Source organism: Caldimonas manganoxidans ATCC BAA-369, assembly GCF_000381125.1.
Taxonomy (GTDB): domain Bacteria; phylum Pseudomonadota; class Gammaproteobacteria; order Burkholderiales; family Burkholderiaceae_C; genus Caldimonas; species Caldimonas manganoxidans.
In genome coordinates this window covers 1-57,088 of the sequence record NZ_KB905932.1, presented here as the reverse complement: position 1 = coordinate 57,088, position 57,088 = coordinate 1, and the positions used below count along the sequence as shown (strand labels likewise).

Here is a 57,088-nt window from a genome sequence, read left to right as displayed (position 1 = left end):
GCCTGATCGAACAGGTGCGCCCGCAGCATGTCTGCCTGGTGCCCGAGCGCCGTCAAGAACTGACCACCGAAGGGGGGTTGGACGTGCTGGGGCAGTTCGGCCGCGTGCAAGAGGCCTGCGCGCGTCTGGCGGCCGCGGGTTGCCGCGTCTCGCTGTTCATCGGACCGGATCCGGCGCAGATCGAGGCCAGTGCCCGCGCCGGTGCGCCTTGCATCGAGATCCATACCGGTACCTATGCCGAGGCCTGGTGGGCCCAGGACCGGCCGGCCATGCAGGCGGAATTGGAGCGCATCCGGCAGGCCCTGCGGCTGGGCCGCTCGTTGGGCCTGCGGACCCACGCCGGCCATGGTCTGGCCGTGTGGGATCGCCCGCCGCCGCATCCGGGGCCCAGCAGCACCGCGGCGATCGCGGCCCTGCCCGAAGTGGCCGAGCTGCACATCGGCCATGCGCTGATTGGCCATGCGGTGTTCGTGGGCCTGCGTCAAGCGATCGCGGACTTCAAGGCCGAAGCGGTGCGGGCGAGGCAAGGCGCGTGATCTACGGCATCGGCACCGACATCTGCGACATCCGCCGCATCGAGGCGGCCTGGCAGCGCCATGGTGAGCGCTTTGCGCTCAGGGTGCTGGGCCCGCATGAGATCGAGGTGTTTCGCCGGCGCCGTGCCAAGCTGTCGGCGCGCGGCCTGCGCTATTTGGCCACGCGGTTTTCGGCCAAGGAAGCCTTCTCCAAAGCCGTCGGCCTGGGGCTGCGCTGGCCAATGACCTGGCGGGCGTGCGAAATCGTCAACGCATCGAGCGGCAAGCCCGAGATTCGCTTGCATGGGGAGCTGGCGGCCTGGTTCGAGGCCCGTCATTTGCGCGCCCATGTGAGCCTGAGCGATGAAACCGACTATGCCGCCAGCTTCGTGGTGGTGGAAACGAAGGAGTGACATGAGCCTGCTGCCCGAGCATGCCCCGGTGGTTCTCGACATCGCCGGCACCACGCTGGATGCGGACGACCGCCGCCGCCTGCAGCACCCGTTGACGGGCGGCCTGATTTTGTTTGCGCGCAACTGGGCCGACCGCCGCCAGCTCGTCGAGCTGACGGTGGAAGTGAAATCGCTGCGCCCGGACGTGTTGATCTGCGTGGACCATGAAGGCGGGCGTGTGCAGCGCTTCCGCACCGATGGCTTCACCCACCTGCCGCCGATGCGCCGCCTGGGCGAGCTGTGGATGGAGGATGCCCTGCGCGCCACCGAGGCGGCCACGGCCTGCGGCTATGTGCTGGCCTCGGAGCTGCGCGCCTGTGGGGTGGACTTCAGCTTCACGCCGGTGCTCGATCTCGACCATGGTCCCAGCGGCGTGATCGGCGACCGCTCGTTCCACCGCGATGCCCGCGTGGTGACGCTGTTGGCCAAGAGCTTGATGCATGGCCTGTTGCTGGCAGGAATGCAGTCGTGCGGCAAGCACTTCCCCGGCCATGGCTATGTGGCGGCCGATTCGCATGTGGACATTCCCGTGGATCGCCGCTCGCTCAAAGCCATCTTGGCCGAGGATGCGAAGCCTTATGAATGGCTGAGCACGGCGCTGACTGCGGTGATGCCAGCCCATGTGATCTATCCCAAGGTCGATGCCTTGCCGGCGGGTTTCTCGCGCCGTTGGCTGCAAGACATCCTGCGCGGTCGACTGGGCTTTACCGGAGCGATTTTCAGCGATGACCTGAGCATGCGTGGGGCCAGCGTGATGGGAGATGCCGTGCAGGGGGCCGTGGCCGCTTTGCAGGCCGGCTGCGACTTGGTGTTGTTGTGCAACCAGTCGGTGGTGGACGGTGGGGCGGCGCTGGACGCCCTGCTGGACGGCCTGTGGGAGGCCCGTGAGCACGGCCGCTGGCTGCCCAGCGCCGACAGCGAGGCGCGACGCTTGGATCTGCTGCCCCAGGACGCGCCGCGCGCCTGGGACGAGCTGATGCATCATGCCCCTTATCAGCAGGCGCTGGCGCGCCTGCCCTGAGCGCCTCACTGCTGCTGTTGCTGCTGCTGGGCCTGGACGGCCTCGAAGGGCAGGGTGAACTGGGCGAGGTCTTTGCGCGTCTCGACCAGCACCAGCGGGCCGTCGTCCAGCATCACGACGGGCTTGCGTTGGCGCGGCACGTGGATGGGCGAAGGCGTGTTGGCGATCAACTCCTGGGCGGCACGCACTTTGTCCGCATCGGAATGCACCCACTCCAGACCCGCGGAGGCGGCCAGCTGCTGGAGGCTGGAGACGGGCAGCTCGTAAGGCGGCACCACGGGCGAGGGACGCGGGCCGCTGGGCGTCTGCGCGGCGGGGGCGATCACGTCCTCAGCAGGTGCGGCTTCGGTCACCTCGGACGCCGAGCCTTCGGCGGCCGACGCGTCGGCGGACGACGGCTCACCGCCGTCTTGCGGACGGCGCTCGCGGCGGAAGCGGTCACGCCCGCGGCCTCGGCGGCTCTCGCCTTCAGGCGCCTGGGCGTGGTGGGCCTGCTCGGATGATGCGCCCGATCGCGTCGGCTCGGGGGCAGCCTCAGGCTCGATCTCGGCTTCGGCGCTCAAGCCATCGGGGGCGGCGGCCAGCGTGTCGCTGGCGGCCTCGCGCTCACCCCGGCGGCCCCGGCCGTTGCGGCGGCGGCGACGGCCGGGTTCGCGGCTGCCTTCGGCCGGGGTGTCGCCCGGGAGCTGAGGCACGGTGTCGACGAAGGCCGTGTCCGCGACCGCGTCTGCCGTGGCGGCGGCTTCACGTTCCGGAGGGGCGGACGCCGGGCGACGCGACTCCTGCGGCCGTGCGTCGCTGCGCGGCTCACCCCGGGGGTCGCTGCCACGCGCCCCGCGCGCCGCGGTGCTGTCGGTCGCGTCGCTGCGCGCTTCGCCAGGGCGTCCGCCGCGCCCCTCGCCGCGGTTCGCACGCCCTTCGCGGCGGTTGTCGGCACGTGCTTCGGCACGCTCGCTGCGGTCGCCTCCACGGGCTGCGCGGCGGCCTTCACCACGGCGTGGCTCCTGTCGATCGGATTGGGGGCCCTTGGCCGCTGGCTGCGCCGGGGCAGGGGCGGCCGCAGGGGCTGCGGCCGGCTCGGAGCGGCCGGCAAACAGCTTTTTCAGCCAGCCGAAGAATCCGCCGCTGGCGGGCTGCGGCGAGGCCACGGGCGGGGGGGCCGCTGGGGCAGGCGCCGCGGCCGCCGGTGCCGGCTTGGGCGCGGCCACCGGGGCCGGGGTTTCGGGCAGGATGCCTTTGATCACCGGTTCCTGCTTGGATCGCCCTTTCTCGTTGGCGTCGCGACGACGGGTGATGCCCACCTCGTCGTCGGGTTCCTCGATCATGGTGTAGCTGGCCTGCAGGTTCTCCAGCCGGGGGTCGTCGTGGCGCAGGCGCTCGAGCTTGTAGTTGGGGGTCTCGAGGTGCTTGTTGGGCACCAGGATGACGGTGACGCGTTGCTTGAGTTCGATCTTGGTGATCTCGGTGCGCTTTTCGTTGAGCAAGAAGCTGGTGACTTCCACCGGCACTTGCACGTGCACCGCCGCGGTGTTTTCCTTCATCGCCTCTTCCTGCACCATGCGCAGGATTTGCAAGGCGGAGGATTCGGTATCGCGGATATGGCCCGTTCCGTTGCAACGCGGGCAGGTGATGTGGCTGCCTTCGCTCAAGGCCGGGCGCAGGCGCTGGCGCGACAGTTCGAGCAGGCCGAACTTGCTGATCGTGCCCAGCTGCACGCGCGCGCGGTCAGGACGCACGGCATCGCGCAGGCGCTGTTCGACCTCGCGGCGGTTCTTGGACTCCTCCATGTCGATGAAGTCCACGACGATCAATCCGCCCAGGTCGCGCAAGCGCATCTGGCGGGCGATTTCATCGGCCGCTTCGAGGTTGGTGCGGGTGGCGGTTTCTTCGATGTCGCTGCCACGGGTGGCGCGGGCCGAGTTGACGTCGATGGACACCAGGGCCTCGGTGTGATCGATCACGATGGCCCCGCCCGAGGGCAGCGTCACGGTGCGTGAGAAGGCCGTTTCGATTTGGTGCTCGATCTGGAAGCGGCTGAACAGCGGGGCGTCGTCACGGTAGCGTTTCACGCGGTGCGCCATCTCGGGCATCACGTGATTCATGAACTGGTGAGCCTGCTCGTAGATGTCATCGGTGTCGATCAGGATCTCGCCGATGTCCGGGGTGAAGTAGTCGCGGATGGCCCGGATGACGAGCGAGGATTCCTGATAGATCAGGAAGGCACCCTTGCCGGCTTTGGCCGCCTCGTCGATGGCGGACCACAGCTTGAGCATGTAGTTGAGGTCCCACTGCAGCTCGGCCACGCTGCGGCCGATGCCGGCGGTGCGGGCGATCAGGCTCATGCCTTTGGGGTATTCGAGCTGGTCCAGCGCCTCTTTGAGTTCTTCGCGGTCTTCGCCCTCGATGCGGCGCGAGACGCCACCTCCGCGCGGATTGTTGGGCATGAGCACCAGGTAGCGCCCGGCCAGCGAGATGAAGGTGGTCAGTGCCGCTCCTTTGTTGCCGCGCTCTTCCTTCTCCACCTGGACCAGCAGTTCCTGGCCTTCTTTGATGACGTCGGCGATCTTGGCGTTGCGCACGTCGACGCCTTCTTTGAAGTACTGGCGCGAGATTTCCTTGAAGGGCAGGAAGCCGTGACGGTCTTCGCCGTAATCGACGAAGCAGGCCTCCAGCGAGGGCTCCACGCGGGTGACGACGGCCTTGTAGATGTTGCCTTTGCGTTGTTCGCGACCTTCGATCTCGGTCTCGAAATCGAGCAGCTTCTGGCCATCGACGATGGCCAAGCGACGCTCTTCCTGCTGCGTCGCGTTGATCAGCATGCGCTTCATGTGCACTCCTTCGCCTGAGCGGGCCCCTCAGGGGGCCGGCGCAAGCACTACCACATACCGCCGTCGGCTCGACGACCGGGGCGGCTCAACGATGCACGAGGAACGCAATCAGGAACCGGAAGGAATCGCCCTGGACGGCCGGCACGACGGAGCTTCCGTCGGTCAGCCGCGTTGGCGCGTGCGAGGAGTGAACGGAATTGCGGACCGCGGGCGCCGCAGCGCCCTTGCGCTGGCTGGGCCGGATGCCTTCTCGCCGCCAAGCCGCCGAGCCCGCCGGCCCAAGCACAGGGCCGCCGAATGGCCGCAGCGCTGCGGCGGCGGGGGAAGGAGGTCGGAAGGCAGGGTCCGCATGGGATCACTGAACGCAAGGCTGCAGGCGGATGCTTCCGAGACCGGGGCGCCTCGGGAGGGCGCGGACGGTTTCGCCAGCAATGCCGGCCTGCGGCCGGAAAACCTTGTTGTTGGGTTCTTGTGTGCGTTGGCTCTGACGCAGGCCGTGGATTCTGCCGTCGGCTCACCTTGGGAGACGACCCGCAGCCACGCGCCTGCGCTGCATCAACTCTTGTGGCCGCCCCCCACTCCCCCACGGACTCAGGCACGGTGAGCGTGGGCAGCCGACCCGTTGGCGCTGGGTGTTCGAGAGCCCTCAGACCACCCCCGCCGGGGCGGGAAGGGTAAACTCTTGCAAATCAAACACTTACAACGCAAACGTGGTGCAACAGATTATAGGGGCGAAACCGCCGGCTGCGCGCAGCGGTGTGGAGCCACAGCCCGCGGTGCGCCATGTCGTGATCGATGAAGCCTCGGCCGGCCAGCGTCTGGACAATTTTCTGGCCAAAACGCTCAAAGGGGTACCCAAGTCGCTCATCTATCGCATCGTGCGCAGCGGCGAGGTGCGCGTGAACAAGGCCCGGGCGGCAGCCGACACTCGCCTGGCCTTGGGCGACGAGGTGCGTGTGCCGCCGGTGCGTCTGGCGGCAAGAAGTGAGTCCGTGCTTACGCCGGCGCGTGAGTTTCCGGTCGTGTACGAAGACGAACATCTCCTCGTCGTGGACAAGCCCGCTGGGGTGGCCGTGCATGGTGGCAGTGGGGTGAGCTTTGGCGTGATCGAGCAGCTGCGCCGTGCGCGGCCGCAGGCGCGGATGTTGGAGTTGGTGCATCGCCTGGACAAAGAGACCTCCGGCCTGCTGCTCATCGCCAAGAAACGCAGCGCACTGACGGCCTTGCAGGACCAGTTTCGCAGCCGGGAGACCGGCAAGACCTATGCCGCCTTGGTCGTCGGGGCTTGGCCAGCGCACAAAAAGCGGATCGACGTTGCGCTGCACAAATATCTCACGCCCGAGGGCGAACGGCGGGTGCGCGCGGTGGCCCCCGGCGCAGAGGAGGGGCGGCGCTCGATCAGTCTGGTCAAAGTGGTGCAGGCCTTTGCTGGCTACACCTTGCTCGATGTGAGCATCAAGACCGGTCGGACTCACCAGATCCGTGTGCATCTGGCCCATGAGGGGCATCCCATTCTGGGTGACGACAAGTACGGCGACTTTGCCTTGAATCGCGCCTGGGCGCGGGGCCAGATCGTGGCGGGCCACCGGTTCGATCGCATGTTCCTGCACGCGCGGCGCTTGCGTTTCGAGCATCCGGCCAGTGGCCAGACCCTGGACCTGGAGTCGCCCCTGCCGCCTGCGTGCGCCCAATTGCTCCACCACTTATGAGCCTGCGACCCCGCCAGTTCGACCTGATCGTCTTCGATTGGGACGGCACCTTGTTCGATTCCACCGCGCTGATCGTGCGCTGCATCCAGGCGGCATGCGCCGACCTGGGGCTGCCCGTCCCTGGGGAGCGGGAGGCCGCTTATGTGATCGGCCTGGGATTGCATGATGCGTTGCAGCGGGTCGCACCGGGCTTGCCGGTGCAGCGCTATGCCGAGCTGGGGCAGCGCTATCGACACCACTATTTCGCGCAGCAGCACGAACTGGTGCTGTTCGAGGGCAGCTTGGCGATGTTGCACGCGCTCAAGCGTCGTCACCACTGGCTGGCCGTGGCCACGGGCAAGTCGCGTCGCGGGCTGGACGAGGCGCTGCGCCATGCGCAGCTCCAAGGCGTTTTCGACGGCACGCGCACGGCCGATGAAACCGCCTCCAAGCCCCACCCGCGCATGCTGCTGGAACTGATGCGTGAGTTCGGCGTGGAGCCCGAGCGCACGTTGATGATCGGCGACACGGTGCACGACATGCAGCTGGCGGCCAATGCGGGTGCGGTGGGCGTGGCGGTGACGTACGGGGCTCATGATGCGGCGGCCTTGCGCGAGTGGTCCCCGCGCTTCGTGGCCGACTCGGTGGGTGAGCTGCACCATTGGCTGGAGGCTCATGCATGAACCCGGGGATCGAACTGTGCGATTCACAAACGCTGACCGAGCGCGGCAAGGCGGTGCTGTTCGAGGTGCGCCTGTGGAACGAGCCGGTGCGGGCTTTTGCGCTACGCTTCGAGGGTCGTGCGGTTGCCTATGTGAACCGTTGCGCCCATGTGCCGGCCGAGATGGATTGGCAGCCTGGGGAATTTCTCGACGACAGCCGCGAATGGATCATTTGTTCCATCCACGGTGCCGTCTATGACCCGCGCACCGGGGAATGCGTTGCTGGACCTTGCGCCCGCGCGCGCCTGATCGAGGTGCCGGTGGGCGAACACGAGGGCAAGGTCTATTGGTATCCCAGTGACGACGTGCAACCGGTGTCGGACGGTTGATGCACTTTGCGCCCCTCTGAACGACGACGAATCTTCTTTTCGACAGGATGTCATGGAACCCGAGACCTCCCTTTCCACCCCCACCGCGTCCCGCGGGGATGATGCGATTGCCCGGCTGGCCCAAGCCTATCTCCAGGATCGGCGGCGCGAGCGGCGTTGGCGTCTCTTTTTCCGCCTGGCCTGGCTGTTGCTCGCCGTCTCGGCGCTGGTGCTGGTGTATCGGCAAGGCGTGCAAGCCACGGCCCCCAGTGCGCCGCATACCGCGCTGATCGATGTGCGCGGGGAAATTGCCGCCGATGCGCCGGCCAGCGCAGAGAACCTGATCGGCGCCCTGCGCAATGCTTTCGAAGACAGCGGCGCGCAGGCGGTGGTGTTGCGCATCAACTCGCCTGGGGGCAGTCCGGTGCAGGCCGGCTTGATCAATGACGAGATCGAACGGCTGCGGCAGTTGCATGGCAAGCCGGTCTATGCGGTGTGCGAGGAAATGTGTGCGTCGGCGGCCTTCTACATCGCCGTGGCTGCCGATGAGGTGTTCGTGGACAAGGCCTCGCTGGTCGGTTCCATCGGGGTGCTGATGGATGGTTTCGGCTTCACTGGCTTGATGGACAAGCTGGGCGTCGAGCGCCGGCTGCTGACGGCCGGTGAGCACAAGGGCTTCCTGGACCCATTCTCGCCACAAACCGACAAGCACCGGGCCTATGCCCAGGCTTTGCTCGATCAGATCCACCAACAGTTCATCGCCGAGGTGCGTGAAGGCCGGGGGGAGCGTTTGCGCGACCAGGCCGAGGTGTTCTCGGGACTGGTGTGGAGCGGCCAGCAGGCCATCGACCTGGGCCTGGCCGACCACTTGGGCAGCCTGGACTATGTGGCTCGCGAGGTGGTCAAGGCCGAAGAGATCATCGACTACACGCCGCGCGAAAACGTGGCCGAACGCCTGGCCAAGCGTTTCGGTGCGGCCGTGGGCGAGGGTATGGTGGCGGCTCTACGCGGCCTTGGCGGCTTGCGCTGATCCCCCCGGCTTCAGGCCTGGAGCAAGCCTTTGCGTTCGATGAAATCGATGACGCGGTCCAGACCTTCATGGGTCTTGAGATTGGTCATCACCCAGGGGCGGTGGGGTCGCATGCGGGCGGTGTCGGCGGCCATCACCTCCAGGCTGGCGCCTACGTGAGGCGCCAAGTCGATCTTGTTGATGACGAACAGATCGCTCTTGGTGATGCCGGGGCCGCCCTTGCGCGGGATCTTCTCGCCGGCGGCCACGTCGATCACGTAGATCGTCAGATCCGACAGCTCCGGGCTGAAGGTGGCGGCCAGGTTGTCGCCGCCAGACTCGATGAAGACGATGTCCGCATTGGGGAACTTCGCCAGCATGCGGTCCACGGCTTCGAGATTGATGGAGGCGTCTTCCCGGATCGCCGTGTGCGGGCAGCCGCCCGTCTCCACGCCCATGATGCGCTCGGGCTCCAGGGCGCCGGCCACGGTGAGCAGGCGCTGGTCTTCCTTCGTGTAGATGTCGTTGGTGACCACCACCAGGTCGTAGCGGTGGCGCATGGCTTTGCACAACATCTCGACCAAGGTGGTCTTGCCCGAGCCCACGGGGCCGCCGACGCCCACGCGCAAGGGGGGAAGTTTCTTGGTGCGGCCGGGGATGGTGTGCAAGGGGGCGCTCATGATCGAAACAGGCGTGAGTATTGGGTTTCGTGCCGCGCCGACAGAATGGCCAGCCGCGGGGTGAAGGCCTGGCGGCTGGCATCGTCCAAGGACAATGCGGCAGCCACCATGGCGGGAATGTCGTGCGTCAGGCGCTCGAGGATGCGCTGGCCGGCGCTTTGACCCAGCGGTACGGCCTTGATGGCGGCTTGCACCATGTTTTCGGCCCAGCCGAATGCAAATGACAGCAGGGCCTGTTCGGCCGAGGCGCCCACTTGGGCCGCCGCCAGGGCAAATGCCACGGGATAGGTGGGCGCCGGTGACAGGGCGGCCAGCGCAGCCAGGCGCTCATCGCTGGATCGGTTTTTCAGCCATTCCAGCAGCGAGCGTCCCATTTGTTCGGTCTGCAGGCGCAATTCGGCCGACTCGCGGGTGTGGCGCACCCAGTCGTTCAGAGCCGTGATCCGCCGCAGGTCGCCGGCCTGCCAGGCCGGCACGGCCTGGGCCAGCACGGCCGCATCGGCGCGGCCCAGCGCAAGATGCAGGTGGTCGCTCAGCCAGGCGCTGGCCTGGGCTTCGTTCGTGACGAGGCCGGCCTCCACGGCCGCTTCCAGCCCTTCGGAATAGCTGAATCCGCCCACCGGCAACGCTGGCGAGGCCAGCCACATCAGTTGCAACCAGGGGGTCGATGCCGACATCTCGGTGAGCGTGGCGCGGATGCTCAGCGGGCGTGGGGGCCACCACCGCAGCCGTGCGCATGGCCATGGGTGTGGGGCGCGTGGCCGTGACCGTGGGCAGCGTGTCCATGGCCGCCGGCCGCATAGGCGCCGCCTTCCGGTTCGAAAGGCGCCTGCACCTCGGTGACGACGAGGTGCATCTGCCGCAGCATCTCGGCCAGCACGTGGTCGGGCTCGAGTTGCAGGTGGTCGGGCCGCACTTCCAGTGGCACATGGCGGTTGCCCAAGTGATAGGCGGCGCGCAGCAGGTCCAGGGGCGAGCCGTCGTCGGGGCAGATGCTCACGCGCAGCACGGGTTGTGGTGCGGCCTGCACGCGGATGAGCGAGCCGTCTTCGGCCACGAGCACGTCGCCGCCGCGCACGACGGTGCCGCGCGGCAGGAACACGCCCAGCGGGCGGCCTAGGCTGTCGGTGGCGTCGAAGCGGCTTTTTTGTCGCACGTCCCAGTCGAGGGCCACGGTGGCCGCTCGCTGCACCAGCACGGCGGCCAGGCCCTGGCCTTGGGGAAGGAGTTTGTGGACGGGCAGCATGTCGGTGAAGGTCCGTCGGCGAGGGGTCAAAACAGGAAGTAGCGCTGCGCCATGGGCAGCACGGTGGCTGGCTCGCAGGTGAGCCACTGGCCGTCGGCATGGACCTGGTAGGTCTGCGGGTCGATGTGCATGCGTGGGGTGTAGGCGTTGAGCACCATGTCGGCCTTCTTCACGCGGCGGCAGCCCTTCACGGCGGCCACGGTTTTGCGCAGTCCGTAACGCTCGGCCGCGCCTGCGGCCAGCGCCGATGGGCTCAGAAAGGTGATCGAGGTGGCGCACAGCGCCCCACCGAAGCTGGCGAACATCGGCCGGTAGTGCACCGGCTGCGGCGTGGGAATGGAGCCGTTGGGGTCGCCCATGGCCGCGGCGGCGATGAAGCCACCCTTGAGAACGAGCGAGGGTTTGACGCCGAAGAAGGCGGGCTTCCACAACACGAGATCGGCCCATTTGCCCACTTCGATGCTGCCGACTTCATGCGCGATGCCGTGGGCCAGCGCGGGATTGATGGTGAGCTTGGCCAGATATCGCTTGACGCGGGCATTGTCATGGCGCTCGGTGTCCCCAGGCAGCGGGCCGCGCTGCTGCTTCATTTTGTGCGCGGTCTGCCAGCAGCGCAGGATGACTTCGCCCACCCGACCCATGGCCTGGCTGTCAGAGGAGAACATGCTGATCGCCCCCAGGTCGTGCAGGATGTCTTCGGCGGCGATGGTTTCGCGGCGGATGCGGCTTTCGGCGAAGGCCAGGTCCTCGGCGATGGAGGCGTCCAGATGGTGGCACACCATCAGCATGTCCAGATGTTCGTCGAGGGTATTGACGGTGAAGGGCCGCGTGGGGTTGGTGGACGAGGGCAGCACGTTGGGCTCGCCGACGACTTTCAGAATGTCGGGGGCGTGGCCGCCGCCGGCGCCTTCGGTGTGGAAGGTGTGGATGGTGCGCCCCTTGAAGGCGGCGATGGTGTCCTCCACGAAACCGCTTTCGTTGAGGGTGTCGGTGTGGATGGCCACCTGGATGTCGTAGCGCTCGGCCACCTCCAGGCAGTTGTCGATGGCCGAGGGGGTGGTGCCCCAGTCCTCGTGCAGCTTCAGACCGATGGCGCCGGCTTCCACTTGTTGCTGCAGGGCCTCGGGCCGACTGGCATTGCCTTTGCCGAAAAAGCCCAAGTTCATCGGAAATGCTTCGGCGGCCTGCAGCATGCGCCGGATGTTCTCGGGGCCAGGGGTGCAGGTGGTGGCGAAGGTGCCGGTGGCCGGGCCGGTGCCGCCACCGATCATGGTGGTGATGCCCGAGGTCAGGGCTTCTTCGATTTGTTGCGGACAGATCCAGTGGATGTGGGTGTCGATGCCGCCGGGCGTGACGATCATGCCTTCGGCGGCGATGATCTCGGTGCCCGGGCCGATGACGATGTTGACGCCGGGCTGCACGTCGGGGTTGCCGGCTTTGCCGATGGCGGCGATGCGTGAGCCTTTGATGCCGATGTCGGCTTTGACGATGCCCCAGTGGTCCAGGATCAGCGCATTGGTGATCACGCAGTCCATCGCCTCCATGGCCGCTGGACCATTGATGCGTTGGCTCTGGCCCATGCCGTCGCGGATGGTCTTGCCGCCGCCGAACTTGACTTCTTCACCGTAGCCGCCGGCCGCCAGGGTGTAATCCTGCTCCACTTCGATGAGGAGGTCCGTGTCGGCCAGGCGCACGCGGTCGCCCACGGTGGGGCCGAACATTTCGGCATAGGCGCGTCTGGAGAGTGTGGCCATCACAGCTTTCCTTGAACCTGACCCCGAAAGCCATACACGACACGATCGCCTGCGTAGTCGACCAGCTCGACCGTGCGCTGTTGGCCGGGCTCGAAGCGCACCGCGGTGCCCGAGGCGATGTTCAGGCGCATGCCGCGCGCGGCGCGGCGATCGAACTGCAGGGCCTCGTTGGTTTCTGCGAAGTGGTAGTGCGAGCCGACCTGGATCGGGCGGTCGGCGGTGTTCTGCACCACCAGGGTGATCGTGCGTCGGCCCGGATTCAGGTGGAGGTCGGGGCCGTCGGTGAAGAGTTCGCCGGGGATCATGGAGCCTCCGTGGGTCATCCCGCCACCATGGGCAGCAACAGCACGGCGCCGAAGGCGGCCACGGCACCGCCGGTCAGGCGCGGCCACCAGGGGTTGCGCTCGCGGCTGAGGCGGCCGACCAGCAGGCCGACCGTATGCAGCACCAGGGTGCCCAGCAGCATGCCCAGCAGCGGGGCGACGGTGCCGCTGCCGGCCAGTTCCAGTCCGTGGGCCAGGCCGTGGAAGAGGGCGAAGGCGCCCACCAGCGCACCGCCGGCCCACGCGGGCAGGCTGGCGCGGGTGGCCGCCAACAGGCCCAGCACCAGCAGTGACGCCGCAATCATCGGTTCGATGGCCGGCAGCTCGATGCCACCGAGGCCCAGGCCGGCGCCCACGGCCAGACACAGGGCAAAGGCCAGTGGGGCCACCCAGATGCGGCGTGCGGTCAGGGCGCTCCAATAGCCCACGGCCAGCATGGCGGCCAGGTGGTCCAGGCCGGTGAAGGGATGGCTCAGGCCGTCCACGAAGCCGTGATGGCTGCCGCCATCGCCCCCGGTATGGGCCAGGGTCACCAGGGGCAGGCTGGCCAGCGCCAGGGCGGCCAGCCGGGGGGCAATTCGGGTCATGGCGTCCTCCACAAGTCGTGGGCGCACCAAAAACAGGCGCGCCCAGGGTTCATGCAATGGGTTGGTGCACGGTCACCAATTTGGTGCCGTCGGGGAAGGTGGCCTCGACCTGGATGTCCGGGATCATTTCCGGCACACCTTCCATCACGTCGGCGCGTGTGAGTACGGTCTTGCCCTCGCTCATCAACTGCGCCACGGATTTGCCTTCTCGGGCGCCTTCCAGGATGGCGGCCGTGATCAAGGCCACCGCTTCCGGATAGTTGAGTTTGAGGCCACGGGCCTTGCGCCGCTCGGCCAACAGGGCCGCGGTGAAGATCAACAACTTGTCTTTTTCGCGCGGGGTCAGTTCCATGCCGTCTTCCTTGCAGGATGGATGCCAGCCCCGAGGGCGGGCTGGTGCGATTCTTGTGTGTGCCTGGCATGGCCATGGATCTTCGCGCTCTGCCGTCCGACCGCCAGCCGCCCGCTGCAGGGGCGGTGCAGCGCGTCATCAAGATCCGACGCGACTACAACGGATGGGTCGCGCGCGAGACGCTGGAGGACTACGCGCTGCGCTTCACGCCGCGCTCGTTTCGCAAGTGGTCGCAGTGGCGGGTCGCCAACACGGCCTTTGGGGCGGCATCTTTCCTGATCCTGGAAGCGGTGGGGGCCACGCTGCTGGTGCAGCATGGCTTCATCAACGCGGCGGTGGCCATCGCGGTCACCGGCCTCATCATCTTCCTGGCCGGTGTGCCCATCAGTATCTATGCGGCACGTCACGGCGTGGACATGGATTTGCTCACGCGGGGGGCGGGCTTCGGCTACATCGGCTCGACACTGACCTCGCTGATCTACGCGAGCTTCACCTTCATCTTCTTCGCGCTGGAGGCGGCCGTGATGGCCTACGCGCTGGAGCTGGCCTTTGGTCTGCCGCCCAGTTGGGGCTATCTGGTGTGTGCGCTGGTGGTGATTCCGCTGGTGACCCATGGTGTGACCATGATCAGCCGCTTGCAGGTCTGGACGCAGCCGCTGTGGCTGGTGATGCTGGTGCTGCCCTACGTCTATGTGTTCCACCACAACCCCGGGGTGCTGTCGGGGCTGGTGTCCTATGCCGGGGTGGATGGCGGTGGCGGATCCTTCCAATGGCTGGCGTTTGGGTCGGCCACCACGGTGGGCATCGCGCTGGTCACACAGATGGGCGAGCAGGTGGACTACCTGCGCTTCATGCCGGAGAAGACGCCCGCCAACCGCTGGCGCTGGTGGGCTGCCCTGCTGATGGGCGGGCCGGGCTGGGTGGTGCTGGGGGTGGTGAAGATGCTGGGGGGCGCTTTGCTGGCGTACCTGGCGCTGTCTCACATGGTGCCGGCCGAGCGGGCGGTGGATCCCAACCAGATGTATTTGGCGGCCTATGAGTATGTGTTCGCCGACTACGGATGGGCCGTGGCGGCCACGGCGCTTTTCGTGGTGGTCTCGCAGCTCAAGATCAACGTGACGAACGCCTATGCGGGCTCGCTGGCGTGGTCGAACTTCTTCTCGCGGCTGACGCACAGCCATCCCGGTCGGGTGGTGTGGGTGGTCTTCAACACCTTGATCGCCTTGATGTTGATGGAGCTCAATGTCTTCCAAGCCCTGGGGGGGGTGTTGGGCTTGTATTCCAACATCGCGATCTCTTGGATGATGGCCGTGGTGGCCGACTTGGTGATCAACAAGCCCTTGGGCTTGTCGCCCCAGGGCATCGAGTTCAAGCGGGCCCATCTGTACGACATCAACCCGGTGGGCGTGGGGGCGATGTTCGCCGCCTCGGCGTTGTCCATGACCGCTCATGTGGGGTTCTTTGGCGAAGTGGCGCAGGCGTTTTCGGCCTTGATTGCGTTGATGACGGCCGTGATCGTTTCACCGTTGATCGCCTGGGTCACGAAGGGACGCTACTACATCGCCCGGCGCGATGCGCCGCTTGCGCCTGGGGCGGGCGCTCGAGACGGGGATGGGGGCTTGCGCGCGGTTCATCGATGCGCGATCTGCGAGCGGGAATACGAGCGCGAGGACATGGCCTGGTGCCCGGCCTATCAGGACGCCATCTGCTCCTTGTGCTGCACGCTGGATGCTCGTTGCAACGATCTGTGCAAGCCGCATGCGCGATGGTCCGCACAGTGGTCGGCCGCGCTGCGCCGCCTGTTGCCGCGCCGCGCAGCCCCGTATGTCCAGACCGGCTTGGCGCAATACCTGTTGTTGATGAGCCTGATCACGCCGGCGCTGGCTTGCCTGTTTGGCTTGCTCTATCACCACGAGATGCGAGCGCTGGGTGAGCAGGCGGCCGCCTTGGCGCCCGCGCTGAAGCTCAGTTTTTTGAAGGTCTATGCGGTATTGCTGCTGGTCTTGGGCATCGTGGCGTGGTGGCTGGTGCTGACGCATCGCAGTCGCTTGGTGGCGCAGGAGGAGTCGAACCGTCAAACCGAGGCGCTCATGCGTGAGATCGAATCGCACCGCCGCACCGACGAAGCGCTGCAACAGGCCAAGCGTCAGGCCGAACTGGCCAATCAGGCCAAGACCCGCTACATCACGACCATCAGCCACGAGCTGCGCACGCCCCTGAACAGCATCTTGGGCTATGCGCAATTGCTCGAGGAAGACGACACCATGCCGCCTCACCGCAAGCAGGCCGTGCGCGTGATCCGCCGTGGAGGGGATCACTTGCTGTCGTTGATCGAGGGGACCTTGGATTTGGCGCGCATCGAAAGCGGCAAGCTGACCCTGGAGCCCAAGCCCATGCGCTTTCGGCAGGACATGCTCGAGATGGCGCGCCTGTTCGAACTGCAGGCTGCCGGCAAGGGCATCGCCTTCGAGCAGCAGTTCGAGGACGGTTTGCCCGAGGTCGTGCGCGCGGATGAAAAGCGCGTGCGGCAAATCCTGATCAATGTCTTGGGCAATGCCGTGAAATTCACGGCCCAAGGCAAGGTGGCGTTTCGCCTGCAGTACGCTCGTGAGATGGCGCGCTTCGAGATCGAGGACACGGGGCCGGGCATGAGCGCCGAGGAACTGTCGCGCATCTTCGAACCCTTCGAGCGCGGCTCGGCTGCAGGAGGCGCTTCGGTGGGAGGCACGGGCTTGGGGCTGACGATCGCCAAGATGTTGACCGACTTGATGGGCGGCGAGATGACGGTGCGCAGCACCCCAGGCGTGGGCACCTGTTTTGCGATCCGCCTGTTCTTGCCCGAGTTGCGCGCCACGGCGATCGAGAGCGAAACGCCTCGTTCGGCACGCATCGGCTATTTGGGGCCGCGTCGGCGCATTCTGGTGGTGGACAACGAGGAGGTCGATCGCGGGCTGCTGGTGAACCTGTTGCAGCCCTTGGGCTTCGACATCCATCAGGCCGCATCAGGCTCGGAATGCCTGGCCATGCTGCATCACCTCCAGCCCGACGCCATCTTCCTCGACTTGGCCATGCCGGGCATCGATGGCTGGGAGACGTTGAGGCGCATTCGCCGCGACCGACTCAGCGCGGCGCCTGCGGCCATCGTGTCGGCCAATGCCTTCGACAAGGGGTTGGACAACGACGTGGGCATCACGCCGCAGGATTTCCTGCTCAAGCCCGTGCGGGTGGGCGAACTGCTGGACTGGCTGGGCACGCGCTTGTCCTTGCAGTGGGTGCGAGCGACGCAGACGACGCCCCAGATGCCGCCAGCGGATTCAGAGGTTTTGCCCGCCCCTCATCTTCTGCGTGGCCTGGCCGAACAAGTGGCCTTGGGCTATTACCGTGGCATCGTTCGCGTCCTCGACCAGATCGAGTCCGAGCAGCCCCAGTGTGCGGGCTTCGTGGCCCGTTTGCGAGGACTGGCGCGCGAGTTCCAGTTCGACACGATCAGCCGACTGTTGCACAACGCCGTCCATGAACCCCGTCTTTCCCGACCTTGACCCAACCAGCGCCGTGGTGCTGGTGGTCGATGACGTGCCTGACAACGTGGCCATGCTGCACGATGCGCTGGACGAGTCGGGCTACACCGTGTTGGTGGCCACCCATGGCGAAGGCGCGTTGCGCAGCGCGGCCCAGGCGCAGCCCGACATCGTGTTGCTTGACGCGGTGATGCCGGGCATGGATGGCTTCGAGGTGGCTCGACGACTCAAATCTCAGGCGGCCACGGCCAGCATTCCCATCATCTTCATGACGGGCCTCAGCGACACCGAACATGTGGTGGCGGCTTTTCAGGCCGGTGGGGTCGACTATGTGACCAAACCGGTGCGCACGCGCGAGGTCATCGCCCGCATCGCCACCCATGTGCAGGGGGCCCGCCAGGTGCGCCAGGCCAAGCAGGCGCTCGACGTCTTTGGCAATGCCACCTTGGCGGTGCGGCTGGCCGACGGACGCATCACTTGGCAAACCCCGCTGGCCCGGCAGTATCTGGAAACCTATGGCGGCAGCGAGGATGGCCACCTGGAGCCGGGGTTGACCGAGTGGCTGCGCCAGCAGGCCGAGCAAGTGCTCGTCACGCACGAGCCCGCAAGCCGCACGCTGGTGCGGGGCGCCGGCCGCCTGACGCTGGTGCTGCATCACCCCAGTGGCGATGGGGAGTGGTTTTTGGTGCTGCGCGAAGCCAACGATGCGGCATTGCTGGAAGCGTTGTCGGCCACTTTTCGGCTCACGGCCCGCGAAGCCGAGGTGCTGTATTGGGTGGTACAGGGCAAGACGAACCGGGACATCGGCGACATCCTGGGCGCCAGCCCCGCCACGGTGAAGAAGCATTTGGAGCATGTCTTCGAGAAGCTGGGCGTGGAGACCCGCACCGCGGCGGCGGCCGTGGCGATCGGTCGAGTCCCTCTGCTGGGGCGCCGCTGAGGCGCACCGCGCCGCGTGCGGTGCCGTGTGATGCGGCGGCCCGTGCGTTCAGCGACGCGGTGGCACGCGGGCTTCCAACGGGGCGGGTTGGTAGTCGGGCCGCAGGCGACAGCCCGGGCCGAAGCGAGCTTCATAGGCTTGGCACTGCTGCGCCAGTCCCGCCGCAGTGGGTTTGTCGCCTTGCCGTGCCCAGCGCACCAGCGCATCGAAAAGCGTGGCGTAGATCGGGTCGCTCAGATAGCTGTGATCGTGGTGATCGCTGAACACCTGGACCAAGTGTGAGGCCGTGCCGGCGCGTTCCATGGTGCGGGCAAAGGCGGTCTCCAGTTCGACGAACGCCGTGGGGTCGCCAATGCCGTGCACCGTCAGCACCGGGATCCCGATGCGGCCCGTCAAGTCGGCGTCGGCACCGAAGCGGGCCACGGCTCGGGGGTCGGCACGGTAGCGCAGCACGCCGGCGTTGAGTGCGGCATCGTCCTGCGAGCCGCTGTAGCGGACCTCAGCGTTGTCGAAGGGATTCAAGCCGCCGGTGCGGTGTTGCACGATGTCCTGGAAGTGCCAGGTGGCCCAGTTCAGGTGAGCGATCACCGAGCTCTCCGGGATGCGGATCACGTCGACGAGGGTCTTGAGCTTGCGCGCCTGCTCGGGCGTGCGTTGAGCCGCCGGTTTGCGCACGCCCAGGCACTCGTCCACGCGCGCGGCCAGTTCCGAGCGCGTCAGCGTGCTGTCGGGCGGCAAACCCATCCATAGCGGGTATTGGGGCTCATCGGGCCGCGGATGGTTGTGGCACAGGGACTGATACACCACCCGCAAATCGAGGCGGAAATCGTAGGAGCGGGTCCTCCCGGCCAGCACCCCGCTGGTCAGCAGCACGCCGGCATAGGGGGAGCGTTGGCCTGGTGCGGCATACATTTCGGCGGCTTTGGCCGCCACACTGGCCCCCCAGGACTGGCCATGCAGCAGGGTCAGGGTCGGCTGCGCCACATGCTCGACGAAGATGCGGCGCACCCGCTCGGTGTCTTCGGCGGCCGAGCGCACGGCCACGCCACCTTGGCGAAACACGGAGCCTGCCCAGGCATAGCCGGCCCGCAGCGTGATGGCCCAGCGTGTGAGATCTTCATCGGCGCGGCGGGCCTGAGGCTCGCCCAAGGTCGGGCCACCGTGGGCATGCACGACCAGCATGCGGTTCCAGTCCTTCGGTACGGCGATCAGGTAGTGCGCACCTGCGGAATCCCGCCCCCGCAGGCAGCGGGTCTCGGCCGGAACGCCTTCTGGACAGGATGCGGCCACAGGCGGGGCTTCTTGGCTGGGGGTGTGGGCGCATCCGCCCACCAGGGTGGCGCACAGGGCCGAGGTGAGGACCAGGGGCGCGCGAAAGCGTGCAGCCATCGTCATGACGTTTGTCTCCGAATGAAATGGTGTCGGTCACCTTCGCCGAGGTGTGCGTCGGCACTATAGCGTGCATGGGGGATGGGCGCGCGTCGGTGCAGCCGGCGCATGTGCCTACGCCAGATGGCGTATTTCCCAGTTCTTGGGGGCTCCTTAACCTGCAGTGGTCCTCACCCTCGCCGTTGTGTCGATCAAGGAGCGCCAACCCATGAACACCTCTCGCCGTCATTTCAACCAGACCCTGGGCGCCATCGCCCTGGGGGCTGCGACCATCGGTCTGCCCGTACAGGCCCAGTCCGACACCATCAAGGTCGGCATCTTGCACTCGCTGTCAGGCACCATGGCCATCTCGGAAACCGTCCTCAAGGACGTGGCCCTGATGACCATCGAACAGATCAACGCCAGCGGCGGGGTGCTGGGCAAGAAGCTCGAACCCGTGGTGGTCGATCCGGCGTCGAACTGGCCTCTGTTCGCCGAAAAAGCGCGCCAGCTGATCACGCAGGACAAGGTGGCCGTGGTCTTTGGCTGCTGGACCAGCGTGTCGCGCAAGTCCGTGCTGCCGGTGTTCGAGGAGCTCAACAGCCTGCTGTTCTACCCGGTGCAGTACGAAGGCGAAGAGCTCAGCAAGAACGTGTTCTACACCGGTGCTGCGCCCAACCAGCAAGCCATCCCTGCGGTGGAATACCTGATGAGCAAGGAGGGCGGCTCGGCCAAGCGTTTCGTGCTGCTGGGCACCGACTATGTCTATCCGCGCACCACCAACAAGATCCTGCGCGCATTCCTGAAGTCCAAAGGCATCCCTGAGAGCGACATCATGGAAGCCTACACGCCGTTTGGGCACAGCGACTATCAGACCATCATCGCCAACATCAAGAAGTTCGCCAGCGCCGGCAAGAAGACGGCGGTCATCTCCACGATCAACGGCGATTCCAACGTGCCGTTCTACCGTGAACTGGGCAACCAGGGGCTGAAAGCGACCGATGTGCCGGTGGTCGCTTTCTCCGTGGGCGAAGAGGAGCTGCGCGGCGTGGACACCAAGCCCTTGGTCGGCCATCTGGCGGCCTGGAACTATTTCATGTCCATCAAGAACCCGACCAATGAGGCGTTCATCAAGGCCTGGTCGGCCTACGCCAAGGCCAAGAACATCCCTGGCCACAAGGATCGCCCGTTGACCAACGATCCGATGGAAGCCACCTACATCGGCATCCACATGTGGAAGCAGGCGGTGGAGAAGGCCAAGAGCACCGACACCGACAAAGTCATCGCGGCGATGGCCGGCCAGACCTTCCAGGCCCCCAGCGGCTTCGTCGCCAAGATGGACGAGAAGAACCACCACCTCCACAAGCCGGTGTTCATCGGCGAAGTCAAGGCCGATGGTCAGTTCAACATCGTGTGGAAGACCAAAGGCCCGATCAAGGCCCAACCATGGAGCCCTTACATCCCCGAGAACAAGGGCAAGAAAGACGAGCCCGAGAAGAAGTGAGCCTGGGTCTGTGAGGACGCACGAGTGAGCACCACGACACGATGGATGATGCGCCTGGCCTGGGTCGTCCTGAGCTGGGCGCTGGCTGGCCCGGCGGCGGCTTTGAGCCCCGAGCACATCCGGATCCTGGCGCTGGGCGACAACGACGAGCGCATCGCGGTGCTCAACGAGGTGGCCGCCACCGGGGACCCGGCGCTGCGCGCCTATCTGCAAGCCTTGCTGGACGATGAGGTGCGCACCGTTGGCGACGAGCGGGTCTACATCGTGCGTGGCAACGAGGTGCGTGATGCGATCACCGGTCAGCCCGCTTCGCTGCCAGAGGATGCGCAGGAAGTGGTTTCCAGCAACCGCGTGCGCCGGGCTTTGCAGGCCGCCTTGGCTGCGCTCGAGCTGTTTTCGAGCGATGCGGCCGTGCGGGCCGGCGCCGTGGCGCAGATGCTGCGCGAACCGCTGGCGGCCGAGCAGCTCCCGGTGATCGACAAGGTGCTCGAACGGGAAACCGATGACCAGCTGCGCGAGCAGTTGCAGGTCTTGCGGGCGACCGCCCTGGTCGTTGCCGAGGATCCCGCTTTGCGCTTGGAGGCAGCGCGTTGGTTGGGGCGCAGCAACCAGCCCACGGTGCTGGCCTTGTTGCGCGAACGGCTCGCCCAGGACGGTGACGGCTTCGTCGAAACCGATGCTCGCGTGCGCGAGGTGCTGAAGTCATCGCTGCGTGAGGTGGAAAGCCGCCTGGCCTGGGGCGAACGTGCGGGCGTACTGTTCAGCGGCCTCAGTTTGGGCAGCATCTTGTTGTTGGTGGCTTTGGGGCTGGCCATCACGTATGGCTTGATGGGCGTGATCAACATGGCCCATGGCGAGATGATGATGATCGGCGCCTACGCCACCTATGTGGTGCAAAACCTCTTTCGGACCTATCTGCCGGATTGGTTCGATGGATACGTGCTGGCAGCCGTGCCCACGGCGTTTTTCGCCGCGGCGGTGGTCGGTGCGGTGCTCGAGCGCAGCGTGATCCGCTGGCTGTATGGCAGACCTCTGGAGACCTTGCTGGCCACCTGGGGCATCAGTCTCATCCTGATGCAAGCCGTGCGTTCGGTGTTTGGCGCACAAAACGTTCAAGTGGACAACCCCAGCTGGCTCAGCGGTGGTGTGGCGCTCATGCCCAATCTGACCTTGCCATACAACCGCCTGGCCATCATCGTGTTCGCGGCGCTGGTGGTCGCCGGCGTGGCCTTGCTGATCGCGCGCACCCGTTTGGGCTTGTTCGTGCGGGGCGTCACTCAGAACCGGCCCATGGCCGCCTGCATGGGCGTCAACACCGCTCGCGTCGACACTTATGCCTTCGCCTTGGGCGCCGGCCTGGCCGGGCTGGCCGGCTGCGCGCTGTCGCAGGTGGGGAATGTGGGTCCCGACCTGGGACAGAGTTATATCGTCGATTCCTTTCTGGTGGTGGTCACTGGCGGGGTGGGGCAACTGGCCGGCACGGTGTATGCGGCCTTGGGCTTGGGGGTCGTCAGCAAGCTGCTCGAAGGCTGGCAGGGGGCGGTGTTGGCCAAGATCACCGTGTTGTTGCTCATCGTGGCTTTCATCCAGAAGCGTCCACAAGGGCTGTTTGCGATGAAGGGAAGGAGTGCCGAAGCATGAGCGCGGTTGTGCATGCCGATGCCGCAAGCGCTGCCGAGCTGGTGCCGCGTCGCGGCTTGCTGCTGGGGCCCAAAGGCTGGGCCGCGGTCTTGTCCGCCGTCCTGACCGTGGTCTTGGTGGTGCCGGTGCTCAATCTGGTGGTGCCAGCCCACAGCGTTTGGCACCTCAGCGACTATCACGTGAGCCTGTTCGGCAAGATCATGTGCTATGCCATCTGCGCGCTGGCCATGGACTTGATCTGGGGCTACACAGGCATTTTGTCGCTGGGGCATGGCTTGTTCTTCGCGCTGGGCGGCTATGTGATGGGCATGTATCTCATGCGCCAAATCGGTACCGAGGGCCACTACAAGTCGGAGTTGCCGGACTTCATGGTCTTCCTGGACTGGAAGGAGCTGCCCTGGCACTGGGGCTTGAGCGATTCTTTCCTGGCCACCGTCGTGCTGGTCGTGGCCGTGCCGGGCTTGTTGGCGTTCGTGTTCGGCTACTTTGCTTTCCGCTCTCGCATCAAGGGGGTGTACTTTTCCATCATCACGCAGGCAATGACCTTTGCGGCCATGCTGCTGTTCTTTCGCAATGAGACCGGCTTTGGCGGCAACAACGGTTTCACCGACTTCAAGCGCATCCTCGGCATGCCGATTGCCACCTCGGGCATGCGGGTCACGTTGTTCATGCTGACGGGCTTGACGTTGATCGGCTTCTATCTGCTGGGCCGCTGGATCGTCAACAGCAAGTACGGCCGGGTGCTGCAAGCCGTGCGCGATGCCGAGTCCCGCCTGATGTTCACCGGCTACGACCCGCTGGGCTACAAGCTGTCGATCTGGACGCTGTCGGCCATGATGTGCGGCGTGGCCGGCGCCCTGTACGTGCCCCAGGTGGGCATCATCAACCCCAGCGAGATGTCGCCCGCGGCCAGCATCGAGATGGCCATCTGGACGGCCGTGGGCGGCCGCGCTTCCTTGATTGGCCCGATTCTCGGCGCGTTTTTCGTCAACGGGGCCAAGAGTTGGTTCACGGTGGTCGTGCCGGAGTTCTGGCTGTACTTCCTTGGCGCTTTGTTCATCGGGGTGACCTTGTTCTTGCCCCAAGGCATCGTGGGCCTGCTGCGCCGGCGCGGCCGTCACTCGGAGGCGCGAGCATGACCCCCGATCTGATGGAAGCGGGGGCGCGTGCCCTGGAGCAACACCGGCAGCGCTTGCGTGACCGCATCGACGGTTCGGGCGGTCGCGCTGCCAGCTACGGCCGCGTCGTGCGCGCCGGCGAGGTGGATCTGGCGCATGGCGTCATTCTGTACCTGGAGGACATCACCGTCAGCTTCGATGGCTTCCGTGCGCTCGATGCACTGTCGCTGAGCATCGCTGCCGGCGAGTTGCGCTGCATCATCGGCCCCAATGGGGCCGGCAAGACCACGATGATGGACGTCATCACCGGCAAGACCCGTCCGCAGGCCGGTCGTGCGTTCTTTGGATCGACCATCGACCTGTTGCGCTTGCGTGAAAGCGAGATTGCCACCATGGGCATCGGACGCAAGTTCCAAAAGCCCACGGTGTATGAACGGCTGAGCGTGTTCGAAAACCTGGAGCTCTCCCTGCGCGCCGACCGCAGCGTGCGAGCGTCGATGTTCTCTCGTCTGTCTGGGGAGCAGCTCGATCGCATCGGCGAGGTCTTGTCACTCATTCACTTGCGCGAAGTGGCCCAGCGAGCAGCGGGTCTGCTCTCGCATGGGCAAAAGCAATGGTTGGAGATCGGCATGCTGTTGATGCAAGACCCCAAGCTGCTGCTGCTGGACGAACCCGTGGCCGGCATGACCGATGAGGAAACCGAGCGCACCGCCGAGCTGTTTCTATCGCTCCAAGGCAGCCACTCGCTGGTGGTGGTCGAACACGACATGAAGTTCATCCACGATCTCACGCGTGACGATCCGTCCAAGAAGGTGACCGTGTTGCATGAAGGTCGCGTGCTGGCCGAAGGTTCGTTGGCTCAGGTACAGGCCAACGAGAAGGTCATCGAGGTCTATCTAGGTCGCTGAGCATGCTCAAGGTCGAAGGCATCCATCAGTACTACGGCGGCTCGCACATTCTGCGCAACGTCAGCTTCGAGGCCAAGGCGGGCGAAGTCACGGTGATCTTGGGTCGCAACGGGGTGGGCAAGACCACGTTGCTCAAAAGCTTGATGGGTGTGGTGCCTATCAAGACCGGTTCGATCACGCTGGATGGGCAGCCCATCGTGCGCGATGCGCCCTATGAACGGGTGCGCAAGGGCATGGGGTACGTCCCACAGGGCCGGGAGATCTTCGCTCGCCTCACGGTCGAAGAGAACCTGCGCATGGGGCTGGCGTACAAGAGCGCGCGCACGCCCATCCCGCCTCAGCTCTTCGAGCTGTTTCCCGTGCTTGGGCAGATGCTGCATCGACGCGGAGGCGACCTCTCGGGCGGACAACAGCAACAACTGGCCATTGCGCGGGCCTTGGCGGCTGGGCCCAAGGTGCTGCTCCTGGATGAACCGACCGAAGGCATCCAGCCGTCCATCATCAAGGACATTGGCCGGGTGATCCGCCGGTTGGCCGACCTCGGCATGGACGGCCACCCGCCCATGGCCATCGTCTTGGTCGAGCAGTATTACGACTTTGCCGCCGAATTGGCCGATCAGTACCTCGTGATGGAACGCGGCGAGGTGGTGATGCAAGGCCGCGGCGCCCACATGGAGGCCGACGGCGTGCGGCGGCGTTTGTCCATCTAGAGCGGCGCAATCGTTCTAGCCCCTCGGGGGTGAAGGGGGGCGTCGAAAGACATCACGAGCGCGGTCATGGGCAGCGTGAGTCGGGCCCCGGGAGGACCCTCTTCGGTGTCAGCGTCCGACGCGATGCGGGCGCATCGTTTGAAACAAATGAACCATGTGTCATACTATGAAACAAGTGTGACGTCGCCAGGCTGTGGCGGCGGTGTGGTAGCGGCAGGGCATGCGTCCCATGGAGCCCCAAGACGTCCAGTCCTTGGTCGAGCAGCATTTCGACCGCCTCAGCCCTGAGCTGCAGCGCGCGGCGCGCTGGGTCGTGCGACATGGCGCGGCTTTGGGGCTGCAGTCGATGCGTGCCAGTGCACGGCAAGCCGGCGTCTCGCCGGCCACCATGACCCGGCTGGCCCGTCAGTTGGGGTTGCCGAGCTTCGAGGCGTTGCGCGAGCCTTTTCGACGCGCCTTGGCGCGGCAGGCCGAGGATCCTGCCGGCTACCTGGACCGTGCTCGGCGCGCCGCAGCAGCTCGAGCCTCGCTGGTGAGCGACTTGAACGAGGCCCAGGCCGCCGATGTGCGATCGTGCACCGGGCTCAATGCCGCCGGTCGGATCGAGGCCGCTGCCCGCTTGATGCTGCGAAGCCGACAGGTGGCCTTTTTGGGTCTGCGAGCCAGCTTCGGGATTGCCTACCACTTGCACTACACCTTCGCCCTGGTGCGCGGTACGGGGCGGCTGCTGCCCGATCCATCGGGCAGTGTGGTCGAGCAGCTCGATCTGCTGGGCCCGCGAGACCTGCTCGTGGCCGTGAGCCAGGCCCCTTACACCCGCGAGACGGTGGAAGCCGTGCAGCAGGCCGTACACACTGGCGTGCCGGTGCTGGCGCTTACCGACAGCGCGTTGTCGCCGATTGCACGTGGCGCGCGGCAGGTCTTGTTGTTTTCGGCGACTTCCCCGTCGTTTTTTCCGTCGATGACCGGGGCCCAGGCGCTGGCCGAAGCCCTTGTGGCGGCGGTGGCGGCGCAAGGAGGGGCTGCGGTGGTCCAGCATCTGGGCCGACGCCAAGCCTTGTTGCGGGCCCGCAAAGCCTATTGGGAGCGGCCGCTGCGCCCAGCCGTCCGTTCGGAGCATGCTTGAATGAACCCGCAAACCACCCATGTCTTCCACCGTCATTTGCATGCCGAGCTGCCTGTGGCCGTGGCGGCCCACGGGGTGTACATCACCGATCGTCAGGGCCGGCAATACATCGACGCCTCCGGTGGCGCGGCGGTGTCTTGCCTAGGCCATGGCCACCCGGACGTGATTGCCGCGATGCATGCCCAGATCGATCGCATCGCCTATGCCCACACCAGCTTCTTCACCACCGAAGTGGCCGAGGCTCTGGCCGACGATCTGATCGCCCACGCGCCGGCCGGCATGAGTCATGTGTACTTCGTGTCGGGCGGCTCCGAGGCGGTGGAGGCGGCGCTGAAAATGGCGCGGCAGTACTTTGTCGAGATCGGGCAGCCGCAGCGACGGCACTTCATCGCCCGTCGCCAGAGCTATCACGGCAACACGCTGGGGGCGCTGGCCGTGGGAGGCAATCAGTGGCGTCGCGCCCAGTTTGCGCCGCTGCTGATGGACGTCACCCATGTGTCGCCCTGCTACGAGTACCGCGACCGCCAAGCCGACGAGACGGCCGAGCAGTACGGCCAGCGCTTGGTGAAGGAGCTGGCGCAGACCATCGACCGCTTGGGGGGCGAAAACGTGATCGCTTTCGTGGCCGAGACGGTGGTGGGCGCCACTGCGGGGGCGTTGACACCGGTGCCGGGCTATCTGAAGGGGGTGCGGCAGCTGTGTGATCGCCACGGCATCTTGCTCATCCTCGATGAGGTGATGTGTGGCATGGGGCGTACGGGCACGCTGCATGCCTGCGAGCAGGAAGGCGTGGTGCCCGATTTGATGACCATTGCCAAAGGCTTGGGCGGTGGATACCAGCCCATCGGCGCGGTGCTGGTGCAGCGGCATGTGGTCGAAGCCTTTGCGCAGGGCAGCGGGTTGTTCCAGCACGGCCACACCTACATCGGCCACGCGGTGGCCTGTGCCGCAGCCCTGGCCGTGCAGCAAGTGATCCGCCGCGACGGCTTGCTGGAGGCGTGCCGGCGGCAAGGCGAGGGGCTGGCGCAGCGGTTGCAGGCGCGCCTGGGCGAGCATCCTCACGTGGGCGATTTGCGTGGGCGTGGGCTGTTTCGCGGCGTCGAGTTGGTGCGCGATCGCCATCACAAGACGGCGTTCGATCCTGCGCTCAAGCTGCATGCCCGCATCAAGCGCGAAGCGATGGCGCGTGGGCTGATGGTGTACCCGATGGGCGGCACGATCGATGGCCAGCAAGGAGACCATGTGCTGCTGGCGCCGCCTTTCATCGTCAGCGATGGCGAACTCGATGCCATCGTCGATCGTCTGGCCTTGGCCATCGATGCGGCCATCGCATCGACCCATGCATGAGACGCACCAGGGTTTTCGGGTTTCCGGGGGTGGCACCGCAGCGCGTTGGTGCTACTGTCGGGATTCTGCCTTGCCCTTTGGACTGCGCCACCGCGTGGTCGGTATCGCACGGGTGCAAGCGCTTGCGGTAAGCTGCCGCCCTTTCGAGGTTCTCCCAACGTGTCACAGGAGGTCGAAGTGAATTCTCTCTTCCAAGTCAAACCCCTGCGCCGGTTGCTGACGGCCGCGGCCCTGGTGTCGCTGTCGCTGCCGATCGGATCGGCCATGGCCCAAACGAAGTTCATGACCATCGGCACCGGCGGCGTCACCGGCGTGTACTACGCTGCCGGCGGCGCGATTTGCCGGCTGGTCAACAAGGACCGCGCCAAGCATGGTATCCGTTGCTCGGTGGAGTCCACCGGTGGCTCGGTGGTGAACATCAACACCATCCGCGCTGGCGAACTCGACTTCGGCGTGGCGCAGTCCGATTGGCAGTACCACGCGGTCAAGGGCACCAAGGTGTTCGAGAAGGATGGCGCTTTTGCCGATTTGCGTGCGGTGTTTTCGTTGCATCCCGAGCCCTTCACCGTGGTGGCTCGCAAGGAAATCAATGCCACTCGCTTCGAGGACCTGAAGGGCAAGCGCTTCAACATCGGCAACCCCGGCTCGGGCACGCGTGCGTCGATGGAAGAGCTGCTGGGGGCCCTGGGCTGGAAGATCAGCGATTTCTCCTTGGCTGCTGAATTGAAGGCCGATGAGCATGGCCCGGCGCTGTGCGACAACAAGATCGACGGCTTCTTCTACGGGGTGGGGCATCCGTCGGCCAACATCCAGGACCCGACCACCACCTGCGGGGCCAAGCTCGTGCCGCTGACCGGTCCGGCCGTCGACAAGCTGGTCGCGCAGTATCCCTTCTACGCCAAGGTCGAGATTCCCGGCGGGCTGTATGCCGGCAACCCCAATCCCACGCCCACGTATGGCGTGCTGGCGACCTTCGTGACCTCGGCCAAGGTGCCGGAGTCCACCGTCTACGAATTGGTCAAGGCGGTGTTCGAGAACTTCGACGAGTTCAAGAAGCTGCACCCAGCCTTGGCGAATCTGGATCCCAAGCGCATGATCAAGGACGGCTTGACCGCGCCGCTGCATCCCGGTGCGGTCAAGTACTACAAGGAAAAGGGCTGGATGTAAGCCCTCGTCCAGGTCCGGCTTCTTCGTCAAGCTGAGGACGTAAAATGTCGGCCTGAATGAGAGGGGCCCCGTGACCCGGGGCCCTTTTTCTATGGATGTGTTGCGGGGCCTCACCCTCTCCCGCAGACCGTTTCCGAGACCGCTCCTGACTCAGAAGGTGGAAGCCTCATGTTCGGAAAGAAGAAAGATCGAGCCGCGAGCGTGGACGTCCAACAGCTCGTGAGCGATACCGACACCGGCGGCCGCAAGCCCGGACCCTGGATGCAAAAGCTGCTGCTCGTGGTGGCCGTGGCCTGGTCGCTGTTCCAGTTGTGGATCGCCTCGCCGCTGCCTTTCTCGCTGGGCGTGTTCGTGCTCAACGACACCGAGTCGCGCGCCATCCACCTGGCGTTTGCGGTGTTCTTGGCTTTCATGGCCTACCCGGCTTTCAAGCGCTCGCCCCGAGACCATGTTCCGCTGACGGACTGGGTGTTTGCCGTGGTCGGCGCCTTTTGTGCTGCGTATCTGTTCTTGTTCTATCGTGACTTGGCGCAGCGGCCGGGCCAGCCCACCGAGATGGACGTGTATGCCGCGGTGCTCGGCGTGGTCTTGCTGCTGGAGGCGACGCGTCGCGTGCTGGGGCTGCCGATGGTGATCGTCGCGGTGATCTTCCTCGTCTACACCTTCGGCGGGCCGTACATGCCCGACATGATCGCCCACCGCGGGGCCTCACTGAACCGCGCAGCCTCGCACTATTGGCTCACCACGGAGGGCGTGTTTGGCATTGCGCTGGGAGTCTCCAGCGGCTTCATCTTCTTGTTCGTGCTTTTTGGCTCCTTGCTGGACAAAGCCGGCGCGGGCAACTACTTCATCAAATCGGCCTTTGCCTTGCTCGGCCACATGCGGGGCGGCCCGGCCAAGGCGGCCGTGGTGTCCTCGGCGGCCACCGGCATCATCTCGGGGTCTTCGATCGCCAACGTGGTCACCACGGGCACCTTCACCATTCCCTTGATGAAACGGGTGGGCTATCGGCCCGATCAGGCCGGTGCCGTGGAAGTCTCCAGCTCGGTCAATGGCCAGATCATGCCTCCGGTGATGGGTGCCGCGGCCTTTCTGATGGTCGAGTATGTCGGCATCCCATACACGCAGGTCATCAAGCACGCCTTTTTGCCGGCCATCATTTCTTACATCGCCCTGTTTTACATCGTTCACCTCGAAGCGCTCAAGGGGGGCATGACGGGGCTGCCCCGCCGCGGCGGCGGCACGGCGATGCAACGCTTGCTGTCGTTTGGCATGACGGTGGCCGGATTCATCATCTTGTCCGGACTGGTGTACTGGGGCATCGGCTGGATCAAGGCAGCGTTGGGGGATGCTGCGATCTGGGTCATCGGCGCGGGCCTGCTGGCTGCATACATCGGCCTGCTGTGGTATGGCGCGCGTCAGCCCGAATTGGAATTGGACGACCCCAACGCGCCAGTGTTCGAGCTGCCCGAGACCGGGCCCACGCTCAAATCGGGTCTGCACTACTTGCTGTCGGTGGTCGTGCTGATCTGGTGCTTGATGGTCGAACAGATGTCCCCGGGCCTGTCGGCATTTTGGGCCACGATGTTCATGATCTTCATTTTGCTGACGCAGCGCCCCATCCAAGCGGCTTTCCGCGGCCGGGGGGACTGGCTGGGCGCGGCGCGTCAGGGGGTGGCGGACCTGGTCGATGGTTTGGCCACCGGTGCTCGCAACATGATCGGCATCGGTGTGGCCACGGCTGCTGCCGGCCTCATCGTCGGTACCGTGTCGCTCACGGGGGTGGGCTTGGTCATGACCGAGTTGGTCGAGGCCCTGTCTGGGGGCAACCTGATGCTCATGCTCGTGCTGGTGGCCGTCATCAGCCTGGTGTTGGGCATGGGCTTGCCGACCACGGCCAATTACATCGTGGTGTCCACGCTGATGGCGCCCGTGGTGGTGGAGCTGGGGGCTCAAAGCGGGTTGATCGTGCCGCTGATTGCCGTGCACTTGTTCGTCTTCTACTTCGGCTTGATGGCCGATGTGACGCCACCGGTGGGGCTGGCCTCGTTTGCGGCGGCGGCGGTGGCACGCACCGACCCCATCAAGACCGGGGTGACGGCCTTCTGGTACAGCATGCGGACGGCCATCCTGCCTTTCCTGTTCATCTTCAATACCCAATTGCTGCTGATCGGCATCACCAGCGTGTGGCATCTGATCCTGACCATCGTCAGTGCCACGGTGGCCATGCTGGTCTTTGCGGCTGCCACGCAAGGCTGGTTCCTCGTGCGTAACCGCTGGTACGAGACCCTGGCCCTGCTGTTGGTGACCTTCACCTTGTTCCGTCCGGGGTTCTGGTGGGACATGGTGTTTCCGCCGTACGAGGAGGCGCCGGCGGTCGAGCTGATGCGTTTTGCCGAAACCGCGCCGCGCAACGCAAACAAACGCATTTGGGTCGAAGGGCTGACGTTGGAAGGCAAGGAAGTGCGCAAGGGCGTGCTGTTGCCGCTGGGCGAACCCGGTTCGGCGCGGGAGCGTCTGGCCCAGGCCGGTCTGCGCGTCGTGCCCATGGGCGATGAGCTGCAAATCATCATGGTGCAGTTCGGCAGCACGGCGGAAAAGCTCGGCCTGGAGCAAGGCTGGCGCATCACGGGCATCGAGATGCCGACGGATCGTCCGCCCAAGGAATGGATGTTCGTTCCCGCCCTGGCCTTGCTGAGCTTGGTCGTATGGTCGCAGCGGCGTCGCGCGCGGCAGACGCCGCCGGCCGCGCCGAAGGCAGCGGCGGCCTGATCAGGTGTTCCAAACGCGTGGCGGGCACGCCTCCAGCTGCCAGCCGATGGCTCGCCACGCCGACCATGTCGACTTCAACAAGGCCAGCGCGGGCTCGGTGCGGGGGGCCAGGGCGCGCAGCACGATCAGGCGTTCATCGGGTGAGGTCACGCCCGAGTGATCGCGCAGCAAGGCCGAATCCTCGACGCAGTGGCGTGCGGCATCGATCAAGCGTTCCCGGCGGGGGCGGTCCAGCGCCTGGCCGGCAGCCCACCACATCGTGGCCAACACGCATTGCCCGTCCCAACCCAAGGGGCTGGCCAGCAGCTGCCTCGTGTGCGGGTGCGCCGCATCCAAGATGCCGCGCTCCAGCCACAGGCCGGGCAGCTCGATCTGCTGCTCGAAGCGTCCCTGCACGAAAGACTGCTCGGACGCTGGCAGTCCCAAGGCGAGCACGTCCCAGCCCATCATCTCTGCCCCTGGCGCCAACTCGAAACGCAGATGATTGATGGCTCGGGTGCCGTTGTAGGCCATGGTTTCCAGCGGCAGCCATTCCAGCCGCGCCTGCGCGGCCACGCGCGCCACCAGGTGCTGCTCGGCGGTCTCGCCCGCGCTGCGGTAGAAGCGCGTGGCACCCGGCGTGGTGATCAGTGCGTGGGCCTGAGGCCCCACATGGACGGCGATGTCCAGCCGGTCGCCGCCGACGATGCCGCCTGGCGGGTGCACGAGCACGTTATGACAGACGCCAGGGCCTTCCGGGTGAAGGCTGGCCAGCACCCGCAAGGGGCCGTCGTGCCGGTCATGCACGACGGTGCGGGGAGCCTCATGGCGGTAGTTCAGGGTCAGGTGGCCGTGCCAGCCCATGGCAGAAGGGGGCGAGGCCCCGGCAGACGCAAAGGCCGCAGTGTAGAACGCCGCGCTCACGTCCTCCAGGCGCCCACATGAGGCTGCGAGGCCTCTTGCACCAGCGCGGGGCCAATCACCTCGACCGGGTGGGGCGAGGCGTTCAGCACATCGCGGCAGGACAGTTGGGCGTCACGCTGATCAGCGCGTTCGCCGCGAAAGGCCCGCAGGCTGACGGCGTCGATACCGAACACCACTCGTCGGATGTTGGACCAGAAGATCGCCCCGGCGCACATCACGCAGGGCTCACCCGAAGAGTAGATCGTGGCCCTGGCCAGCGTGTCTCGCCCATGGCGACTCGAGGCCTCGCGCACGGCGTTGGTCTCGGCATGTCCGGTGCAGTCGCCGGTTTCGGCGGTGTTGCACCAGGCTTCGGCCAGCACCTGGCCGTCATCGCCCACGATCACCGCACCGAAGGGCCGGTTGCCGCGGGACCGTCCGTGGGCCGACAGCTCGATCGCGCGGCGCAGGTAACGGCCGTCCTGGTCGGACAAGGTGGCTTCGTTCATGCCTTCACCATGCGCTCGGCCTTGGGTGGCAGGAAACCCAGGTGGTAGATGGCATCGGCACTCGGTCGCGTCTTGAGGGCAAACGCCTCGCTCACGTCGTCGACCTGCTGCTCGATCAGGATCTTGCGGATGTCGCCCAGGCCATGGCTGCGGGTGTCGGGGGCGGTGACGTAGCCGGCGGTGATGCGCCAGCGCTCCAGCTCCACGGCTTCATTGATCATCGGCTCGCGCTGCTTGACGTGGCCCATCGCCATCACGGGATCGGCCAGGGTGTCCTGCACGGCGCGGTTGGTGGCGCGCACGAAGCCGGCCACCACCTTGGGGTTCTGGATGATGAGGCGGGTGGATGCCAGCACGGCATTGCCGTAGACGTTCAGGCCGGCCTCGGCAAAGGGCAGCACGGTCAGCTCCGCCACCGGCATGCGGGCGAAAAGCGACACCGCCGAGTCATGGAAATAGGTGGCGCCATCCACATCGCCGCGCACCACGACGTTGTCGCGGGCACTGAAGTCGGTGGTCACCCATTCGAAGGCATCAGGCCTGATCCCGACCTTGCGGGCGGCCATGGGCCAGGCGCGGCGCGTGGATTCCACCGCGGCGGCTGCGATGCGCTTGCCCCGCAAGCTCCTGAAATCGGTGATGCCGCGGTCCTTGCGGCCGATGATCGCAAAGGGTGCGCGGTTGTAGTACTGGTAGACGGCCTGCACGGACGCGGCCCCGGGGTGGTTGGCGTTGAATTCGATCAGCGAGGAGATGTCGCCGAAGCCGAGGTCGTAGGCGCCGCTGGCGATGCGAGTGATGGAAGCGACCGAGCCCGAGCCCACGTCGATGGACACGTCCAGGCCTTCCTCCCTGTAGTAGCCCTTGTACAGCGCCACGAGGAAGGGGGCGGTCTGGCCGGTGATGCGGAAGTCGAGTGTGAACTTCAGGCGCGTGAGGTTCTGCGAGAGCACGGCCGGTGCGGCCAGGCCAGCGGCGCAGGCGGCAGCAGTTTGGAGCAGGTGACGGCGTTTCATCGGGGAACTCCTGGCGGTGGGGGTGGGGGTCAGGCGGCAGCCTGGATGGGAATGACGGCAGGTGGTGCGTCGGCGTTGCCGCGATGGATCTCGTGCTCGCCGTAGCGGGCCAGCAGTTCCATCAGCTTCTTGCGGATCAGCATGCCGGGACGGTCAGACTCCATCGAGTACTCGACCCCGCGGCGGCGCGTGTCGATCACGGCGTCGGGGTCGGTCGATTCGAGGATGTCCTTGTCCTCGCGGGTGATCTCCTCATCGAAGTCGATCAGCATCTGCGTGGGGCAGTCGGCCTCGGTGTCATTGCGGAAGAGCCACTGGCACAGCTGGATCTGGCCGTCGTCCACTGGGGTGAAGCAGTTGATGATCACGTGGCGGATGCCCGAGGGGTATTCGATGTCGAGCCGGCGAGAGAATGGCAGGAAGTAGGCGTTGCGCATGTGGCGCGTGGTCACCGCATCGCTCACGCCGCTGATGCGCCGGAAGCGTTCTGGGTTGGCTGCGGCGATCACGGTTTCGGCGTAGAAACCGGCCTCGGTCTCGACCAGTTCGTACTTGCTGGGCTTGGGCTGGTCGGCCACGCCGAAGGTGGCGCGGTGCACGAAGCTGAAGTGCGAGTTGTCGAAGCTGTTTTCCAGAGCCCGCATCGGGCTGGTCTGCCAGCGTTCGTAGAATTGAAAGATGGTGCGCCAGCCGGGGGAATCGAACTCGGGCACCGCGGGGATGTCGGCGATCGGCTCTTCAAGGGCCACCCACGCGTAGCCGTAGCGGGCCGTGCAGGGGTAGGCAGGGGTGCAGTAGTCCGCAGGGATGGGCTTGTCGTCGCCGTACTGCGGGATTTTCACGACTCGGCCACTGCGGTCGTACACCCAGCCGTGGTAGCCGCACTGCAGCTTGCCATCTGTGCACCAGCCTTTGGACAGCCTGGCCGTGCGGTGACAGCAACGGTCCTTCAGCGCGGCCGGCTGGCCGTGTTCGTCAAGGAAGAGGACGATGTTCTCGCCCAGCAGGGTGAAGGGTCGGGGGCCGTTGTGCAGTTCACTGAGCGGCATGACGGCATGCCAGAACTTGCGAAAGACCGCTTGACGTGTGGTCAGCATGGAAGCGCCTCATTGCTCGAAGTTGGTTTCCCGCGCGCACCGTGGCGGTGCGAATGCGGGCACTTCAAGAGCAATTTCCGGCCGTTCTGAGCTTGGGGCACCAGGACGGTGAACGCTTCTACTCTTGCCGGAGATCAAGCACGTGGCGTGCCAGCACCGGGTGTTCGAGACATCGAGAACGCCTTGTCGAGTTCATCGAGATCGTCGAGCTCGAGCCGGGCCGTGGGCCAGACCCTGGCGGCTCACAACCGGTGCCCTGGCATCCACCCCTGTAGGAGAACCACCATGTGCAGGCGGACGTGGGACACTGCGACGTTTTCGGCGGGCATCGCCGGAACACCCGGATGTACCCGCGGGTGCGCGGGCACATCCACCGCTACGCGGCGGAAGGACCCTGCTCAGGCGGCCTGCGAGCCGCGGTGCGCCCAGCCGGTGGTGCGCTTTTCGATCCACGAGAAGAACTCGTACATCAGCATCGCCATGACACCCACGGCCACCAGGCCGGCAAAAGCCAGGCCCATTTGCATGGCCGAACCAGCTGACACCAGCAGGTAGCCGATGCCCTCGTTGGAGGCCTGCATCTCCGACACCGTGGTGCCCACGAAGGCCAGCGTGATGGCCACCTTCAGCGAGGCGAAGAAGTAGGGCATGGAGCGCGGCAGGCCGACTTTGACCAGCACGTCCCAGCGGCGTGCGCCCAGCACGCGCAGCACGTCTTCGAGCTCGGGCTCCAGCGTGGCCAGGCCGGTGGCGATGTTCACCGTGATGGGGAAGAACGAGATCAGGAAGGCCGTCAGGATGGCCGGGCCGATGCCGATGCCGAACCACACCACCAGGATGGGCACGAAGGCGGCTTTGGGCAGGGCGTTGAAGGCGGTCATCAGCGGATACATCGCGGCATAGGCCAGGCGCGAGCTGCCCACGATGAAACCCAGCAGCACGCCCACGACGATGGCCAGGCCAAAGCCTGCCAGCGTCACCCAGAAGGTGCGCCAGGAATGCTGCACGATGATGCTGCGGTACTCGACCATCTGCTCCCAGATGCGTGAGGGGCTGGGAAAGATGAATTCCGAGATGGCCAGACCTCGGCAAAGGGCTTCCCATAGCACCAGCAGGGCCACCAGCAGCAGCCAAGGTGCCAGGCGTTCGAGTGGTTTGTTCTGATTCATGAGGGCAGAGGGACTTCAGTGGCGGCGGATCGCGCCGATGCGCTCACGCAGTTCGTGGACGATCTCGGAGAACGCCGGGGTGTAGGTGACCTCCAGGTCGCGCGGACGCGGCAGGTCGATGTCGCGGCGAGCCAGGATGCGCCCCGGACTCTTGCTCATCACGTACACGGTGTCGGCCAGATAGACCGCTTCGCGCAGGTCATGGGTGACGAGGATGACGTTGAAGCGCTGCGCGGTCCACAGGTCGCGCAGGGTGTTCCAGAGCTCCTCGCGCGTGAAGGCGTCCAGGGCGCCGAAGGGTTCGTCCAGCAGCAGCATGCGGGGTTCATGGATCAGGGCGCGGCAGATGGAGGCGCGTTGCTGCATGCCACCGGAGAGCTGCCATGGGTACTTGTCCTCGTAGCCCGCCAGGCCAACGCTTTGGAGCAAGCGGCGGGCCTTGTCTTCGTATTCGGCGCGTTTGGCCTTGAAGTGGGAGCGGTAGGGCTCGACGATCTCCAGCGGCAGCAGCACGTTGTCCACCGTGGTGCGCCAGGGCAGCAGCGAGGGGGCCTGAAAGGCCATGCCGGTGATTTTCAGCGGGCCGGTGACCGGCTCGCCGCCAATGAGGATGCTGCCGCGCGAGGGGCGCTTCAGGCCGGTGGCCAGCTTCATGAAGGTGGACTTGCCGCAACCAGAAGGGCCGACGATGGCAACGAACTCGCCTTCGCGTATTTGCAGCGAGATGTCCTCGACGGCGAACTGGTTCTGAGCGAGCAGCTCGTCGTTGTAGGCGAGCCAGACGTTCTTGAAATCGACGAAGGCGTCCATGCGCGGGGGCCCTGCCATCACGGGAAGGGCTCGGTTGTCGGAGAAACCAGGCCAGCGGCCATGCGCCCGTCGCGGGGCGCATGGCGCGGGCTTACTTTTTGGCGGGGAAGATGGCGCGTTCGGCCGCCGGTGGCAAGAAGCTGCCATTCCACACGGCGTCGGGGTCCACGCGCGTCTTGGTGTTGAAGGCGTCGCCCACTTGGCTGGCCATCAGCGCCAGGCGCGGCTTGCTCACGTCACCGAAGCCGTCGGCGCGTGCATCGTCGGTGACGATGGACGAGGTGATGGCCAGGCGCAGGCGGCGCTCTTCCAGGGCTGGGTTGATGATGCCGTCACGCTCCTTGACCACGTCGATGGCCGCTTTGGGATGGGCCAAGACTTCTTTGGCGGCTTTGGTGAAGGCCCGCAAGAAGGCTTTGACGGCCTCGGGATTCTTTTTGAGGAATTCCTCCGAGGCGATGATGGCGTTGCCATAGAGCTTGACGCCGTACTGCGCATACGGCATCACATGGATGTCCTCGGGCTTGACGCCGCGGGCTTCCAGGTTGAGCAGGGAGGTGAAGTAAAAGCCGGTGATGGCATCCACGTCACCGCGTGCCAGCATGGTTTCACGCAGCGGCGGGTCCATGCTGATCCAGTTGACGTTGCCGACTTGGTTGGCCTTCTGGAAGATCGGGAAGGCCCGCCGGCCCGCGTCGAAGACCGGGGCGCCGAGTTTCTTGCCGGTGAGGTCGGCCGGGGTCTTGATGCCGGTCTTCTTCAGCGAGAACACGGCCGCTGGGGTGTTGTTGTAGACCATCATCACCGCCACCGGTTTGTTCGGTGCGGTGGGATTGTTGGCATGGAACTCCATCAGCGCGGCGATATCGGCAAAGCCCATGTCATAAGTGCCCGAGGCCACACGGTTGACGGCATTGCCCGAACCATTGCCGGCATCGATGGTGACGTTGAGCTTCTCGGCCTTGAAGTGGCCTTTGGCCACCGGCCATAGGAAGAAGGCCGAAGGGCCTTCGAAGCGCCAGTCGAGCTGGAATTTGATGGCCGTGTCTTGGGCTTGGGCGAGCGGGGCGGCCGCAGCCAGCGTCAGGGCGGCGGCCAGGCCGAGCAGGCGACGCTTGGTCGAGCAGGGAAGGCAGTGCGTCATGGGTGCGATCTCCGACAAGAGGATGGAACGGCTGGAGCAAGTTTCATGCACAGCGGATGCGTCGGCCTGCGGCTGTGCCCGGTCATGGATCGGGGGCTTGCGGTCGCAAGACGGCGGCCAGGTCGTCGACGCGCGGATGCAGCCTGAGGTTGCGTTCCACGCTGTCCAGATGTTCCAGCATCAACTTGGTGGCCGCGCGAGCGTCGCCTCGTTCCAGGGCATCGACGATGGCCACATGCTCGGCTTGTGATTGTTCGGCCGACAGCGAGGATTGGTACATCAAGGAAATCAGCGAGCTGCGCGAGACCAGGTCGTGCAGCATCTCGGCCAGCACGTCGTTGCCGAGCATGCGGGCCAGCACCACGTGAAAGTCCGCCAGCAAATGGGTGCGGCCGGGCACGTCGGTGCGTTGGATGGCGGCCTGTTCTGCGTTGAGGTGTTCCCGCAGTTGGGCGATTTGTGCGGGGGTGATGCGGGAGGCCAGGCGTTTGATCATGACCGATTCGAGCATCTGCCGCACTTCGAAGACTTGGCGGGCTTCTTCGACGCTGGGCTGTGCCACGAAGGCCCCGCGGGCGGGTTCGAGGGTGACCAGCTTGTCGCGGCTGAGCTGGTTCAGCGCTTGGCGCACCAGGGTGCGCGAGACTTGAAAGATGTCGGCGATCTTCTGTTCGGCCAGCTTGGTGCCGGGCATCAGGCGACGCTCGACGATGGCCGCGGTGATGGCCGCGACGATGCGCTCGGTTGCATGACCCGCGGATGCGGGGGCCGCACGCCGGCGGTCGGAGGCGGCCAGAGAGTCCAGCGCCGCAGCGGTGCGCGCTGGCGTCCGGCGCGCGGCGCGACGTGGGGTCGAACGGGAGGCAGGAGCGATTCGAGACATGGTGCATTCAAGACGTGCACCATACTGTATACACCATCGCCAACGCTGCCATCCGCACGGACCCGCACCAGCGTCGTGACCGACACGGCAGGGACGAGCGCGGCGGCGGTGCTCCGCCTACACAGGGATGAGCCGGGCCCGCGTGGGGCAGGCCCGCTCAGCGGCGCATCAGCGTGGACTTGCCGAACAGGCTGGCGATCAGCTCGACGGCCACCTCGGCGGTCTGGTTGCGCACGTCCAGCGCCGGGTTGAGTTCGACCACGTCCAGCGAGCCCAGGCGGCCGGTGTCGGCGATCATTTCCATGCACAACTGGGCCTCGCGGTAGCTCGGCCCGCCGCGCACCGTGGTGCCCACCCCGGGGGCGATGTCGGGATCGAGGAAGTCCACGTCGAAGCTCACGTGCAGGTGGGTTTGCGCATCGAGCAGGGCCAGGGCCATCTCCATGGTGTGGCGCATGCCCATCTCGTCGATGTAGCGCATGTCGAAGACTTCGAGGTTTTCTGCATGCACGAAGTGCTTCTCACCGGCATCCACGCTGCGGATGCCGATCTGGCGCACCATTTGGGGGCGGATCGCTGGACACTGGCCGCCCAGATGGGTCAGCGCCTGGGGACCATGGCCGCACAGCACGGCCACGGGCATGCCGTGGACATTGCCGGTGGGCGTGAGCGTGTTGGTGTTGAAATCGGCATGCGCATCGAGCCACAGCACGCGCAGCTTTTTGCCGGTTTCTCGGCAGTGACGCGCCACGGCGCTGATCGAGCCGATGCCCAGGCAATGGTCTCCCCCCAGCAGGATCGGCAGGCGGTTTTGCTGCAGTTCGGCGTACACGGCTTCATGCACGGCTTGGTTCCAGGCGACCACTTCGTCGAGGTGTCGGTAGCCGTTCACGGGGGGTTGCCAGGGGTTGGGGGGGCCGGCCAGATTGCCCCGGTCGATGACTTCGCAGCCTTGGGCTTCGAGGACGGGCTGCAGTTGTGCCACACGCAGGGCTTCGGGCCCCATGGAGGCTCCGCGGGCGCCGGCACCCACGTCGGTGGGCGCGCCAATGAGGCTGACGGCTTTGGGGGGACGCTGCATGGTGAGATCAGAAATCGTCGGCAAAGGCACCGCTGGTGCTGGGCGGTGCATCCAGGCCATAGGCTTCGGCAATGGCTTGCCAGGCTTCTTCGGCGGTCTCGACGTACTGGAACAGCTGTAGATCTTCGGGCGCGATCATGCCTTCTTCGACGAGCACGTCGAAGTTGATGAGGCGGCTCCAGAACTCGCGTCCGAACAGCAGCACCGGACGCTTGCGACTCTTGCGAGTTTGTACCAGCGTGAGCACCTCGAACAGTTCGTCGAGCGTGCCGAAGCCCCCGGGAAAACACACCAGGGCAATGGCCCGCATCAGGAAGTGCATCTTGCGCAGGCCGAAATAGTGGAACAGGAAGCACAACTGCGGGGTGATGTAGGGGTTGGGCTCCTGTTCGTGGGGCAGCACGATGTTCAGGCCGATGCTCTTGCCGCCGGCTTCATGGGCGCCGCGGTTGCCGGCCTCCATGATGCCGGGGCCGCCACCGGTGACCACGTAGATCGGCGGGCTCAGGCGCTTGGACGCCTCGGTGACCAGGGCGGCGAAGCGACGTGCTTCTTCGTAGTAATGCGACATGCGCAGACGCGATTGCGCCCGTGCGATGGCTTGGGCATCCCCACTGCGTTGCGCCTGCTCCAGGGCTTGGCGTGCGACATCGGCGGGCAGGATGCGGGCGCTGCCGAAGATCACGATCGTCGACTCGATCCCGTGCTGCTGTTGCACCAACTCGGGTTTGAGCAGTTCGAGCTGCATGCGCACCGGGCGCAATTCCTCGCGCAGCAGGAAGTCCTCGTCGATGAACGCCAGGCGGTAGGCGCTGTCGGGGCCGCCGTAGCGGGGCAGGCTGGCCACGGCGGCCGCGTCGTCCTGGGCCGTCGGAAAGTTGCGGGCTTTGAGTTCCTGGCGCTTGTCGTCCATGCCGGGCTTGTGTCGTCGTCGGGGTAAAGGGTCGAAAGCTTAGCGGATGCCGGCTTCGGCCGCGGGCTGGGTCTGTGATGACCGTGCATGGCACACCGGGCATTCGGGATGACGAGCCACGCGGATCTCGGTCCATTCCATGCGACGGGCATCGAGCATCTGCAGCCGCCCGGCCAGCGCCCCTCCCACGCCAGCCAGCAATTTGAGCGCTTCGGCGGCTTGCATGCTGCCGATGATGCCCACCAGCGGTGCGAACACGCCCATCGTGGCGCAGCGCACCTCTTCGAAGGACTGCTCGGGCGGGAACACGCAGGCATAGCAGGGGCTGGCCGCATCGCGCGGGTCGTACACGGCGATCTGGCCGTCGAAGCGGATGGCCGCACCGGCCACCAGCGGTTTGCCGTGCGCCACGCAGGCGCGGTTGATGGCGTGACGGGTGGCAAAGTTGTCGGAGCAGTCGAGCACCACGTCGGCGGTGGCCACCAGTTGGTGCAAGCGGGCTTCGTCGGCGCGCTCGCACAGGGCCTGCACCTGCACGTCAGGGTTGATCGACGCGATGCGCTGCGCTGCCGACTCGGCCTTGGGCCGACCCAGCCGCGAGAGGTCATGGAGGATCTGACGCTGCAGATTGGTCAGGTCCACGGTGTCGTGGTCCACCACCGTGAGGCGGCCCACGCCGGCGGTGCCCAGATAGTAGGCCACCGGCGAGCCCAGGCCGCCGGCGCCGATCACCAACGCATGGCTGTCGAGCAGGCGTTGCTGGCCATCCACGCCGAGCTCTTCGAGCAGGATGTGGCGGCTGTAGCGCAAGAGCTGGTCGTCGTTCATGCTGGCAGCATAAGGCGAAAACGCCCGCACGAGGCGGGCGCGTGGCGTGTCTGGGGTTGGGGCGCGGGATCAGTTGGATTGGGTGCTGTCGGGCTTGCGCTCGGTCAGTGTCTTGGAGACGATCACGGGCTGCCCCTTGAGTCGGTTGAGGGCCTGCTGCAGCTGGAAGTCCTCGGCGCTGCCGAACTCGGGCAGGGTGCGCTGCGGCACTTGGCTTTGCCGAGCGGCTTCTTCTTCGAGGCGCTTGAGCGCTTCCTCGCGCGCTTTGGCGCGCGCCGGGTCCTGTTTGTCGCCATGGTCGTTTTCGAGATGGCGCGTGAGATCGACCTCGCGCGTGCGCAGGGCGCTGAACACATTGCCCTCGGGGGTTTCGTCGATCATCAGGTCGGGCACGATGCCCGTGGCTTGGATGGAGCGCCCGGAAGGGGTGTAGTAGCGCGCGGTCGTCAGCTTCAGCGCCGTGTCGGCCGTCAGTTGGCGCACCGTCTGCACCGACCCCTTGCCGAAGGTTTGCGAGCCCATGATGATGGCGCGCTTGTGGTCTTGCAGGGCGCCGGCGACGATCTCGCTGGCCGAGGCCGAGCCTTCGTTGACCAGCACCACCAGCGGCACGGTCTTGACCGCCTCGGGCAAGCGGCGCAGGGGGTCGCTGCCGCCGCGGCGCACGTAGTATTCCGGCGCGGCCTTGAAGGTGGCCTTGGACTCGGGGATCTGGCCGTTGGTGGTGACCACGACCGCATCACGCGGCAAGAAGGCGGCCGACACGGCCACCGCGCCTTCGAGCAGGCCGCCTGGGTCGTTGCGCAGGTCCAACACCAAGCCTTTCATGTGTGGCTCGGCCTTGAACAGTTCTTCGAGCTTGCGGGCGAAGTCTTCGATGGTGCGGTCTTGGAACTGACTGATGCGCAGCCAGGCATAGCCGGGCTCGATGATGCGTCCGCGCACGCTTTGCACGCGGATTTCCTCGCGGGTGATCGTCACCGGGAAGGTGCGGCTTTCGCTCTTGCGGAAGATCGTCAGAATGACTTTGGTGTTGGGCTCACCGCGGATGCGTTTGACCGCCTGGTCGATGGTCATGCCTTTGACCGGGGTGTCGTCGATGCGGGTGATCAGGTCGCCGGTTTTCAGGCCGGCGCGGAAAGCCGGCGAGCCTTCGATGGGCGACACCACACGCACCAGGCCGTCTTCCATGCCGATTTCGATGCCCACGCCGACGAAGCGGCCGCTGGTGCCTTCCCGGAATTCCTTGAAGCTCTTTTTGTCGAAGTATTGGGAATGCGGGTCCAACCCTGAGACCATGCCGCTGATGGCATCGGTGATGAGCTTTTTCTCATCCACCGGTTCGACATAGTCGGATTTGATCATGCCGAACACTGCGGCCAGCTGCTGCATCTCTTCCAGCGGCAGCGGCGCCAGAGCATTGCGCGCCGTGGCCTGCAGCTGCATCGTGGTGAGGGCACCGGCCAGGGCTCCGATGGCCACCCAGCCTGCGATCTTGAATTTGGCACCCATGACGGTCCTGGTCCTTTTCAGCGAAACCGCGTTGCTGCCATAAGGCACAAATGAGGCACAACACGTGACACTCAGTATAGGGTCAGGCTGTTGGCTTGGACGCCCTCAGGGGCAGGAAAGTTGCACGGGCAGTGCCCCGGGAGGCCCTCAGGGTTGGCGCGGAAAGGTCACGACGTGATCGACCTCGGGGCGGATGCCGATCCAATCGCCCACGGCATGGTCGTGATGGGACGGCACATGGGCCAGAATGATCTCTCCGCTGGCCAGCCGCAGGGTGTAGAGGAATTCGGCGCCACGGAAGGCTTTGCGCTCGATCCGAGCTTTCACCGGGGCCTGGTCGTCGTGGACGATGTCGTCGGCGCGCAGCAGCACGTCGCATTCGCCGCCTGGGTAGGCGCTGGGCAGCGGGCATTCCTCCACATCGACCAGGTCGCCCAGCGGGGTGCGCACCACCGGTCCGCCGGGCTGCTGCACGATGCGCGCCGGGGTGAAAACCCCGTGTCCGATGAAGTCGGCCACGAAGCGGGTGGCCGGCCGGTGGTAGAGCTGGTAGGCAGTGTCCCATTGTTCCAGCTGGCCTTGGTGCATCACGCCGATCAGGTCGGCCACGGCGAAGGCCTCCATCTGGTCGTGTGTGACGAGCAAGGCGGTGGTGCCCGAGCGCTTCAAGATGCCGCGCACCTCCTGGGCCAGGCGCTCTCGCAGGTCCACGTCGAGGTTGGAGAAGGGTTCGTCCAGCAGCAGCAGGCGCGGGGCCGGCGCCAGGGCCCGGGCCAGCGCGATGCGCTGTTGCTGCCCCCCGGACAGCTGATGCGGGTAGCGGGCCGCCTCCGGGCCCAGGCCGACGAGCTCGAGCATTTCGGCCACACGGGCCTCGCGCTGGCGGCGTGGCAGGTGGGCGATGCCAAAGGCGACGTTCTCGCTGACGTTGAGGTGGGGAAAGAGGGCGTAATCCTGGAACACCATGCCTATGCGCCGCTGCTCGGGCGGCAGATGCACTGCGGGCTGCCCGGGCTGGGCGGCGCTGAGCACTTGCTGGCCAATGGCGATGCGCCCGCCGGCGATGCGTTCGAGCCCCGCGATGGCACGCAGCATCGAGGTTTTGCCGCAACCCGATGGGCCGATGAGCGCACCGATCTGTCCTTCGGGCAGGACCAGGCTGAGCCCCTGCACGGCAGGATGGGAAGACTGCGCGCTGGCATAGCGCACGCAAAGTTGCTGTATCTCGAGAAACATGGGAATGACGGTCGGTGGCGTGATGGCCTGCCGGACGCTGACGCCGAGGGGCGGGCGGGACAGCCCCTATGATAGAGCCTTCAAAACAAATGATTACTTTTCGCATTCCGGCCTGACCTGGGTCAGGACTGCCGGCGGGCTTTGTCCCGGCTGGCCCGGCCTGCGCCTTTTGCCATGCGATTGCTGAGCCTCGTGACCCTGGTGCTGGCTTTGCCGGTGTTGGCGATCTTCGGTTCCTGGCTGAGCTTCGATGCCGCCAGCCTGGAGGTGTTGCGGCATCAGGCCAGCACCGTGTTGCCAAGCTATGCCTGGACCTCGCTGTGGCTGTCGCTGTGGGTGGCGCTCGGGGTGGCGGTGGTCGGCGGGCTGACGGCGGCGGCCGTGACCTTGTTCGATTTTCCGGGGCGGCGCATCTTCGAGTGGGCGCTGTTGCTGCCCTTGGCCATGCCCGCCTATGTGCTGGCGTATGCCTATACCGACTTCCTGCAGTACAGCGGACCGCTGGAGACCGCCTGGCGGGCCTGGAGTGGCTCGTCGCAGCGCTTGTTGCCCGATGTGCGCAGCCTGTGGGGGGCGGTGCTGATGTTCGTTTTTTGCCTGTATCCCTATGCCTATCTCTTGACGCGCGCGGCCTTGGCCGAGCGCGGCGTGCAGTTGATGGAGGCGGCTCGTCTGTTGGGCGCCGGGGTGGTGCGCCGGGTGCGCACCGTGGCGCTGCCCTTGGCCCGCCCGGCGCTGGCGGCGGGCGTCGCTTTGGCCCTCATGGAAACCCTGGCCGATTTTGGGGTGGTGTCTTACTTTGGCCTGAACACCTTCACCACGGGCATTTACCGGGCCTGGTTGTCGATGGACGATCGGGTGGCGGCCGCGCAGTTGGCCACGGTGCTGCTGCTGGTGGTGGCCGTGCTGCTGTGGCTGGAACGCCGCGCCCAGCGCCGGCTGCGCTTTGCCACGGCCCGGCCCGGCGCAGCCCAGGGGCCCGAGGCCCGGCCGATCGTGCTGCGGGGCCGGCATGCGGCCTGGGCCTGGGTCCTGTGTGCGCTGCCGGTGTTGCTGGGCTTCGTGCTACCAGTGGGGGTGTTGCTGCACCTGCTGTGGCAGGAGGCGCGTTACGCCGAGCTGGGCTTGCCCTGGGCACGCTTTGCGCAATGGGGCTGGACGAGTTTGCGGCTGGCGGCCCTGGCGGCCCTGGCGGCCGTGGGCCTGGCGCTGGCGCTGGCCTTTGCGCAGCGCGATCGGCCGGGCCCCGTGTTGCGAGCCATGGCTCGGGTGGTGTCTTTGGGCTATGCGGTCCCGGGGGCCGTGATCGCGGTGGGCATCTTGTTGCCGGCCGCCTGGGTGCAGGCTTATTGGCCCGACAGCGGGGCGACGGCTTGGGTCACCGGCACCGCCCTGGGGCTGATTTATGCCTACCTCGTGCGGTTTTCGGCGGTGGCTTTGCAATCGGTGGAATCGGGCTATGCCCGCATTCCCACGACGTTGGACGAGTCGGCGCGCATGCTGGGGGCCACCCGCTGGCGTTTGCTGGGACGCCTGCACCTGCCGCTGCTGCGGCGCTCGGCGCTGGCCGCCGCACTGCTGGTGTTCGTCGATGTGATGAAGGAGCTGCCGGCGACCTACGTGCTGCGGCCGTTCAACAGCGACACGCTGGCGGTGATCGCCTACCAAATGGCCAAAGACGAGCGCTTGGGCGAGGCGGCCCTGCCCTCGCTGGCCATCGTGCTGGTGGGCTTGCTGCCGGTCATCTTGCTGTCGCGCGCGTTGCGCCAGCGCGGCTGAGGCACGCGCTGCCGGCGGCTCGAGGGGGCGTGCAAAGGTCTCGGGTGGCTTCTTTGTGCCGGGGCGAGGCGCACGCAAGGCCCTCAGGCACGGTAGCATGCGACGCCTGCCCCACACACTTGTGCGATGGATGCTTTGCCCGCCCACCCGCCCGAGCGCCCGGTGTTTTATCGGCGCCTGGCCGACCTCGTGCTGGTGCTGGGCGTGCTGGCCAGCGTCTTGGGCTGGCAACACAGCGCCCAGACACTGCGGGACGAGCATGACCGGCAGTTCGACGCGGTGGCCAGCGAGAAAGTGGCGCGTATCGTGGACTCGGTGGAGCGCTACATGGATTTGGCCGGTAGCCTGTCGGCCCTGTTCGAGGCCAGCCAGCACGTCAGCCGGCGCGAATTCCATGAACACTTCCGATCGCTGCGGGCGCTGGATCGGTATCCGGCCTTGCAGGCGCTGCAGTACGCGCCTCGTGTGAGCCATGCCGAACGGGCGCAATTCGAGGCATCGGTGCGGGCCGACACCAGCCTCTCGCCTCAGGGCTATCCCGAGTTCCGCATCCATCCGCCGGGGCAGCGCGACGAGTACTTTCCGGTGCTCTACAACGAGCCGATGCAAGGCAATGAGGCGGCTTTGGGTCACGACCAGGCCGCCGAGGCGACTCGACGCGCGGCACTGGAGCGGGCCCGAGACACGCGGCGGCCGGCCCTGTCGGCCCCGCTGATGCTGCAGCAAAAGGTCGAGCCCACCCGCGGCTTCGTGATCCGCTCGGCGTTGTTTGCCGAACCGTCGGCGACGCAGGACGGCGCCGGCGAGCCGATGCATGTGGGGCAGGTCAGCGTGGTGTTGCGCGCGGCAGATTTGTTGCGCTATGCATTGGTCGACCACGATGCCAGCCGTTATCACGTGCGCATCACCGACATCGGCGATGAAAACTACCGCAGTGGTCAGCCGGTGGAACCGCGCGCGGTGGTGTTGCGCGGCGACGAGGTCTGGTCCTATCCGTACGAGCCGCCGCCGCAGGTCCAGCCCGAGGATCAGCGGGTGCATGTGAAGGCCGTTGGGGGGCGGATGTGGGAGGTGGTGATCACGCGCCGCCCGATCGATGTGTACACCGAGCCTTATCCGTTGACGGTGCTGCTGGGCGGGGTGGCCGGCTCCATCGTGTTGTGGATGGCCCTGCGGGTGTTCGCCGGTCGCTATACGCGGGCCACCGCCTTGGCGCGCTACCTGAGCCGCCAAGCCAAGGAGAGCGAAGCGCGGCTGCGCAGCGTGATCGACGGCACGGTCGATGGCATCATCACGTTCGACCATGACGGGCGCATCGTCGATGTGAATGCAGCGGCCGCGCGCATGTTCGGCGCCACCGAAGCGCAGTTGCGTGGCGCCAGTGTCAACGAGCTGCTGCCACCGACCGACACCGCCCGTGAAGGTGCCGGTGTGGCCTTGGCCTGGGCGGCCGGCCCGGTGCGCGAGGTGACCGGGTTGCGCCGCGATGGGCTGCTCTTTCCTTTGGAGTTGGCCGTCAGCGACGTGCAGCTCGATGGCCGGCCCCATCGCGTGGCCATGCTGCGCGACATCAGCGAGCGGCGCGCCACCGAACTGGCCATGGAGGAGTCGCAACGCCAGCTGCGCCGTGCCGATGCTTTGCGGCGCACCATATACGACAGCGCTCCCTTTGCGATCGTGGCGCTCGATCTGCGCGGCGTGATCCAGGCGATGAACCCGGCGGCCGAGATGCTGCTGGGCTACAGCGCCGATGAACTGGTCGGGCGCGCCACGCCGGCCCTCTATCACGATCCGCAGGAGATCGCGCTGCGGGCCTCGCAGCTCAGCGCCGAGCTGGGCGAGCCGGTGCCTGCGGGGGTGGAGGTGTTCATCGCCCGCGCCAGGCGGGGCCGTCCGGACGAGCGTGAGTGGACCTGTATCCGCAAAGACGGTCGTCGCACGCCGGTGATCCTGGTGATGACGGCTTTGAGCAACGAGGCCGGCGAGCCGGCGGGCTATCTGGGCATCTCCTATGACGTGACCGAGCGCAAGCGCGCCGAGGAGCACATCCGCCACATGGCGCACCACGATGCCTTGACCGACCTGCCCAATCGCGTGTTGCTGCAAGAGCGCCTGAGTGCGGCCCTCACGCGGGCGCGTCGCGAGAGCGACTGCGTGGCGCTGATGTTCATCGATCTGGACCGGTTCAAGAACATCAACGATTCGCTGGGTCATCACGTGGGCGATGGCATCCTGAGGATCGTGGCCGAGCGTCTGCGTGCCACGGTGCGCGCCTCGGACACGGTGGCCCGCATGGGCGGCGACGAGTTCGTCGTGCTGCTGCCCAAAGTGGCGCATGTGGACGACTGCCAACTGGTGGCGCGCAAGATGATCGCCGCGCTGGGGGCTCCCATGCAGGTGGGGCCTCATTTGCTGCGGGTCACCCCCTCCATCGGCGTGGCGACCTTCCCCGAAGCGGGCAGCGACCCGGCCACTTTGATGCGTGCGGCCGATGCGGCGATGTACCACGCCAAAGCGGCCGGGCGCAACAACGTCAAGTTCTACGATGAGAGCATGACGCGCGACTCGGCTGATCGTCTGCGCATGGAGAATGATCTGCATGAGGCCATCGATCGCGGCGAGATGCGGGTGTATTACCAACCGCAGTTCGACTGTGCCAGTGGCGCGCTGGTGGGCGCGGAGGCCTTGCTGCGCTGGGAACGGCCGGGCCACGGCCTGGTGCCGCCTGGCGAGTTCGTCATGCTGGCCGAGGACACGGGGCTGATCGTGCCCATCGGGGCCTGGGTGCTGCGAGAAGCGTGCATGCAGGCGCGCCGCTGGGAGCAGGCGACGGGCCAGCCTTTGCGCGTGGCCGTGAACCTCTCACCGCGCCAACTCGAGTCGGAGGATTTGCTTCAGACGGTGGCAGGCGCCTTGGAGGCCGCGGCCTTGCCGGCCTGGCGTCTGGAGCTGGAAATCACTGAAAGCGCCATCGTGCGCGACACCCTGTCCACGGCCACGGTGTTGGCGCGGCTGCGCGCTTTGGGCATCTCGATTGCGATCGACGACTTTGGCATTGGCTACTCCAGCCTGGCCTACCTGCGCGAGCTGCCGGTGGACAAGTTCAAAATCGACCGGTCTTTCCTGGTCGGGGTGCCGGGCTCTTCGAGCGACGCGCGCCTGACCGCCGCGGTGATCGCGATGGCCCACACCCTGCAGGTGGGGCTGGTGGCCGAAGGGGTGCAGACGCGCGAGCAGCTGGATTTCTTGCGTGAACATGGCTGCCACGAAGCCCAGGGCCATTACCTGGGCCGGCCGATGCCGGCCGAGGACTTCGAGGCGCTCATCCGCCGGGTGGGCGTGACGGCCGCGGCGCCGAGCTGAGCGGGCCGCCTGCGGCTCAGCCCAGCAGGTCCAGCAGCGTGCGCGCCACGACTTTGGTGGCACGGCGCAGGTCCTCCAGCACGATGTGCTCGTCGGCGCGCTTGGCATTGCTTTCGCGCACGGTGCGCGGGCCGGCGCCGTAGATGGCTGCCGGAATGCCCTGGGCGCCGAACAGGCGCACATCGGTGTACAGCGGCGTGCCCGAGGTGGGAATCGGTTCACCGAAGATCGCTTCACCATGGCGTTGCAACGCTTGCACCAACGGGGCGTTGCGCGCGTCGGGCTTCCAGGCGTGGGCCAGCAACAGGCGTTTGATCTCGACCGTGAGGCCGGGCATGCCGGCGGCGGCCTCGGTGATGAGGCGGCGGATCTCGGTCTCGACTTCGACCGGGTCTTCTTCGGGGATCATGCGCCGGTCCAGGCGCAACACCACTTTGCCGGGCACGACATTGGTATTGGTGCCGCCCTCGATGCGACCGACGTTGAGGTAGGGATGGGTGATGCCCGGCACTTGCGAGCGCACGGCCCGGTAGCGCTCGTTCTGGGCGTACAGCGCTTGCAGGATGCGCACGGCGCCTTGCAGCGCATCGACACCGGTGTCGGGGATGGCCGCATGGGCCATCACGCCATGCACGGTGACTTCCATCTGCAAGCAGCCATTGTGGGCGGTGACCACTTGGTAGCTGAAGCCGGCAGCCAGCAGGTAGTCCGGACGGGTCAGCCCCTGGCGCAGCAGCCAGCCCGGGCCGAGTTCACCGCCGAATTCCTCGTCATAGGTGAAGATCAGCTCCACACCGCCTTTGAGCGCGACGCCCAGCGACTCCAGCGCGCGCACCGCGAAGGTGTAGGTGCTGAAATCGCTTTTGCTCACTGCGGCGGCACGCCCGTAGAGGCGGCCCTCGACGATCTCGCCGCCGTAGGGGTCGTGCGTCCAGCCCTCGCCGGGGGGCACCACGTCACCATGGGCATTGAGCGCCACGATGGGGCCTGCGCCATAGCGGCGTCGCACGATCAGGTTGGTGATCGATTGCAGGCCATAGGCGCGCACCTCGTCGGCGGGCACCGGGTGCTTCTCGGCAGGCAGGCCGAAGCTGGCGAGCCACTGCGCCGTGTGTTCGGCATGCGGGGCGTTGTCGCCCGGCGGAGTGTCGGTGGGCACGCGCACCAGCGCTTGCAGGAAGCGCACCTGTTCGTCGAAGTGGGCGTCGATCCAGGCATCCAGGGCCTGGTACAGGTCGGGCGAAGTCATGAGAGTTCCGCGCAGAGGTGATCGAGCAGGTGCTGGAAGGCGCGCACGCACAGCTCGGCATCATCGCTGGTGATGGATTCCAGCGGGTTGTGGCTGATGCCGGCGTTTTGGCCCCGTAGAAAGAGCATGGCCTGGGGCAGGATCTCATGCAGCTTCATCGCATCATGACCGGCGCCGCTGGGCATTCGGTGCACGGGCAGGCCCAGGGCCTGGACGGCGCGTTCCCAACGCTGCTGCCAAACGGGATCGGACGGGGCCGCCGCAGCGCGCATGGTTTCTTCGATCCGATGGCGCAGCCCGCGACGCAGGCAGATGCGATCGAGCTCGGCCAGCACGTCGGCGGCACAGGCATCGCGCACCGCATCGGTGGTGGCGCGGATGTCCAGGCTGAAGCGGCAGCGACCGGGCACCACGTTGATCGAGCCGTGAGGCACCTCCAGGATGCCCATGGTGCCCACCAGGTCCGGCACGGCCGCAGCGCGACGTTCGAGATAGAGGGCCAGCTCGGCCGCTGCGGCAGCGGCATCCCGGCGCAGACCCATGGGCGTGGTGCCGGCGTGGCTGGCCATGCCGAGGATCTCCCCCATGTAGCGCACACCACCGTTGATCGAGGTGACCACGCCCAGCGGCAGGTCCAACTCGTTGAGCACCGGGCCCTGCTCGATGTGGACTTCCACGAAGCCGAGATAGCGCTTGGGGTCGCGCCGCAGCTTGGGGATGTCCTCGATGCACAGGCCGGCGCGCTGCATGGCTTGTCGCATCGTGATGCCCTCGGCATCGGCCTGGTCGAGCCAGCGCATGTCGAACTGGCCGACCAAGGCCCCCGATCCGAGGAAGACGGCTTTGTAGCGCTGGCCTTCTTCTTCGGCGAAGGCCACCACCTCCACGCCGTAAGGCAACCGCCGGCCCTGGCGCGAGAGCTCGCGCACGCAGGCCATCGGCACGAAGATGCCCAGGCGGCCGTCGTACTTCCCGCCATTGCGCACGGTGTCGTAGTGGCTGCCGGTCAGCAGATACTTCGCCAAGCCGCCGCGCTCAGGGTGATAGCGGGCCACCACGTTGCCCACGGCGTCGATGTCCACCTCGTCGAAGCCGCAATCGGCGCGCATCCAGTGCGCGATGCGCTGGGCGCAGGCGCGATGGGCGTCGCTGAGGTAGGTCACGGTCAGTTCGCCACGCTCGGCATAGCCGGGCTCGCTGTGCTCGGCGAGTCGTTCGGCCCAATCCCACACCAGGTGGCCCAGTTGGGGCTCGCAGCCGAACTTGTCGTTGAGCCGCAGTTCGGCGATGCGATGGATGTTGCGCAGGGCTTCGGCGAACTCGAAATCGATCGGGTTGTCCAGCCGGCGTGCGAAGGTGGCGATGATCTCGGACTTGTCCAGCCCCGTGCCACGCGGGCCGCGCACGGCCAGGATGAAGGGGAAGCCGAACTTGGCGTTGTACTGGGCGTTGAGCCGCTGCAGCGTGTCGAATTCCTCGGGCGTGCACTGCGTCAGGCCCGCTTTGCGCTGCTCGTGGGTCGACTCGGCAGTCAGCGTGCGGCTGACCATGGCGCGTCCGGCCAGTTCGGGGTGGGCGCGGATGAGTTGGAGCTGCTCGTCCCGAGAGGCTTGGCGCACCACCTCGACCAGCGTTCGCTTGAGCTGGGCCACGGTGGCAAAGGGCCGCCGCGCGGCCGCGCGCTCGGCGATCCAAGGCGAGTGCTCGTACGTGCCGTCCAGCAGCGCGACGAATTCGGCCGGGCTGGCGGTGTTGAGTTGGTCCAGGGTCAAGGGCATGGCGCTCACTCCCACACGAAGGCGGTGGCAGGGTCGAAGGGGTGCGTGGCCTTCCAGTGACGCGCGATGTCGATGCGACGAGTCACCCATACCCGATCGTGCCGCTCGATGTGGTCGAGGAAGCGCTGCAGCGCGCGCATGCGACCGGGCCGACCCAGCAGTCGGCAATGCATGCCGATGCTCATCATGGCTGGACGTTCTGCACCTTCGGCGTAATGCACGTCGAAGGCATCGCGCAGGTACTCGAAGAACTCATCGCCGTGGCTGAAGCCCTGCGGCAGCGCAAAGCGCATGTCATTGCAGTCCAGCGTGTAGGGCACCACCAGATGCGGGGCGAGCGTGCCGTCGGACTTGCGCACCTGCAGCCAGAACGGCAAATCGTCGCCATAGTAGTCGCTGTCGTATTCGAAGCCGCCGTAGTCGACCACCAAGCGGCGTGTGTTCGGACTGTCGCGTCCGGTATACCAGCCCAGGGGGCGCTCGCCCAGGAGGTCTTCGATGGCTTGCACGCCCAAGCGCATGTGCTCGCGCTCGGTGGCCTCGTCCACGGTTTGATAGTGGATCCAGCGCCAGCCGTGGCAGGCCACTTCATGGCCCAACTCCTTGAAGGCCGCGCTCACCTCGGGACAGCGCTGCATGGCCATGCCCACGCCGAAGACGGTCAGCGGCAGGCCACGACGCTCGAACTCGCGCAGGATGCGCCACACACCGACCCGCGCACCGTATTCGTAAATGCTCTCCATGCTCAGGTGCCGGGCCGGGTAGGCGGCAGGATTGAACATCTCGGAGAGGAATTGCTCGCTGCCGGGGTCGCCGTGCAGCACCGAGTTTTCCGCGCCTTCCTCGTAGTTGAGCACGAATTGCACGGCCACGCGGGCCTGGCCGGGCCACTGAGCGTGCGGCGGATGGCGGCCGTGGCCACGCAGGTCTCGGGGGTAATGAGGGGGCAGTGGACTCATCGCAAGGCTCGGGCGGGGCGGGTTGAAGTCTGCGGCAATCGGGCCGATCGACTTCGCTAAAGTGTGTGCTAAAGTGTATACAAAAAATCACGGGGCGCAAGCCGCCCTTGCTGGTTGGTGTTCGTTCCGATTTCTGGAGGCAATCATGGGCCATTTGAGCACCCACGTGTTGGACACCATGCATGGCTGTCCGGCCGCAGGCATGAAAGTCACGCTGCAGCGCATCACCGAACAGGGGGCGCAAGCCTTGAAGAGCATCACGCTCAACCACGATGGCCGCAACGATGGCGGCGCTTTGCTCGAGGCGGCTTCGATGAGGCCAGGCCGCTACCGGCTGAGCTTCGAGGTGGCGGCGTACTTCCGCGCCAAGGGGGTGGCGCTTCCCGAGCCGGCGTTTCTGGACGTGGTGTCGGTCGACTTCGGAATCGCCGATGCGGCCGCACGCTACCACGTGCCCTTGCTGGTGAGCCCGTGGTCGTATGCCACCTATCGCGGCTCTTGAGGCGCCTCCTCAGGGAAATTCCCCAGCAGTGCTGTATTCAAAACTGTATACACTTTCTCGTATCGCCGCGGAGCCCGTGTGGTGGGGCCGCTCGAGGTCCTGCGCCGGTTGCGATGTCGTCATCCTCACAGAGCCCGCTGTGGTGAGGTGTTTGCATGGCCTGGTGCCGTGCATGCTCCGAGGGTGAGAGGTCATGGAGTCCTACCTGCTCGACTGGCTGAATTTGTTGCTGCGCTGGGCGCACGTGGTCACGGCGATCGCCTGGATCGGTGCCTCGTTTTATTTCGTCATGCTGGACAACAGCCTGAGCGCGCCGCAGCACGAGGATCTGAAGGCCAAAGGCGTGGACGGCGAGATGTGGGCCGTGCATGGTGGGGGCTTTTACCACTCCAACAAATACCTGGTGGCACCGCGCTGGCTGCCCTTGCCGCGCAACCTGCATTGGTCGTACTGGGAGAGCTATTCCACCTGGTTGACGGGTTTTGCGCTGTTTGCGCTGATGTACTTGTGGCAGGCCAACACGTTTCTGATCGACCGGCAGGTGTATGCCTGGTCGTCGCCGGCTGCGGCTGCCGCGGCGGCGCTGGGCTTCTTGGTGGGTTTTTGGTTGGTCTATGACGCGATCTGCCGCACGCTGGGACAGCGTCGCCATGGTGACCTGGTGGTGGGCTTGCTGGTGGCCGGGTTCATCGTGTTGTCCTCGTGGCTGGCGTGCCAGCTGTTTTCGGGCCGGGCTGCGTTCTTGCTGGTGGGCGCCATGATCGCCACCGCGATGAGCGCCAATGTGTTCTTCTGGATCATTCCCGGGCAGCGCAAGGTGGTGGCGGCCTTGCGCGCCGGGCAGGCGCCCGACCCGGCGCATGGGCGGCGCGGCAAGCAACGCAGCGTTCACAACACCTATTTCACCCTGCCGGTGATCGTGGCGATGTTGTCCAACCACTATGGCTGGCTGTATCAGGGTGAGCACAACTGGGTGGTGCTGGTGGGGCTGATGCTGGCCGGCGCTTTGATCCGGCACAGCTTCGTGGCGCGACACAAGGCGAAGGTGCTGGGGCGGCGCACGCCGTGGGAGCATGCGTTGGTGGGGGTGTTGCTGATGCTGGCCGTGGTGGTGTGGCGTGCGCCAAGCGCCGAGGCATCCAACGCGTCGGCAGCCAAGGCCACGCCGGTGCGCTTCGATCAGGTGCAGCAGGTGCTGCAACAGCGCTGCGTCATGTGTCATAACGAGGCCTTGGCGAGCAAAAACGTCGCGCTGCATACCCCCGAACTGATCGCACAGCATGCGCAGGCGGTGTACCAACAGGTGGTGGTCTTGCGTTTGATGCCTTTGAACAACGCCACCCAGATCACCGAAGACGAGCGCGCGCTGGTCAAACGTTGGTTCGAGCAGGGCGCTAAGGCCCACTGAGTCGGCATGCCGCCATGAGGGGTTGGCCATGTTCCAGCCCCCGCGGATTCACCCCCAGAGGAGACATCGATGAGCGAGACGACGAAAGTCCACCCCGTGGACGAGCAGCTGCCGGCTGGCTGCAGCCCAAGAGGGCTTCGGCATGGCGGTGCTACCGCGATATGTGGCGCATGAATCGATACGCACCGGTGCGCTCGCGCCAGGGGCCAGCAAACGCAAGCCCGTGGTCGACCCTTGAACGGGCTTGGTCCCCCCGGCGGGAATCGAACCCACATCTAGCGCTTAGGAGGCGCTCGTTCTATCCATTGAACTACGGCGGGACACCTGGGACGCGTCATGGTGCACGCCTGTCGATTCCCTCTGTGGCTGCGCGCTGCGTTGATAGCCAGTGCGACCGATGGCCGCCGGTCGCACGGATGGCAAGCAGCATCCAATATCAAGGGAAGCGCCGCACTCAAGTCCGTCGCAAGGGGTAAGCAGTCTACACCAAGACCTTTGATCGCAAGGCTGCTGCTGGGCGTGCCAAAGATCGCCATGCGCCGTGGTGGCATCTTGCGGCATCACAAGGGGCGTCTTAGACGCAGAGCGCCGCTCTGTGCTCATGCGCGACCGCAGAGCCTCCAACAATAAGCAGGGAATGATCGGTGGGGTTCGCTCCTGGTCGGCACGACCATGGGCCATAGGTGAGCGCTGGTGCAACGCTCGATGCGAATCTTTGCGATCGGAATAGGGGACCTCGCCCAAGCCGGTGTCGATATGCGCGTGATTGCTCGCCGCGCGTTGGGTGCGATTACGGGTAGGCGGGCGTTGGTGCGCGTGCTCAGGATCAGGCCATGCGGAAGCGTCTATGAATGAGCCGTGTGCAAACCCCCTACTCCCTGCCCCGCTGGTCTAGCGTGGCTTCACCCGCTCGATTGCAACGCTTTGAAACAGCCTGTGCGCAGCCGACTCGGTACGATCGCTTCGGCCGCGCCGCAATGTCGTCGGCGGCCACACAAAAACGCACTCAATCAGGAAGGACCATCCCCATGAGCGCTGCTGCTGCTCCTTGCCGCTTTTGCCACAAGAGTGGACTGTCGCTGCTGCTATTGCGTCCCAGCCCGCTGGCGCTGCACAGCGCGCTGCAGCCGCCGGGGGCGGCCCACACCCGTGTGGATCCGGAGCTGGTGGCGCCCTTCGTGCCTGAGGGGCTGACGCAAAGCCGCCCGGTGCTGCGCCTGCTGCGCGCCGGCTATGTGCACTTGTACATCCCCAAGACCGATCGGTGGTACAGCTGGCGCGTCACCCCCGAAGCCCACCTGCTGGGGCCAGATCACCCGGCCTTTGAGGTGCCCTCGGCCGACACCGTGTGCACCCGCCCCGAGCA

At 66.1% G+C, this 57,088-nt stretch carries 48 protein-coding genes and 1 tRNA gene (1 of these 49 cut by a window edge); 23 read left to right on the top strand and 26 right to left on the bottom strand.

What is annotated here, in order from left to right; all coding sequences use genetic code 11:
• The 3 genes in view from F615_RS0103230 to nagZ are tightly spaced (at most 10 nt apart) and all read left to right on the top strand, a layout consistent with a single transcriptional unit that may run on beyond the window.
• Nucleotides 1-536, top strand: the 3' portion of a protein-coding gene (locus F615_RS0103230) for a pyridoxine 5'-phosphate synthase (RefSeq protein ID WP_019559734.1). It extends 259 nt beyond the left edge of the window; only the last 536 of its 795 coding nucleotides appear in the window; the start codon falls outside the window, past its left edge; its stop codon occupies nucleotides 534-536.
• Nucleotides 533-928 (top strand): holo-ACP synthase, encoded by a 396-nt coding sequence (gene acpS / locus F615_RS0103225; RefSeq protein WP_019559733.1) that lies wholly within the window; start codon nucleotides 533-535, stop codon nucleotides 926-928. Before F615_RS0103230 ends, acpS begins: the two co-directional genes overlap by 4 nt.
• A 10-nt stretch (nucleotides 929-938) precedes the next feature.
• Nucleotides 939-1,988 carry a beta-N-acetylhexosaminidase gene (gene nagZ, locus F615_RS0103220; protein WP_026329977.1) on the top strand — a complete coding sequence of 350 codons (1,050 nt, stop codon included), beginning with the start codon at nucleotides 939-941 and terminating at the stop codon, nucleotides 1,986-1,988.
• A gap of 5 nt (nucleotides 1,989-1,993) precedes the next feature.
• On the opposite strand, the gene F615_RS0103215 is transcribed toward nagZ, so the two are convergent.
• A complete protein-coding gene (locus tag F615_RS0103215) occupies nucleotides 1,994-4,816 on the bottom strand; it encodes an Rne/Rng family ribonuclease (RefSeq protein WP_019559731.1) in 2,823 nt (940 codons plus the stop codon).
• Between the two features lie 713 nt (nucleotides 4,817-5,529).
• Between F615_RS0103215 and F615_RS0103210 the strand changes: the two genes are divergently transcribed.
• The 4 genes from F615_RS0103210 to F615_RS17685 are packed head-to-tail and all read left to right on the top strand — an operon-like array spanning nucleotide 5,530 to nucleotide 8,564.
• Nucleotides 5,530-6,525, top strand: coding sequence for an RluA family pseudouridine synthase (locus F615_RS0103210; protein ID WP_033370913.1), 996 nt, complete (start codon nucleotides 5,530-5,532; stop codon nucleotides 6,523-6,525).
• A complete protein-coding gene (locus tag F615_RS0103205; protein WP_019559729.1) occupies nucleotides 6,522-7,187 on the top strand; it encodes an HAD family hydrolase in 666 nt (221 codons plus the stop codon). Before F615_RS0103210 ends, F615_RS0103205 begins: the two co-directional genes overlap by 4 nt.
• Nucleotides 7,184-7,555, top strand: a complete 372-nt coding sequence (locus F615_RS0103200; protein WP_019559728.1) for a Rieske (2Fe-2S) protein — start codon at nucleotides 7,184-7,186, stop codon at nucleotides 7,553-7,555. Before F615_RS0103205 ends, F615_RS0103200 begins: the two co-directional genes overlap by 4 nt.
• Nucleotides 7,556-7,607: 52 nt before the next feature.
• Nucleotides 7,608-8,564: a S49 family peptidase gene (locus tag F615_RS17685; protein WP_019559727.1), complete on the top strand. Its 957-nt coding sequence runs from the start codon at nucleotides 7,608-7,610 to the stop codon at nucleotides 8,562-8,564.
• A gap of 11 nt (nucleotides 8,565-8,575) precedes the next feature.
• Here F615_RS17685 and ureG read toward each other — a convergent pair whose 3' ends face one another.
• From ureG to F615_RS0103160, 7 genes are read right to left on the bottom strand one after another with little or no spacing between them, the layout of a single operon-like run.
• Nucleotides 8,576-9,223, bottom strand: coding sequence for an urease accessory protein UreG (ureG, locus tag F615_RS0103190; protein WP_019559726.1), 648 nt, complete (start codon nucleotides 9,221-9,223; stop codon nucleotides 8,576-8,578).
• Complete coding sequence (locus tag F615_RS0103185) at nucleotides 9,220-9,900, bottom strand: urease accessory protein UreF (protein WP_019559725.1); 681 nt, start codon at nucleotides 9,898-9,900, stop codon at nucleotides 9,220-9,222. Before F615_RS0103185 ends, ureG begins: the two co-directional genes overlap by 4 nt.
• Nucleotides 9,901-9,923: 23 nt before the next feature.
• Entirely contained in the window at nucleotides 9,924-10,469 is a 546-nt protein-coding gene (ureE, locus tag F615_RS17680; RefSeq protein WP_019559724.1) for an urease accessory protein UreE, read from the bottom strand.
• A 26-nt stretch (nucleotides 10,470-10,495) separates the two neighbouring features.
• Entirely contained in the window at nucleotides 10,496-12,223 is a 1,728-nt protein-coding gene (ureC, locus tag F615_RS0103175) for an urease subunit alpha (RefSeq protein ID WP_019559723.1), read from the bottom strand.
• Entirely contained in the window at nucleotides 12,223-12,528 is a 306-nt protein-coding gene (locus tag F615_RS0103170) for an urease subunit beta (protein ID WP_019559722.1), read from the bottom strand. Before F615_RS0103170 ends, ureC begins: the two co-directional genes overlap by 1 nt.
• Nucleotides 12,529-12,542: 14 nt before the next feature.
• Nucleotides 12,543-13,133, bottom strand: coding sequence for a HupE/UreJ family protein (locus F615_RS0103165; RefSeq protein ID WP_019559721.1), 591 nt, complete (start codon nucleotides 13,131-13,133; stop codon nucleotides 12,543-12,545).
• 49 nt (nucleotides 13,134-13,182) lie between these two features.
• Nucleotides 13,183-13,485: an urease subunit gamma gene (locus F615_RS0103160; protein ID WP_019559720.1), complete on the bottom strand. Its 303-nt coding sequence runs from the start codon at nucleotides 13,483-13,485 to the stop codon at nucleotides 13,183-13,185.
• Nucleotides 13,486-13,553: 68 nt separating this feature from the next.
• Between F615_RS0103160 and F615_RS0103155 the strand changes: the two genes are divergently transcribed.
• Together F615_RS0103155 and F615_RS0103150 are read left to right on the top strand one after the other, a co-directional pair.
• Nucleotides 13,554-17,024 (top strand): hybrid sensor histidine kinase/response regulator, encoded by a 3,471-nt coding sequence (locus F615_RS0103155; protein ID WP_033370912.1) that lies wholly within the window; start codon nucleotides 13,554-13,556, stop codon nucleotides 17,022-17,024.
• Nucleotides 16,999-17,943, top strand: a complete 945-nt coding sequence (locus F615_RS0103150) for a response regulator transcription factor (RefSeq protein ID WP_026329975.1) — start codon at nucleotides 16,999-17,001, stop codon at nucleotides 17,941-17,943. The genes F615_RS0103155 and F615_RS0103150 overlap by 26 nt, the downstream gene beginning before the upstream one ends.
• 48 nt (nucleotides 17,944-17,991) lie before the next feature.
• Here F615_RS0103150 and F615_RS0103145 read toward each other — a convergent pair whose 3' ends face one another.
• Complete coding sequence (locus F615_RS0103145) at nucleotides 17,992-19,338, bottom strand: alpha/beta fold hydrolase (protein ID WP_019559717.1); 1,347 nt, start codon at nucleotides 19,336-19,338, stop codon at nucleotides 17,992-17,994.
• 202 nt (nucleotides 19,339-19,540) lie between these two features.
• Here F615_RS0103145 and urtA point away from each other — a divergent pair, with 202 nt between their 5' ends.
• The 9 genes from urtA to F615_RS0103100 all read left to right on the top strand — a co-directional run bounded on the left by urtA (nucleotide 19,541) and on the right by F615_RS0103100 (nucleotide 31,604).
• On the top strand, nucleotides 19,541-20,815 hold the full coding sequence (gene urtA, locus F615_RS0103140; RefSeq protein ID WP_019559716.1) for an urea ABC transporter substrate-binding protein: 1,275 nt from the start codon (nucleotides 19,541-19,543) through the stop codon (nucleotides 20,813-20,815).
• Nucleotides 20,816-20,860: 45 nt separating this feature from the next.
• A complete protein-coding gene (gene urtB, locus F615_RS0103135) occupies nucleotides 20,861-22,456 on the top strand; it encodes an urea ABC transporter permease subunit UrtB (RefSeq protein ID WP_019559715.1) in 1,596 nt (531 codons plus the stop codon).
• Nucleotides 22,453-23,595, top strand: a complete 1,143-nt coding sequence (urtC, locus tag F615_RS0103130; protein WP_019559714.1) for an urea ABC transporter permease subunit UrtC — start codon at nucleotides 22,453-22,455, stop codon at nucleotides 23,593-23,595. Before urtB ends, urtC begins: the two co-directional genes overlap by 4 nt.
• Complete coding sequence (gene urtD / locus F615_RS0103125) at nucleotides 23,592-24,482, top strand: urea ABC transporter ATP-binding protein UrtD (protein WP_019559713.1); 891 nt, start codon at nucleotides 23,592-23,594, stop codon at nucleotides 24,480-24,482. The genes urtC and urtD overlap by 4 nt, the downstream gene beginning before the upstream one ends.
• 2 nt (nucleotides 24,483-24,484) lie before the next feature.
• Nucleotides 24,485-25,192 carry an urea ABC transporter ATP-binding subunit UrtE gene (gene urtE / locus F615_RS0103120; protein WP_019559712.1) on the top strand — a complete coding sequence of 236 codons (708 nt, stop codon included), beginning with the start codon at nucleotides 24,485-24,487 and terminating at the stop codon, nucleotides 25,190-25,192.
• 229 nt (nucleotides 25,193-25,421) lie between these two features.
• The gene (locus F615_RS0103115; RefSeq protein WP_019559711.1) at nucleotides 25,422-26,318 is read left to right on the top strand and encodes a MurR/RpiR family transcriptional regulator; all 897 of its coding nucleotides are present in this window, start codon (nucleotides 25,422-25,424) and stop codon (nucleotides 26,316-26,318) included.
• A complete protein-coding gene (locus F615_RS0103110) occupies nucleotides 26,319-27,665 on the top strand; it encodes an aspartate aminotransferase family protein (RefSeq protein ID WP_019559710.1) in 1,347 nt (448 codons plus the stop codon).
• Between the two features lie 177 nt (nucleotides 27,666-27,842).
• Nucleotides 27,843-28,832, top strand: coding sequence for a TAXI family TRAP transporter solute-binding subunit (locus tag F615_RS0103105; RefSeq protein WP_019559709.1), 990 nt, complete (start codon nucleotides 27,843-27,845; stop codon nucleotides 28,830-28,832).
• Between the two features lie 168 nt (nucleotides 28,833-29,000).
• A complete protein-coding gene (locus F615_RS0103100; protein WP_019559708.1) occupies nucleotides 29,001-31,604 on the top strand; it encodes a TRAP transporter permease in 2,604 nt (867 codons plus the stop codon).
• Here the strand turns inward: F615_RS0103100 and F615_RS0103095 are convergent, their stop codons facing one another.
• From F615_RS0103095 to F615_RS0103035, 13 genes are all read right to left on the bottom strand, one after another.
• A complete protein-coding gene (locus F615_RS0103095) occupies nucleotides 31,605-32,447 on the bottom strand; it encodes an urease accessory protein UreD (protein ID WP_019559707.1) in 843 nt (280 codons plus the stop codon).
• A 56-nt stretch (nucleotides 32,448-32,503) separates the two neighbouring features.
• Nucleotides 32,504-32,995 carry a nucleoside deaminase gene (locus tag F615_RS0103090; RefSeq protein ID WP_019559706.1) on the bottom strand — a complete coding sequence of 164 codons (492 nt, stop codon included), beginning with the start codon at nucleotides 32,993-32,995 and terminating at the stop codon, nucleotides 32,504-32,506.
• Nucleotides 32,992-34,011, bottom strand: coding sequence for an ABC transporter substrate-binding protein (locus F615_RS0103085; RefSeq protein WP_019559705.1), 1,020 nt, complete (start codon nucleotides 34,009-34,011; stop codon nucleotides 32,992-32,994). Before F615_RS0103085 ends, F615_RS0103090 begins: the two co-directional genes overlap by 4 nt.
• Before the next feature lie 29 nt (nucleotides 34,012-34,040).
• Nucleotides 34,041-35,108: an aromatic ring-hydroxylating dioxygenase subunit alpha gene (locus F615_RS0103080; RefSeq protein WP_019559704.1), complete on the bottom strand. Its 1,068-nt coding sequence runs from the start codon at nucleotides 35,106-35,108 to the stop codon at nucleotides 34,041-34,043.
• A 398-nt stretch (nucleotides 35,109-35,506) separates the two neighbouring features.
• Nucleotides 35,507-36,277 (bottom strand): ABC transporter permease, encoded by a 771-nt coding sequence (locus F615_RS0103075; protein ID WP_019559703.1) that lies wholly within the window; start codon nucleotides 36,275-36,277, stop codon nucleotides 35,507-35,509.
• A 15-nt stretch (nucleotides 36,278-36,292) separates the two neighbouring features.
• Entirely contained in the window at nucleotides 36,293-37,087 is a 795-nt protein-coding gene (locus F615_RS0103070; RefSeq protein WP_019559702.1) for an ABC transporter ATP-binding protein, read from the bottom strand.
• A gap of 91 nt (nucleotides 37,088-37,178) precedes the next feature.
• On the bottom strand, nucleotides 37,179-38,231 hold the full coding sequence (locus F615_RS0103065; RefSeq protein ID WP_019559701.1) for an ABC transporter substrate-binding protein: 1,053 nt from the start codon (nucleotides 38,229-38,231) through the stop codon (nucleotides 37,179-37,181).
• A gap of 82 nt (nucleotides 38,232-38,313) precedes the next feature.
• Nucleotides 38,314-39,114 (bottom strand): GntR family transcriptional regulator, encoded by an 801-nt coding sequence (locus F615_RS0103060; protein WP_019559700.1) that lies wholly within the window; start codon nucleotides 39,112-39,114, stop codon nucleotides 38,314-38,316.
• A gap of 157 nt (nucleotides 39,115-39,271) precedes the next feature.
• Nucleotides 39,272-40,195 carry an arginase gene (rocF, locus tag F615_RS0103055; RefSeq protein ID WP_019559699.1) on the bottom strand — a complete coding sequence of 308 codons (924 nt, stop codon included), beginning with the start codon at nucleotides 40,193-40,195 and terminating at the stop codon, nucleotides 39,272-39,274.
• A gap of 7 nt (nucleotides 40,196-40,202) precedes the next feature.
• Nucleotides 40,203-41,108: an LOG family protein gene (locus F615_RS0103050; RefSeq protein ID WP_019559698.1), complete on the bottom strand. Its 906-nt coding sequence runs from the start codon at nucleotides 41,106-41,108 to the stop codon at nucleotides 40,203-40,205.
• A 39-nt stretch (nucleotides 41,109-41,147) separates the two neighbouring features.
• Nucleotides 41,148-41,936 (bottom strand): HesA/MoeB/ThiF family protein, encoded by a 789-nt coding sequence (locus F615_RS17675; protein WP_019559697.1) that lies wholly within the window; start codon nucleotides 41,934-41,936, stop codon nucleotides 41,148-41,150.
• A 69-nt stretch (nucleotides 41,937-42,005) separates the two neighbouring features.
• Complete coding sequence (locus F615_RS0103040; RefSeq protein ID WP_019559696.1) at nucleotides 42,006-43,448, bottom strand: S41 family peptidase; 1,443 nt, start codon at nucleotides 43,446-43,448, stop codon at nucleotides 42,006-42,008.
• A gap of 147 nt (nucleotides 43,449-43,595) precedes the next feature.
• Nucleotides 43,596-44,684 (bottom strand): ABC transporter ATP-binding protein, encoded by a 1,089-nt coding sequence (locus tag F615_RS0103035; protein WP_019559695.1) that lies wholly within the window; start codon nucleotides 44,682-44,684, stop codon nucleotides 43,596-43,598.
• Between the two features lie 174 nt (nucleotides 44,685-44,858).
• On the opposite strand from F615_RS0103035, the gene F615_RS0103030 reads away from it, so the two are divergent.
• Both F615_RS0103030 and F615_RS19310 read left to right on the top strand, forming a co-directional pair.
• Complete coding sequence (locus F615_RS0103030) at nucleotides 44,859-46,463, top strand: ABC transporter permease (protein WP_019559694.1); 1,605 nt, start codon at nucleotides 44,859-44,861, stop codon at nucleotides 46,461-46,463.
• Between the two features lie 126 nt (nucleotides 46,464-46,589).
• Nucleotides 46,590-49,826 carry a bifunctional diguanylate cyclase/phosphodiesterase gene (locus F615_RS19310; protein ID WP_019559693.1) on the top strand — a complete coding sequence of 1,079 codons (3,237 nt, stop codon included), beginning with the start codon at nucleotides 46,590-46,592 and terminating at the stop codon, nucleotides 49,824-49,826.
• 16 nt (nucleotides 49,827-49,842) lie between these two features.
• Here the strand turns inward: F615_RS19310 and F615_RS0103020 are convergent, their stop codons facing one another.
• Genes F615_RS0103020 through puuE form a run of 3 tightly spaced genes read right to left on the bottom strand, consistent with a single transcriptional unit; the run spans nucleotide 49,843 to nucleotide 53,812 of the window.
• Complete coding sequence (locus F615_RS0103020) at nucleotides 49,843-51,075, bottom strand: M20 family metallopeptidase (RefSeq protein ID WP_019559692.1); 1,233 nt, start codon at nucleotides 51,073-51,075, stop codon at nucleotides 49,843-49,845.
• A complete protein-coding gene (uraD, locus tag F615_RS0103015; protein ID WP_019559691.1) occupies nucleotides 51,072-52,853 on the bottom strand; it encodes a 2-oxo-4-hydroxy-4-carboxy-5-ureidoimidazoline decarboxylase in 1,782 nt (593 codons plus the stop codon). The genes F615_RS0103020 and uraD overlap by 4 nt, the downstream gene beginning before the upstream one ends.
• 5 nt (nucleotides 52,854-52,858) lie before the next feature.
• Nucleotides 52,859-53,812 (bottom strand): allantoinase PuuE, encoded by a 954-nt coding sequence (puuE, locus tag F615_RS0103010; RefSeq protein WP_019559690.1) that lies wholly within the window; start codon nucleotides 53,810-53,812, stop codon nucleotides 52,859-52,861.
• A gap of 145 nt (nucleotides 53,813-53,957) precedes the next feature.
• Between puuE and uraH the strand changes: the two genes are divergently transcribed.
• Together uraH and F615_RS0103000 are read left to right on the top strand one after the other, a co-directional pair.
• Nucleotides 53,958-54,314: a hydroxyisourate hydrolase gene (gene uraH / locus F615_RS0103005; protein ID WP_019559689.1), complete on the top strand. Its 357-nt coding sequence runs from the start codon at nucleotides 53,958-53,960 to the stop codon at nucleotides 54,312-54,314.
• Between the two features lie 193 nt (nucleotides 54,315-54,507).
• A complete protein-coding gene (locus F615_RS0103000; RefSeq protein WP_019559688.1) occupies nucleotides 54,508-55,722 on the top strand; it encodes a urate hydroxylase PuuD in 1,215 nt (404 codons plus the stop codon).
• A gap of 245 nt (nucleotides 55,723-55,967) precedes the next feature.
• Here the strand turns inward: F615_RS0103000 and F615_RS0102995 are convergent.
• Nucleotides 55,968-56,042 (bottom strand) — tRNA-Arg (locus F615_RS0102995).
• A gap of 708 nt (nucleotides 56,043-56,750) precedes the next feature.
• On the opposite strand from F615_RS0102995, the gene F615_RS17665 reads away from it, so the two are divergent.
• Nucleotides 56,751-57,088, top strand: a 338-nt coding sequence (locus tag F615_RS17665) for a toxin VasX (protein WP_033370906.1), incomplete at its 3' end; no start/stop codon positions are given.

Bases quoted from the DNA above. Each gene is read 5' to 3' on its own strand.
- F615_RS0103215 (WP_019559731.1), bottom strand. From the start codon at position 4,816: ATGAAGCGCATGCTGATCAACGCGACGCAGCAGGAAGAGCGTCGCTTG.
- F615_RS0103205 (WP_019559729.1), top strand. From the start codon at position 6,522: ATGAGCCTGCGACCCCGCCAGTTCGACCTGATCGTCTTCGATTGGGAC.
- F615_RS0103200 (WP_019559728.1), top strand. From the start codon at position 7,184: ATGAACCCGGGGATCGAACTGTGCGATTCACAAACGCTGACCGAGCGC.
- F615_RS17685 (WP_019559727.1), top strand. From the start codon at position 7,608: ATGGAACCCGAGACCTCCCTTTCCACCCCCACCGCGTCCCGCGGGGAT.
- ureG (WP_019559726.1), bottom strand. From the start codon at position 9,223: ATGAGCGCCCCCTTGCACACCATCCCCGGCCGCACCAAGAAACTTCCC.
- F615_RS0103185 (WP_019559725.1), bottom strand. From the start codon at position 9,900: ATGTCGGCATCGACCCCCTGGTTGCAACTGATGTGGCTGGCCTCGCCA.
- ureE (WP_019559724.1), bottom strand. From the start codon at position 10,469: ATGCTGCCCGTCCACAAACTCCTTCCCCAAGGCCAGGGCCTGGCCGCC.
- ureC (WP_019559723.1), bottom strand. From the start codon at position 12,223: ATGGCCACACTCTCCAGACGCGCCTATGCCGAAATGTTCGGCCCCACC.
- F615_RS0103170 (WP_019559722.1), bottom strand. From the start codon at position 12,528: ATGATCCCCGGCGAACTCTTCACCGACGGCCCCGACCTCCACCTGAAT.
- F615_RS0103165 (WP_019559721.1), bottom strand. From the start codon at position 13,133: ATGACCCGAATTGCCCCCCGGCTGGCCGCCCTGGCGCTGGCCAGCCTG.
- F615_RS0103160 (WP_019559720.1), bottom strand. From the start codon at position 13,485: ATGGAACTGACCCCGCGCGAAAAAGACAAGTTGTTGATCTTCACCGCG.
- F615_RS0103155 (WP_033370912.1), top strand. From the start codon at position 13,554: ATGGCCATGGATCTTCGCGCTCTGCCGTCCGACCGCCAGCCGCCCGCT.
- F615_RS0103150 (WP_026329975.1), top strand. From the start codon at position 16,999: ATGAACCCCGTCTTTCCCGACCTTGACCCAACCAGCGCCGTGGTGCTG.
- F615_RS0103145 (WP_019559717.1), bottom strand. From the start codon at position 19,338: ATGACGATGGCTGCACGCTTTCGCGCGCCCCTGGTCCTCACCTCGGCC.
- urtA (WP_019559716.1), top strand. From the start codon at position 19,541: ATGAACACCTCTCGCCGTCATTTCAACCAGACCCTGGGCGCCATCGCC.
- urtB (WP_019559715.1), top strand. From the start codon at position 20,861: ATGATGCGCCTGGCCTGGGTCGTCCTGAGCTGGGCGCTGGCTGGCCCG.
- urtC (WP_019559714.1), top strand. From the start codon at position 22,453: ATGAGCGCGGTTGTGCATGCCGATGCCGCAAGCGCTGCCGAGCTGGTG.
- urtD (WP_019559713.1), top strand. From the start codon at position 23,592: ATGACCCCCGATCTGATGGAAGCGGGGGCGCGTGCCCTGGAGCAACAC.
- urtE (WP_019559712.1), top strand. From the start codon at position 24,485: ATGCTCAAGGTCGAAGGCATCCATCAGTACTACGGCGGCTCGCACATT.
- F615_RS0103115 (WP_019559711.1), top strand. From the start codon at position 25,422: ATGGAGCCCCAAGACGTCCAGTCCTTGGTCGAGCAGCATTTCGACCGC.
- F615_RS0103110 (WP_019559710.1), top strand. From the start codon at position 26,319: ATGAACCCGCAAACCACCCATGTCTTCCACCGTCATTTGCATGCCGAG.
- F615_RS0103100 (WP_019559708.1), top strand. From the start codon at position 29,001: ATGTTCGGAAAGAAGAAAGATCGAGCCGCGAGCGTGGACGTCCAACAG.
- F615_RS0103095 (WP_019559707.1), bottom strand. From the start codon at position 32,447: ATGGGCTGGCACGGCCACCTGACCCTGAACTACCGCCATGAGGCTCCC.
- F615_RS0103090 (WP_019559706.1), bottom strand. From the start codon at position 32,995: ATGAACGAAGCCACCTTGTCCGACCAGGACGGCCGTTACCTGCGCCGC.
- F615_RS0103085 (WP_019559705.1), bottom strand. From the start codon at position 34,011: ATGAAACGCCGTCACCTGCTCCAAACTGCTGCCGCCTGCGCCGCTGGC.
- F615_RS0103080 (WP_019559704.1), bottom strand. From the start codon at position 35,108: ATGCTGACCACACGTCAAGCGGTCTTTCGCAAGTTCTGGCATGCCGTC.
- F615_RS0103075 (WP_019559703.1), bottom strand. From the start codon at position 36,277: ATGAATCAGAACAAACCACTCGAACGCCTGGCACCTTGGCTGCTGCTG.
- F615_RS0103070 (WP_019559702.1), bottom strand. From the start codon at position 37,087: ATGGACGCCTTCGTCGATTTCAAGAACGTCTGGCTCGCCTACAACGAC.
- F615_RS0103065 (WP_019559701.1), bottom strand. From the start codon at position 38,231: ATGACGCACTGCCTTCCCTGCTCGACCAAGCGTCGCCTGCTCGGCCTG.
- F615_RS0103060 (WP_019559700.1), bottom strand. From the start codon at position 39,114: ATGTCTCGAATCGCTCCTGCCTCCCGTTCGACCCCACGTCGCGCCGCG.
- rocF (WP_019559699.1), bottom strand. From the start codon at position 40,195: ATGCAGCGTCCCCCCAAAGCCGTCAGCCTCATTGGCGCGCCCACCGAC.
- F615_RS0103050 (WP_019559698.1), bottom strand. From the start codon at position 41,108: ATGGACGACAAGCGCCAGGAACTCAAAGCCCGCAACTTTCCGACGGCC.
- F615_RS17675 (WP_019559697.1), bottom strand. From the start codon at position 41,936: ATGAACGACGACCAGCTCTTGCGCTACAGCCGCCACATCCTGCTCGAA.
- F615_RS0103040 (WP_019559696.1), bottom strand. From the start codon at position 43,448: ATGGGTGCCAAATTCAAGATCGCAGGCTGGGTGGCCATCGGAGCCCTG.
- F615_RS0103035 (WP_019559695.1), bottom strand. From the start codon at position 44,684: ATGTTTCTCGAGATACAGCAACTTTGCGTGCGCTATGCCAGCGCGCAG.
- F615_RS0103030 (WP_019559694.1), top strand. From the start codon at position 44,859: ATGCGATTGCTGAGCCTCGTGACCCTGGTGCTGGCTTTGCCGGTGTTG.
- F615_RS19310 (WP_019559693.1), top strand. From the start codon at position 46,590: ATGGATGCTTTGCCCGCCCACCCGCCCGAGCGCCCGGTGTTTTATCGG.
- F615_RS0103020 (WP_019559692.1), bottom strand. From the start codon at position 51,075: ATGACTTCGCCCGACCTGTACCAGGCCCTGGATGCCTGGATCGACGCC.
- uraD (WP_019559691.1), bottom strand. From the start codon at position 52,853: ATGCCCTTGACCCTGGACCAACTCAACACCGCCAGCCCGGCCGAATTC.
- puuE (WP_019559690.1), bottom strand. From the start codon at position 53,812: ATGAGTCCACTGCCCCCTCATTACCCCCGAGACCTGCGTGGCCACGGC.
- uraH (WP_019559689.1), top strand. From the start codon at position 53,958: ATGGGCCATTTGAGCACCCACGTGTTGGACACCATGCATGGCTGTCCG.
- F615_RS0103000 (WP_019559688.1), top strand. From the start codon at position 54,508: ATGGAGTCCTACCTGCTCGACTGGCTGAATTTGTTGCTGCGCTGGGCG.